General features: G+C 48.4%; 54 protein-coding genes (1 of these 54 running past the window's edge). 20 read left to right on the top strand and 34 right to left on the bottom strand.

What is annotated here, in order from left to right; genetic code table 11:
- The 9 genes from OEV79_06590 to OEV79_06550 form a co-directional block, all read right to left on the bottom strand.
- Positions 1 to 29, bottom strand: partial view of a 4Fe-4S dicluster domain-containing protein gene (locus OEV79_06590; protein MDH4211100.1) — the beginning only. Its footprint begins 1015 nt before the window's first position; 29 of the gene's 1044 nt are visible here — the first part of the coding sequence; the start codon lies at positions 27 to 29; the stop codon falls past the left edge of the window.
- Positions 22 to 867 (bottom strand): 4Fe-4S dicluster domain-containing protein, encoded by an 846-nt coding sequence (locus OEV79_06585; GenBank protein ID MDH4211099.1) that lies wholly within the window; start codon positions 865 to 867, stop codon positions 22 to 24. The genes OEV79_06590 and OEV79_06585 overlap by 8 nt, the downstream gene beginning before the upstream one ends.
- Positions 864 to 1298 carry a hydrogenase iron-sulfur subunit gene (locus OEV79_06580; GenBank protein ID MDH4211098.1) on the bottom strand — a complete coding sequence of 145 codons (435 nt, stop codon included), beginning with the start codon at positions 1296 to 1298 and terminating at the stop codon, positions 864 to 866. The genes OEV79_06585 and OEV79_06580 overlap by 4 nt, the downstream gene beginning before the upstream one ends.
- Positions 1289 to 3247 carry a CoB--CoM heterodisulfide reductase iron-sulfur subunit A family protein gene (locus OEV79_06575; GenBank protein MDH4211097.1) on the bottom strand — a complete coding sequence of 653 codons (1959 nt, stop codon included), beginning with the start codon at positions 3245 to 3247 and terminating at the stop codon, positions 1289 to 1291. Before OEV79_06575 ends, OEV79_06580 begins: the two co-directional genes overlap by 10 nt.
- Positions 3240 to 4193: a CoB--CoM heterodisulfide reductase iron-sulfur subunit B family protein gene (locus OEV79_06570; GenBank protein ID MDH4211096.1), complete on the bottom strand. Its 954-nt coding sequence runs from the start codon at positions 4191 to 4193 to the stop codon at positions 3240 to 3242. Before OEV79_06570 ends, OEV79_06575 begins: the two co-directional genes overlap by 8 nt.
- A 13-nt stretch (positions 4194 to 4206) precedes the next feature.
- The gene (locus OEV79_06565) at positions 4207 to 4905 is read right to left on the bottom strand and encodes a 4Fe-4S dicluster domain-containing protein (protein ID MDH4211095.1); all 699 of its coding nucleotides are present in this window, start codon (positions 4903 to 4905) and stop codon (positions 4207 to 4209) included.
- Positions 4889 to 5368, bottom strand: a complete 480-nt coding sequence (locus OEV79_06560; protein ID MDH4211094.1) for a hypothetical protein — start codon at positions 5366 to 5368, stop codon at positions 4889 to 4891. The genes OEV79_06565 and OEV79_06560 overlap by 17 nt, the downstream gene beginning before the upstream one ends.
- 14 nt (positions 5369 to 5382) lie before the next feature.
- Complete coding sequence (locus OEV79_06555; GenBank protein MDH4211093.1) at positions 5383 to 5793, bottom strand: MarR family transcriptional regulator; 411 nt, start codon at positions 5791 to 5793, stop codon at positions 5383 to 5385.
- Between the two features lie 148 nt (positions 5794 to 5941).
- The gene (locus tag OEV79_06550) at positions 5942 to 7024 is read right to left on the bottom strand and encodes a heparan-alpha-glucosaminide N-acetyltransferase domain-containing protein (protein MDH4211092.1); all 1083 of its coding nucleotides are present in this window, start codon (positions 7022 to 7024) and stop codon (positions 5942 to 5944) included.
- 194 nt (positions 7025 to 7218) lie between these two features.
- On the opposite strand from OEV79_06550, the gene OEV79_06545 reads away from it, so the two are divergent.
- The 4 genes from OEV79_06545 (at position 7219) to OEV79_06530 (ending at position 11362) form a co-directional block, all read left to right on the top strand.
- Positions 7219 to 8169 (top strand): GNAT family N-acetyltransferase, encoded by a 951-nt coding sequence (locus tag OEV79_06545; GenBank protein ID MDH4211091.1) that lies wholly within the window; start codon positions 7219 to 7221, stop codon positions 8167 to 8169.
- A 152-nt stretch (positions 8170 to 8321) separates the two neighbouring features.
- The gene (gene hypE / locus OEV79_06540) at positions 8322 to 9323 is read left to right on the top strand and encodes a hydrogenase expression/formation protein HypE (GenBank protein ID MDH4211090.1); all 1002 of its coding nucleotides are present in this window, start codon (positions 8322 to 8324) and stop codon (positions 9321 to 9323) included.
- A gap of 448 nt (positions 9324 to 9771) precedes the next feature.
- On the top strand, positions 9772 to 10830 hold the full coding sequence (gene ribD / locus OEV79_06535; GenBank protein ID MDH4211089.1) for a bifunctional diaminohydroxyphosphoribosylaminopyrimidine deaminase/5-amino-6-(5-phosphoribosylamino)uracil reductase RibD: 1059 nt from the start codon (positions 9772 to 9774) through the stop codon (positions 10828 to 10830).
- Positions 10811 to 11362, top strand: coding sequence for a riboflavin synthase (locus OEV79_06530; GenBank protein MDH4211088.1), 552 nt, complete (start codon positions 10811 to 10813; stop codon positions 11360 to 11362). The genes ribD and OEV79_06530 overlap by 20 nt, the downstream gene beginning before the upstream one ends.
- 44 nt (positions 11363 to 11406) lie before the next feature.
- On the opposite strand, the gene OEV79_06525 is transcribed toward OEV79_06530, so the two are convergent.
- The 3 genes from OEV79_06525 to OEV79_06515 all read right to left on the bottom strand — a co-directional run bounded on the left by OEV79_06525 (position 11407) and on the right by OEV79_06515 (position 14811).
- Entirely contained in the window at positions 11407 to 13137 is a 1731-nt protein-coding gene (locus OEV79_06525) for a hypothetical protein (protein MDH4211087.1), read from the bottom strand.
- Positions 13138 to 13198: 61 nt separating this feature from the next.
- Entirely contained in the window at positions 13199 to 13546 is a 348-nt protein-coding gene (locus OEV79_06520; GenBank protein MDH4211086.1) for a VOC family protein, read from the bottom strand.
- A gap of 35 nt (positions 13547 to 13581) precedes the next feature.
- Positions 13582 to 14811, bottom strand: coding sequence for a saccharopine dehydrogenase NADP-binding domain-containing protein (locus OEV79_06515; GenBank protein MDH4211085.1), 1230 nt, complete (start codon positions 14809 to 14811; stop codon positions 13582 to 13584).
- Between the two features lie 210 nt (positions 14812 to 15021).
- Here OEV79_06515 and rpsO point away from each other — a divergent pair, with 210 nt between their 5' ends.
- The 8 genes from rpsO to OEV79_06475 all read left to right on the top strand — a co-directional run bounded on the left by rpsO (position 15022) and on the right by OEV79_06475 (position 22450).
- Entirely contained in the window at positions 15022 to 15291 is a 270-nt protein-coding gene (gene rpsO, locus OEV79_06510; GenBank protein ID MDH4211084.1) for a 30S ribosomal protein S15, read from the top strand.
- Between the two features lies 1 nt (position 15292).
- A complete protein-coding gene (locus OEV79_06505) occupies positions 15293 to 17356 on the top strand; it encodes a polyribonucleotide nucleotidyltransferase (protein ID MDH4211083.1) in 2064 nt (687 codons plus the stop codon).
- Entirely contained in the window at positions 17316 to 18614 is a 1299-nt protein-coding gene (locus OEV79_06500) for an insulinase family protein (protein MDH4211082.1), read from the top strand. Before OEV79_06505 ends, OEV79_06500 begins: the two co-directional genes overlap by 41 nt.
- Before the next feature lie 127 nt (positions 18615 to 18741).
- A complete protein-coding gene (gene truD / locus OEV79_06495; GenBank protein ID MDH4211081.1) occupies positions 18742 to 19902 on the top strand; it encodes a tRNA pseudouridine(13) synthase TruD in 1161 nt (386 codons plus the stop codon).
- Between the two features lie 126 nt (positions 19903 to 20028).
- The gene (locus tag OEV79_06490; GenBank protein ID MDH4211080.1) at positions 20029 to 20772 is read left to right on the top strand and encodes a DUF4412 domain-containing protein; all 744 of its coding nucleotides are present in this window, start codon (positions 20029 to 20031) and stop codon (positions 20770 to 20772) included.
- 112 nt (positions 20773 to 20884) lie between these two features.
- On the top strand, positions 20885 to 21457 hold the full coding sequence (locus OEV79_06485) for a sigma-70 family RNA polymerase sigma factor (protein ID MDH4211079.1): 573 nt from the start codon (positions 20885 to 20887) through the stop codon (positions 21455 to 21457).
- Positions 21447 to 22226 (top strand): anti-sigma factor, encoded by a 780-nt coding sequence (locus tag OEV79_06480; GenBank protein MDH4211078.1) that lies wholly within the window; start codon positions 21447 to 21449, stop codon positions 22224 to 22226. Before OEV79_06485 ends, OEV79_06480 begins: the two co-directional genes overlap by 11 nt.
- A complete protein-coding gene (locus OEV79_06475) occupies positions 22226 to 22450 on the top strand; it encodes a DUF167 domain-containing protein (protein MDH4211077.1) in 225 nt (74 codons plus the stop codon). The genes OEV79_06480 and OEV79_06475 overlap by 1 nt, the downstream gene beginning before the upstream one ends.
- A 22-nt stretch (positions 22451 to 22472) precedes the next feature.
- On the opposite strand, the gene rdgB is transcribed toward OEV79_06475, so the two are convergent.
- The 6 genes from rdgB to OEV79_06445 are packed head-to-tail and all read right to left on the bottom strand — an operon-like array spanning position 22473 to position 26793.
- Positions 22473 to 23063, bottom strand: a complete 591-nt coding sequence (gene rdgB / locus OEV79_06470; protein MDH4211076.1) for an RdgB/HAM1 family non-canonical purine NTP pyrophosphatase — start codon at positions 23061 to 23063, stop codon at positions 22473 to 22475.
- 25 nt (positions 23064 to 23088) lie between these two features.
- The gene (locus OEV79_06465; protein MDH4211075.1) at positions 23089 to 23649 is read right to left on the bottom strand and encodes an SPOR domain-containing protein; all 561 of its coding nucleotides are present in this window, start codon (positions 23647 to 23649) and stop codon (positions 23089 to 23091) included.
- Between the two features lie 22 nt (positions 23650 to 23671).
- A complete protein-coding gene (locus tag OEV79_06460; GenBank protein MDH4211074.1) occupies positions 23672 to 24682 on the bottom strand; it encodes a sugar phosphate nucleotidyltransferase in 1011 nt (336 codons plus the stop codon).
- Positions 24675 to 25349, bottom strand: a complete 675-nt coding sequence (locus tag OEV79_06455; protein ID MDH4211073.1) for a DUF3108 domain-containing protein — start codon at positions 25347 to 25349, stop codon at positions 24675 to 24677. Before OEV79_06455 ends, OEV79_06460 begins: the two co-directional genes overlap by 8 nt.
- Positions 25346 to 26251 carry a M48 family metalloprotease gene (locus OEV79_06450; GenBank protein MDH4211072.1) on the bottom strand — a complete coding sequence of 302 codons (906 nt, stop codon included), beginning with the start codon at positions 26249 to 26251 and terminating at the stop codon, positions 25346 to 25348. The genes OEV79_06455 and OEV79_06450 overlap by 4 nt, the downstream gene beginning before the upstream one ends.
- Positions 26251 to 26793: a LemA family protein gene (locus OEV79_06445; protein MDH4211071.1), complete on the bottom strand. Its 543-nt coding sequence runs from the start codon at positions 26791 to 26793 to the stop codon at positions 26251 to 26253. The genes OEV79_06450 and OEV79_06445 overlap by 1 nt, the downstream gene beginning before the upstream one ends.
- 110 nt (positions 26794 to 26903) lie before the next feature.
- Here OEV79_06445 and OEV79_06440 point away from each other — a divergent pair, with 110 nt between their 5' ends.
- From OEV79_06440 to OEV79_06420, 5 genes are all read left to right on the top strand, one after another.
- Entirely contained in the window at positions 26904 to 28997 is a 2094-nt protein-coding gene (locus tag OEV79_06440; GenBank protein MDH4211070.1) for a PEGA domain-containing protein, read from the top strand.
- Between the two features lie 9 nt (positions 28998 to 29006).
- Entirely contained in the window at positions 29007 to 29834 is an 828-nt protein-coding gene (locus OEV79_06435) for a tetratricopeptide repeat protein (protein MDH4211069.1), read from the top strand.
- An 11-nt stretch (positions 29835 to 29845) separates the two neighbouring features.
- Positions 29846 to 30778: a carboxypeptidase regulatory-like domain-containing protein gene (locus tag OEV79_06430; GenBank protein MDH4211068.1), complete on the top strand. Its 933-nt coding sequence runs from the start codon at positions 29846 to 29848 to the stop codon at positions 30776 to 30778.
- A 29-nt stretch (positions 30779 to 30807) separates the two neighbouring features.
- Positions 30808 to 32466, top strand: a complete 1659-nt coding sequence (locus tag OEV79_06425; GenBank protein ID MDH4211067.1) for a GAF domain-containing protein — start codon at positions 30808 to 30810, stop codon at positions 32464 to 32466.
- 570 nt (positions 32467 to 33036) lie between these two features.
- On the top strand, positions 33037 to 33600 hold the full coding sequence (locus OEV79_06420; GenBank protein ID MDH4211066.1) for a lytic transglycosylase domain-containing protein: 564 nt from the start codon (positions 33037 to 33039) through the stop codon (positions 33598 to 33600).
- Positions 33601 to 33602: 2 nt separating this feature from the next.
- Here the strand turns inward: OEV79_06420 and OEV79_06415 are convergent, their stop codons facing one another.
- The 11 genes from OEV79_06415 to secG form a co-directional block, all read right to left on the bottom strand.
- On the bottom strand, positions 33603 to 34250 hold the full coding sequence (locus tag OEV79_06415) for a class I SAM-dependent methyltransferase (GenBank protein MDH4211065.1): 648 nt from the start codon (positions 34248 to 34250) through the stop codon (positions 33603 to 33605).
- 119 nt (positions 34251 to 34369) lie between these two features.
- Entirely contained in the window at positions 34370 to 34861 is a 492-nt protein-coding gene (locus tag OEV79_06410) for a transposase (GenBank protein MDH4211064.1), read from the bottom strand.
- Positions 34862 to 34870: 9 nt separating this feature from the next.
- On the bottom strand, positions 34871 to 35938 hold the full coding sequence (locus OEV79_06405) for a M42 family metallopeptidase (GenBank protein ID MDH4211063.1): 1068 nt from the start codon (positions 35936 to 35938) through the stop codon (positions 34871 to 34873).
- Between the two features lie 9 nt (positions 35939 to 35947).
- Positions 35948 to 37894 carry a DNA topoisomerase (ATP-hydrolyzing) subunit B gene (gyrB, locus tag OEV79_06400; protein MDH4211062.1) on the bottom strand — a complete coding sequence of 649 codons (1947 nt, stop codon included), beginning with the start codon at positions 37892 to 37894 and terminating at the stop codon, positions 35948 to 35950.
- Positions 37878 to 38171: a DUF721 domain-containing protein gene (locus OEV79_06395; protein ID MDH4211061.1), complete on the bottom strand. Its 294-nt coding sequence runs from the start codon at positions 38169 to 38171 to the stop codon at positions 37878 to 37880. Before OEV79_06395 ends, gyrB begins: the two co-directional genes overlap by 17 nt.
- 16 nt (positions 38172 to 38187) lie before the next feature.
- Positions 38188 to 39249, bottom strand: coding sequence for a DNA replication and repair protein RecF (gene recF, locus OEV79_06390; GenBank protein ID MDH4211060.1), 1062 nt, complete (start codon positions 39247 to 39249; stop codon positions 38188 to 38190).
- 58 nt (positions 39250 to 39307) lie between these two features.
- Positions 39308 to 41914: a hypothetical protein gene (locus OEV79_06385; GenBank protein ID MDH4211059.1), complete on the bottom strand. Its 2607-nt coding sequence runs from the start codon at positions 41912 to 41914 to the stop codon at positions 39308 to 39310.
- Between the two features lie 93 nt (positions 41915 to 42007).
- Positions 42008 to 43390 (bottom strand): RNA polymerase factor sigma-54, encoded by a 1383-nt coding sequence (gene rpoN, locus OEV79_06380; GenBank protein MDH4211058.1) that lies wholly within the window; start codon positions 43388 to 43390, stop codon positions 42008 to 42010.
- Positions 43391 to 43799: 409 nt separating this feature from the next.
- Positions 43800 to 44051, bottom strand: coding sequence for a 50S ribosomal protein L27 (gene rpmA, locus OEV79_06375; GenBank protein MDH4211057.1), 252 nt, complete (start codon positions 44049 to 44051; stop codon positions 43800 to 43802).
- 20 nt (positions 44052 to 44071) lie between these two features.
- Complete coding sequence (gene rplU, locus OEV79_06370; protein MDH4211056.1) at positions 44072 to 44383, bottom strand: 50S ribosomal protein L21; 312 nt, start codon at positions 44381 to 44383, stop codon at positions 44072 to 44074.
- Positions 44383 to 44748: a preprotein translocase subunit SecG gene (gene secG / locus OEV79_06365; GenBank protein MDH4211055.1), complete on the bottom strand. Its 366-nt coding sequence runs from the start codon at positions 44746 to 44748 to the stop codon at positions 44383 to 44385. The genes rplU and secG overlap by 1 nt, the downstream gene beginning before the upstream one ends.
- Positions 44749 to 44985: 237 nt before the next feature.
- Between secG and OEV79_06360 the strand changes: the two genes are divergently transcribed.
- Positions 44986 to 48156: a hypothetical protein gene (locus OEV79_06360; protein MDH4211054.1), complete on the top strand. Its 3171-nt coding sequence runs from the start codon at positions 44986 to 44988 to the stop codon at positions 48154 to 48156.
- A gap of 155 nt (positions 48157 to 48311) precedes the next feature.
- Entirely contained in the window at positions 48312 to 49994 is a 1683-nt protein-coding gene (locus tag OEV79_06355) for a T9SS type A sorting domain-containing protein (GenBank protein ID MDH4211053.1), read from the top strand.
- A 64-nt stretch (positions 49995 to 50058) separates the two neighbouring features.
- Here OEV79_06355 and tpiA read toward each other — a convergent pair whose 3' ends face one another.
- Genes tpiA through gap form a run of 3 tightly spaced genes read right to left on the bottom strand, consistent with a single transcriptional unit; the run spans position 50059 to position 52969 of the window.
- Positions 50059 to 50781, bottom strand: a complete 723-nt coding sequence (gene tpiA, locus OEV79_06350; GenBank protein ID MDH4211052.1) for a triose-phosphate isomerase — start codon at positions 50779 to 50781, stop codon at positions 50059 to 50061.
- Positions 50781 to 51962: a phosphoglycerate kinase gene (locus OEV79_06345; GenBank protein ID MDH4211051.1), complete on the bottom strand. Its 1182-nt coding sequence runs from the start codon at positions 51960 to 51962 to the stop codon at positions 50781 to 50783. The genes tpiA and OEV79_06345 overlap by 1 nt, the downstream gene beginning before the upstream one ends.
- Positions 51962 to 52969 carry a type I glyceraldehyde-3-phosphate dehydrogenase gene (gap, locus tag OEV79_06340; protein ID MDH4211050.1) on the bottom strand — a complete coding sequence of 336 codons (1008 nt, stop codon included), beginning with the start codon at positions 52967 to 52969 and terminating at the stop codon, positions 51962 to 51964. The genes OEV79_06345 and gap overlap by 1 nt, the downstream gene beginning before the upstream one ends.
- A gap of 105 nt (positions 52970 to 53074) precedes the next feature.
- Between gap and murJ the strand changes: the two genes are divergently transcribed.
- Positions 53075 to 54637, top strand: a complete 1563-nt coding sequence (murJ, locus tag OEV79_06335) for a murein biosynthesis integral membrane protein MurJ (protein ID MDH4211049.1) — start codon at positions 53075 to 53077, stop codon at positions 54635 to 54637.
- 290 nt (positions 54638 to 54927) lie between these two features.
- Here murJ and OEV79_06330 read toward each other — a convergent pair whose 3' ends face one another.
- Both OEV79_06330 and OEV79_06325 read right to left on the bottom strand, forming a co-directional pair.
- Positions 54928 to 56766 (bottom strand): S8 family serine peptidase, encoded by a 1839-nt coding sequence (locus tag OEV79_06330; GenBank protein ID MDH4211048.1) that lies wholly within the window; start codon positions 56764 to 56766, stop codon positions 54928 to 54930.
- Positions 56733 to 57290, bottom strand: a complete 558-nt coding sequence (locus OEV79_06325; protein MDH4211047.1) for a hypothetical protein — start codon at positions 57288 to 57290, stop codon at positions 56733 to 56735. The genes OEV79_06330 and OEV79_06325 overlap by 34 nt, the downstream gene beginning before the upstream one ends.
- Positions 57291 to 57671 lie beyond the last annotated feature (381 nt).

The following is a 57671-nucleotide window of genomic DNA, read 5'->3' as shown; positions in this document are numbered from 1 at the left end:
GTTCGCTTCATCTTATGCCACTTATTCATTTTTGCCCTCCAGAATCGTATCCGGGTCTTCCTTGCTCAACACGACAAGTGGTGGAATCTCATCGGGCACCGTCCCGGGACGGACGTCGAATAATTCATGGACGGCTTTTTCCAGTGCGTTATTCAGAAGTCTCATCGGGATCTCCTGCGGGCATACACGCTCACACTCTCCGCAATCCGCACAGCGTCCGGCCAGATGATATGCTCTGATCAGATGCCACATGGTATTGGCCGAGAGTTTTGCCGAGGGTTCAATCCACTTTGGTTCCTGCTGGTCTGCAACGCAGATCTCACAATAGCAGGAAGGACAGATCTGCCGGCACGCGTAACAACGTTCGCATCTTGCGAAATAATCAGCGAAGAATTTCCAGCGTTCAGCCGGCGACATCTTCTCTATTTCTTCAACCTTCGAAAACGCCGGTTCTTTCTTGTGCTTTTTCTCGCCGAATTCATAATCGGCGATCGGCGACATGCTGGTAGCGCAATCATCACACTTGTCCGCTTCTTTACCATCTAACTTCACGCCTTCGCACCCAACGCCAAGCGCGACTATCTGGTTTTTGTTTATACGGTGCTCAACCAGTTGGGTTACCAGTGAACGCCCGTCACACCCTTTCAATACGATACCGACTTTCCTGTATCGTGCTACAAGGGTGGGCAAGTAATTAACCAAATTCTGCACACATCTTCCGTCGAAGACCATATCATCGAGTGCTTCATCCTTCTTGAAGACAGCCGCCTTAACTTCACCGGTTGCTGGATCCTCGCGATAACCGAGCACTGCATCGATCTCTCCGTTCTTGAAAAGTTCCTCGATCTTGTTTCTCATCTCGTTCATGTCGCGAGCTCCTTCCGCGCGAGTGTCTTTTCGGTTCCGGACAGGTTCTTTAGTTTATCCGTGAAACGGGAACAAACCTCGGCGAATTTCTTGCCTTCGGCCGCGGAGATCCAGGTAAAATGCATGCGGTCAGGATGCACGCCCACAAACTCAAGCAACCGACGGGCAACCGCTATCCTGCGACGCGCGTGATAATTCCCCGTAGTGTAGTGGCAATCGCCCGGATGGCAACCACTCACCATAACGCCATCGTAGCCTTCAACAAATGCCTTGAATATCATTATCGGATCGACCCTGCCCGAACACGGAACCTGGACGATCCTGACATTTGCCGGGTAGGCGAAACGGCTCGTGCCTGCCAGATCGGCTCCTGCGTAGCTGCACCATTTGCACAAGATTGCCAGGATTTTTGGTTCTTTTTCTATCTGCATGATACGATCTCCTCGTAGATCTCATCGTCGCTGAATCCGGCTAGCGTAATCGCCTTTCCTTTGCACGTTGCCACGCATGCACCGCACCCCTGACACTTGCCGGGAATGATCTCGGCAACGCGCCGTTTGCCAAACTCTTTTTCCTCGATCGCCGAGTAGTGGCAGACATACGAGCAGGTAAGGCAACCGGTACAGGCAGTCGGGTCAACGGCAGCGATCTGGGGCGACTTGACCATTGTGTCCTTGGCAAATAAAGCGAGAACTTTGCTGGCTGCCGCGCTGCCCTGCTGGACGCTCGCCGGTATGTCCTTCGGACCCTGACATGCGCCAGCAAGGAAAACACCAGCACTCGCAGTTTCGATGGGCTTCAATTTTGGATGTGCTTCGGTGTAGAAACCATCCGCATCGCAGGCGATACCAAGGATCTGAGCCAATCCCACCGCGTCTTTCTGAGGTTCTACCGCGCTCGCAAGAACGACCATGTCCGCGTCGATATGCACGGCTCTTCCGACCAGCGTATCTTCGGTGTAGACACGATACTGCCCGTTCTGCAGACGACGGATCTTCGCCACACGACCACGTAGATATCTCACATCTTCCTCTTCGATCGCCCTTCTGACGAACTCTTCGTAGGTCTTTCCCGGCGCCCGCACGTCGATGTAACTCACGTACGCCTGGCCGTCAGGTACGTGGTGTTTGTATAGCATCGTGTGCTTGGCCGTATACATACAACATATACCACTGCAATAAGCATGTGCTTTTGATTCATCACGGCTGCCCACGCACTGAACGAAAACCACGGTCTTGGGTATCTTACCGTCGCTCGGTCGTTTCAACTCGCCACCGGTCGGACCGGTCGACGAAATGAGACGTTCGAACTGCATGCCAGTAATGACGTCGGGATACTTCATGCCCCCGTATTCTGTGTATACTGCCGGGTCCATTTCCCTGTATCCGGTGGCGACAACAATGGCACCAACATTCACCGTCTCCTGTTTGGGAGTGTCATCATAAACTACTGCTTCGGCCGGGCATATTTTCGCACACACACCGCACTTGTTCTCAATCAGTTTCTTGCAGTAATCTGCTTCAATAACTGGGATCGCAGGTACTGCCTGAGGGAAAGGAATGGCGATGGCGGCGCGCGTGTTCAGCCCGGCATTGAAGTCATCCGGCACTGTCTTGACCGGACACTTCTCCTGGCAAATTCCGCAACCAATACACTTTTGCGCGTCGACATACGTCGCTTTTTTCTCAATGGTAACTTCAAAGTTGCCTACGTAACCATCAACTTTTTTCACTTCTGAATTGACCCGGATCTCGATGTTCGGATGCTGTGCTGCCTCGACCATCTTCGGGGTCAGAATACACTGACTGCAGTCCAGTGTCGGAAAAGTCTCGTCAAGCTGTGCCATGCGGCCGCCAATGCTCGGGCTCTTCTCCACGAGAATTACCTTGCGATTACCGTCCGCGATATCGAGCGCCGCCTGGATGCCGGCAATACCCCCGCCGATGACCAGAGCGGTCTTGGTCATGGGCACGTAAATCTCATCCAGGGGGTCCTGGTGCACAACCCGCTTTATCTGCCGTGCTACAAGGTCGATCGCTTTCTGCGTAGCCTCAGCCGGATCATCGGTCACCCAGCTGCACTGTTCGCGGATATTCGCCATGGAGACGAGATACGGGTTCAATCCTTCGCTCGCCAGTGCTTTCTGGAAAGTTGGTAGATGCATGCGCGGTGAACAGGCAGCAACGACTACACGGTTAATGTTGTTATCCTTGATCGCTTTTCTGATAAGTTCTTGCCCGGGTGAAGAGCACATGAATTTGTATTCTTGAGCGAAGCCGACCTCAGGCATATCTTTCAGCGTGTCGACGACCTTCTTCACATCCACCTTGGCCGCGATGTTTACCCCGCAATGACATACGAATACACCAACCTTAGCCATTATGCACCTCTGCTTTCGCGTGGATCGAATCGAATTTCTTCAAGAAATCTTTGAAGCTGATCGCGTGCGCATCAAAACCAAGTTTCACGATATCGACTCCGAGTGCCAGTCCGATGAGTTGAACCAGATGAATGACCGGTACCCGGTACTTGCCCGATCGGCGGTAGTTCAATTTCTGCTGCATCCTGTCGATCTGGGCAAGACAGTACGGACAGACGACAACTACTGCGTCCGGCTCAGCCGCGTTCAGATTGTCCAGTTTCATCTTCGTATGCGGCAGCGACAATTCCTCCTTGTTGATGATGATCTGTGTCAAACCCGTGCCGCAGCAAGTCCTGTTCTCGCCGTACTCCGCGATCTCACCGCCCATAGCCTCGATAAGTTCTTCCATGATCGTCGGCATGTGAGGATCATCTAAAGCGGTTTTCTTGAAGCCGTTCAAGTAGTGGCATCCGTAATGAGTGGCGAATTTCATACCATTGAGCGGCCGGGTCACGTTTGCCCGGATACGCTCCTTCAGCTTGTAGATTATCTCCAGCGAATGGTATATGTCCTGATTACCCTTGTACTCGCGGCCGATCATGGATAATATCACATTGACCACGTTTTTCACGGGTGGACGGTCATTCATAAAATGTGAAAATTCAGTCAGGAATGTATGACATCCATTGCACAGCGTAAGAATATCCAAACCCATTTCCTCGGCCACCGCGATATTACGCGCCACTGCGGGCATTGTGCTCGTCGGCTGGGCAACATTGGTGAAGGTCAGGAAACCTCCACAGCATGTTTGATCATCACTGGTCACGAGTTCGATCCCGAGCTTGCGGAAGAATTCGATCGATGCGGTGATCAAGCCGGGGTATTTGTTACTCCCGACGCATGGTTGGAACAGAAACATCCTGTCTGACAATTTTGTTTTCTCTAATATTTCCTGGCGTGGCATGCTTAAATCCTCCTCAACATATCTTTTCCTTATCTTCTTCCTCAACGTCGATGAATTTCTGATTCGGCCCCTTCTTAACCTTAACCATGTCAGCCGCACTGCCGTAGTTCCATTTCTTCTCTTTCGCCTGTTTCTTGTCTATTTCTTTGAACAGATCGGTCATTCCCGTCGCATCGGCGATGAACTTGATCTCGCTCATCGCGCGTTCCGACACCTGTCTCTTGGGCGGCAAACCCATCTTTTTGCGTACCGTTTCGATCCGACCATCGGTTCCTGAATTCTTCGCGATCTCTCTTTTAACGCCGATATTCCTCTCGTTGATATTCACCGAGAGACCTGTATTGTAATAATCCTGAGCATACGGGTCCTTAATCTTCTTCACTTCTTCCCAGCCGTATCCCTGCGCGAGCGCAGCATAGCGCAACATGGAAATCGCGAACGGGAAATTTATGTCCCGCGGGCACACTGCGTAACAGCCGCTGCAGAAAAAACACAACCATAATTCGTGGCTGCTGATCACTTTTTCCACGTTGCCCATGCGCAGATCGCGTATGATCTCTCTCGGGTTGTATGAAGATAACTTCGCTGCCGGGCACTGTCCGGTGCACTTACCGCACTGCAGGCATTTTTCCAGATCTTTTACCATCTGATGGGTGAGTTCGGCAAATTTCTTATCGAAACCAGGCAGCCAATCCCTATTTGTTTCGTGCATGGAATACTCCTTTTATCTTACTCGTAAAATTTGTGTAGAAACTGAAATCCATCATCTTGGGCATCACTTTCATCATACCGGGAATTGCCGTCGGATGGCGCATCATCATCAACATCATCATACCCATGACATTTTTCATAACATAGAAGTTCATCTTGAGTTTGAACGCATCCATCATCGGGACCATTCTCTTGAAGACATCGCCTCCCAATCCCGGTTCCATATTCACAGCCTTGACTACAGACGGCATCATCTCTATCAATAGATCGTGACTGACTTCGATATTCATTTGCTCCATCATCGGAAGCATTCTCTCCAATACCTGTGTAATCATCTCGGGTCGCCGGGCGAGAAAGAGCAGGAGCCCGGGCATCATGTCCATCATTTTGTCCTTAGTGAGTGAGAGGTCAAACATCTGTGCATAATTGACCACAGTTGCTTCGGCGATTTCTCTTCCCTTCATAAACGTCCTTTCGACTACATTATCTCCGACAGCATCTCGAGTGCGTTGCGTACATCCTCACGCTGCTGTGTCGATAACTTACCCAATATATTGTTTTCGCATTCATCCATTCTCTTGCCGATAAGGTTCTTCAACTCTATACCCTTATCGGTCATTGAAATTTTGAGAATCCTACGGTCATCAGGTACTGCCTCGCCCTTGACGAATCCTTTCTTCTTGAGGCGGTCGATGATCCGGCTGCCCCTGGATGCAGAAAGACCCATCTTCTCCGAAAACGCGTTACACAACATTTTCTCGTCGCGTCTGATCGTCAGGAGCGCGTTGTATTCTGCTGCCGAAAGACCAAATTCATTTCTGATCTTAGTTTCGGTCAGCTGGCATTTTTTCATCAGCATAATAATAAGTTCAAATAGCTTTTTGCTCATATCTGATTCACCTTTATTGCTAATAACAACAATTGCTATTAGCAACTATATTATAACAAAAAAATCCTCTTTGTCAAGGGTGAACAGACAATCGGTCAATGAATTCGGTCAAGCCAGCGAGAAAATGCCGTAATTTCAAGCGTTTTAGCTAATGCGGCTTCAACAAGAAGAGAGCCAGAAATGACCAGTATATGGTATTTTTCACCCAATGCGCGACCGGCATGTGTTCAAGTTTCAGCTTATGCCAGAAATAGGCAAGGATCACCATCGCAGCAAACAACCACACAACGAACAGGTAGACCTCAGAATAGGACAACGTCCGCCCCCAGTAAGATACCAGACCTCTGTTGAGCACTGAACCATAAATGATCATGAGGTGCACTACATAAACCACGAGCGATTCTTTGCCAAAATATTTGACTGCCCGGGGCATGCGTTCCCATAGTCTCTCCCCCCTCTCAAGCAGCACCGTAAGTAGTATTATCACACCGCCCCTGGTAATGAAACCGCGCAGCGCGTATAACGCCCCTGACCAGTTCAAGACCTGTCCGAAAAGAATGAGCAGTACTGCAGCTATCACTGAATATTTCAGCCAGGAACCCTGGCGGTTAGTAAACAAAGATCCCAGCATGAACCCGAGGAAGAGGAACGAAGCATAGTAAAAGAGTGGAAACCGCGAGTCGACAAAATAGTATCTGATGAAAGCCGGGAGATTCAGAACAAAATCGCTCTGTCGCACAACCGGCGTCAAAATCGGCAACGCAATTGTGATCGCTCCGACGACTATCCATGTAGCAATACGCTTAGGCTTCAGCAGAAACCACAACTGCAGGAAAAGAGCCGAAACTCCGATACACCGCAGAATATCGACCCTCAGGAGATTGTCCCACCCGGATGTCCCAATTGAAAGAATCGTCTGGCGCAGTGAGAAATAGGGTAAATACATCAAATAACCAAGCAAGACTACAAAAAAGAGCCGCCGCAATCTCGTCAGCAGAGTTTTGGAGAACTTCGAGTACTCATCGACCCTGGGCAGCGTGGCAAGGGCAAAAGCAAAACCCGCAGCAAACAGAAAAACAGGCGCGGTATAACCACGCACGTGCGTCCAGTTAACGAAGAACGGGGTACTCCGCAGGGCAGTGTCTAAAAGACCTTCAAGGCTATGGCCGTGAATCATCTCGGCAACTGCCAGAGCCCTGAGCATATCGAGGAAGAGATAGCGCTTTTTCAAAGGAGATCCTTTGTCTTACCTCTTATGAGATAAAGAATTGCGATGATAAGTGAAGTCTTCTTAAGCATATATGCCGGATTTTTGTCCAGATTATATTGAACAACACGCGAAAATCAAGTCTAACAATTATCCGAAATGCCTACGCATTGTGCCATCATTGACATTTTTACTCGTATAGCTATACTCAAGATTACATGGAAATAAACAAGTTCAGCGAAAGAGACCGCAAGCACTGGGAGGATTTCGTAGCGCAATCAAACAACGGGACAATCTTCCACAGCCACGACTTCCTTGACTATCATCCGGCAGGTCGTTTCAAGAACCATCACCTGATAATAACTGAACGCGGCAATATCATCGCCGTGTTCCCTGCCGTTGAAAAAGATACTATGATAATTTCTCATCAGGGAGCATCCTACGGAGGTTTCGTACTCAAGGATGACCTCGGCATTCATACGATATACCTGATGGTTGAGCATGTTGTTGAGTATTTCAAAGCGCAACGATGTGAGAAAATCATCCTCACTCAACCGCCGCTCATTTATTACCGTAACCCTAATCAGTATATCGATTTTGCATTGATGAAAAACAATTTCAGCTACTTAAAAAGAGACGTGACCGCAGTGATACCTCTTGACATGGCCGAACCACTGGCGACATTCCACGGCGACGCTCGGCGATCTACCAAAAAAGCCATCCGGGAAGGGGTAAGGGTGATGTTCACTGATGACTATGCTGGTTTCTATGACATCCTGAAACATAATCTGGGAATGCGCCATAATGTGACGCCTACCCATTCGCTCGACGAATTGAATAAACTCAAGAAGATGTTTCCGAAGGATATCATGCTCTTTGGCGCTTTCGTAAAGGAAAGAATGGTTGGTGGAATGGTTTTGTTCGTCACCAACCCCAGAGTAATACTCGCCTTTTACATAAGTCACGATGAGAAGTATCAAAACTACCGTCCGGTGAACCTGCTTTTCTACGAAGTCATCAAGTGGGGGCGCGATCAGGGATACAAGTACCTTGATCTGGGGACCTTCACACTTAACATGACGCCTAACTGGGGCCTGGGGCGGTTCAAAGAAAACTTCGCTGCCCGCGGATTCTTGCGCGATACATATCAACTACTAGTTAACGGCTAATGAGTTTGGATGCACGATAATACTCGTTTTATGTTGGACCGTTTCGAGGAGCGATATGTTTATCGAAGTGCGGGTTCGAAAGACGAAACCGTTATCCGATTCGCTTTTTGCAACCGAAAGACGAAAAACGAAGACCGCCGTTGAAAACCAAAATGACAGAAGATAAAGTCCGTCTGGGTCACGGTTCGGGCGGGTTGCTCACTTCAAAATTAATCCGTGATGTAATTCTCAAATATTTCGACAGCGAGATCCTAAAACGTCTCGAGGACGCCGCGGAATTACCGGCAGCGAGACAAAAAATTGCGTTCACTACTGATTCGTACGTTGTCGATCCGATATTCTTTCCGGGAGGCGATATCGGAAAACTGGCGATTTGCGGAACGATAAACGACCTCGCCGTCAAAGGCGCAATACCCAAATCGCTGTCACTAGCTCTGATAATCGAGGAAGGCTTCAAGTTCTCCGATCTCGAAAGAATCCTGAAATCGGCCGCGCGGACGGCGCGTGCCGCTGGCGTGAACGTGGTATGCGGTGATACAAAGGTGGTTGAAAAAGGCAAAGCCGACAAGCTATTCATCACAACGTCAGGCGTCGGGATCATTAAACAAAGCATCAGTAAGAATAGAATACGTGTCGGTGACCATGTCATGCTCAGCGGCACCATCGGTGATCACGGCATCGCGATCATGAATGAACGCTTGAACCTGGGGCTCAAATTCAGTGTTAAGAGTGATGTAGCTGCGCTACACGGTCTCGTCCGTGAAATTCTCAAGGCAGGACCAGCCGTGCACTTCATGCGGGACCCGACGCGCGGGGGAGTCGTGTCGGTTCTTAATGAAACATTGGAAGGTACCCGTAAAGGCATCGTCATCCAAGAAACCGCGTTGCCAATAAGAAAACAGGTCAGGGGCGCGAGTGAAATACTCGGCCTTGATCCCCTGTACATCGCCAATGAAGGTAAGCTGGTCGCTTTCGTCGACAGGAGAAGGTCTGAACGAATTCTGAACATCATGCGCGTCCACCCGCTGGGCAAGCACGCTGCGATCATCGGTGAAGTAGTCAACGAACCGCAGGGCGTGTGGTTGCGTACGGCAATTGGCGGCACTCACCCGCTGATCCAGATGGAAGCTGAGGGTCTCCCACGGATCTGCTGAACACTGAAACACAGAACATAAAATACACTGAAGCACAGAAATACAGAATACCCTGAAGACACGCTTCGCTGAAGACACATCCTCACATCGGACTGAAGCCACGTTTTCACTGAAGTCATGCCTTCGGCTGAAGACATACTAATGCTGGGCTCGGCGCCACGGAGCATCAGTGAAACTAGAAAGGCAGAAGCTGCGAAGATAAGAGGTTAGGAAGATGAGCAACGGAACAAAAATAACGGAACTAACGATAATAACGAGATTAACGAACCTAACGAAATCAAAATCTTCCGTATCCAGCATCAAGCGTATGGCGTGATGCGTTTCGCGTGGTTTGATGCTGTAGACATGCTTCGCTGCAGACATACCTATACTGATGACGTGCTACGCTGAAGTAACGAAATGCTGTGTTCTTGACTTCAACATACATGCGGTTATAATTGCGAAAAATATGGACATTTCCTGCGATTATGACCGAATGTACATGCAGCATGCCATGACACTTGCTTCAAAGGGTTGGGGGCAAACCGGCATCAATCCTTTGGTTGGGGCGCTCGTGGTGAAGGACGGCAACATCGTGGGAAGAGGATTCCACCGCAGAATTGGCGAAGCCCACGCCGAGGTTGTGGCAATCACCGAAGCCGGGGCAAACACAAGAGGCGCAGACCTCTACGTAAACCTGGAACCTTGCTGTACGCAAGGCTATACTCCGCCGTGCGTCGATGCCATAATAAAGGCAGGTATAAAACGTGTTTTCATCGCCGAGACAGACCCAAATCCGGCGGTTGACGGTAAGAGTGTTGAGATTCTGCGCAGCAAGAATATACCTGTAGCATGTTTGGCCCCATCCGCCCACTCCCTGGATTTGAATCTCTGGTATAGGAAATACATCAAAACACGGACCCCGTATGTGACCCTGAAAATAGCATATACAAAGAACTTCAGAATATCTGGTTTCAACGGCAAGTACGTGACCTCTGAACCATCGCGCCGCTATGTCCATGCATTGCGGAACCGGGTTGGCGCGGTGCTGGTGGGGATCAACACCGTGCTCACTGACAATCCATTCCTGACCGACCGTCTGGTAGGAAGACACAATCCAGCACGGATTATCCTGGACCCGGATCTGAAGATCCCGCTGAACGCGAACGTGCTCGCGCCCAATGCCCGCCGTATCGTCTTCGCGAAAGTAGATACAGACCGCACGAAAGCCGGCGAATTACAGAAACTGGGTATTGAAATGGTCCATCTCGATGGGAACAAACATCCGACCGCAGACCTGCTCCGAAAGATCGGCATGCTCAAGATAGGCTCGATGCTTGTTGAAGGCGGCGGCGAAACCTTCACTAATTTCCTTCAAGAGAAAACATACGATGATTTGTATGTATTTGTCGCGCCAGTCACGGTGAGCAAGGGCATTGAGGTCCCGCTCGCCGGCAAGATCATCGAGAAAAAGAAGTCAGAACTCATTGGGGAGGATCAACTATATCATGTTTACCGGAATAATTGAAGAAAAAGGAAAGATCATTTCAATCACCAGATCCAGAGTCCAGAAGATAAAGATCATGTCTAGACTGCAGGTCGAAAATGGTGACAGCATCGCGATTCAGGGTATCTGCCTCACCGTAACCGATGTCATCAAAAACGGATTCACCGTCGATGCGATGCAGCAGACGCTCGGCGTGACCACGTTGAGAAACTGGCACGCCGGTGATCACATCAACCTCGAACGCGCCATGCGAATCGGTGACCGTCTGGGGGGACACATAATGCTCGGTCACGTCGACGACGTCGGAAGATTGGTCAGAATCAAATCAAATGAATACTCTTTCGAGATTGACCCGAAGTATGCTGTCTACGTAGTACCCAAAGGTTCGATCGGTATCGACGGCGCCAGCCTTACCGTCTCATCCATCGGCAAGAACATACTGTCGGTTTCCCTGATACCCTATACGCTCAAACACACTGCCCTCGGCAGTCTGCGAATTGGCACAAAGGTCAATATAGAATACGACTATCTGGCGAAATTCCTTAAAAGATAGCAGATCTTCTGGGTATAATACAGGTTCGAACTCAAGCGATGGTGTCAGTATATGATTATCGCCGCTTCGCCATCCGCTTCCTTCAGGTAAAGTCTCGATGCCTTCATCTGTTCAACGAGCAAAAATTGCGTGCTCGAATCCATTTCTGGAAGCACGTATTCAAGCTTAATATCCTTTAGCTCCCCCGACTCCAAAACCGCACTGACCAGCTTGGCCTGGAACCCCATCCCCAAGTCCGGCAAGGAAAGCAGAAAAGAATCAAGTTCGGAAGAAGCCTGCACCGTCAGCCCTTTACGAAATGATGTACGTTCGTGCCGCGTGAACTCAACACTGAGCGTGTCGAGCGTGTATTCTCCAGGTCCGGAGAATACCGGTATGGCGTGGGTCACCTTTAGCAAGTGGATATCTTTGCCGATCATAGTATCCGGTAGGGAGAAATTCACCTGATAGTATGCTTTATCTAACCCAGCATCCTTGTAGCATGAAAATTCGAATCTTCCATTCGAGTCTGTGTGGTCATGCCAAACCGGCACTACAGCTCTTTTCTCTTCACGTGACACCCTGTTCACGATGAATTCGATTCCACCCAGAGGCCTGCCGTTGACGTGAACCCATCCCGTGACGACCATGTCATTATCAGACGATGAATATCTCTTATCTAAATACCCCGCCCAAACCGAGAATTCCTCGGGAATCCGGTATCGCCTGCCAGCGATCACCGGCCTCAGTCGTTTGTATACTACTGTGTCACGCGGACCGTATGCGATTATCGCGATGATTCTAGCAAGTCGGTAATAATCCAACCCTTCGATAATCTTCATACGTAAAATTTCCTCCGAATGTTTACGCAACGTGTCCCGAACATTGAACCTACCGAACGGATAGAATACACTCTGGCGGCCACTGGAGAGAGTGAACTTATTCTGGTCGAATGAAAGCATCTGCCGGTCATCGTAGGCGGCAAAGTACACCGTTGCAATACCACCTTGATAATTGAAATACCTGTATCTTCGAAAATCATCGCGTATGATCATGAGCACCAGAAAGAAGGCGATCGAAAGAAATACCGGAGTCAAAACATTCGATCTTTTGTTTTGCGCACGCGGGACACGGAGGAACTGACGATCGAACACAAAAACGTAAAACACCGCGAGCGCTATTGCCACAAGTAAGGCGATCACGGGCATCGTGCTCAGGAACGTGTTAGCGAGTGAAGCACGATAACCCAGCGCGCTGAAGAACATCCTCGTTTTCAACATGGGCAACAAGTCGGCCAGGGTAATGACAACAATGATAAGAAGAAAGTTCACAAAAGCCCAGGCGCCGGCAACTAAGTAGTTCTGTCTGAAATAGAAACGATTAACCAGGAAAAACCACGCCAACAAACCAATGAATGGTATCAAGCGTAATGTGTAACTGGTTATTCTGGTTGTGTAACGCGACAGTGACATGTACTCAATGCCAAAAGGAAGAAAAGGCAGAGCAAGAACGCCCATCCAGAACAACATCTTAAGCACGGTTTTTCCCAAAGGAGTTTCGTATACGAGGACATTTGTGATCAGTATATACGAACACAGGAGGACGTAGAACAAGATGTAGATGCTTTGATCGGTGAAGTTTCTCATGTATTGCACGGGATATAATAGATACCATACGTACCGCATGTAAAGCGCGGGATATTGAAATGCAGGACCGAGTGTCAACCTGAAAAGCAAAAATCCAAATGCTGTGCCGAAGGCGCAATTGAGAATAACCGATAGCTTCGTATTATGCATTAAGCGGGGGTTCCGGAGATACTGCCGTCTGCCATTAGCCGACTCAAAATTACTTCAAGGTTCAGAGCGCGACCGGATGGAGGAAATGCTGGAATTCAAGAGCTCGACCCTCAGGATCCTGTGCAAAGAATTGATAGATATTGTATTTTTCATTCTCCCTTGGTTGTGTTGTAGCAATATCAATGAGTTTTTCATACATCTCATCAACTTCTCTTCGGGTCTCGTAGACGAATGTAATCATGCCTGCACGCTCTACCTCCTCCCGCGTGCAGAATCCCAATAGCATGTTACCATGACGGAGAATTATGCAGTCTTCCTGCCGCAGCCATATCGCCATGCCGATCTGCTCCGTGTAGAATCTTGAGAGATCGCTTATATTCTTTGTCCTAAAGAATACGATGCCTGACATACCGCTGTTCTATCCGGAATTTCCTGTAGCGCGGATTATCCCGCAACCTCGAGTATCTCGATATTGCGTTTCTTCAATTCTTCGATGAACTTCTTGTAGAGCTCAGGGGTCACGGCATCTTCCGGAGCAACTATTCCCTTTGCCTTGATCTCACCCTTTCCGATCATCCGCGCGGTTATTGCCATTGGATAACCAGTAACCCGCATCATCGATGATATGTTGTGCTTCGTGTCAGGCTCATCCCACATGAAATACTCGATCTTCACATCCTTGCCATCTTTCTTGCCTTCAAGCGTATTGTACATTACACAGACATCGCCTTCACCCTCATTCGGGATCAACCTCGGTGTGATGATCGAAAGCAGAAATTCCCTTGGCACTATCTTCGCTCCCTTAAAATCCACCGGCTCGACGTCGAGCATGCCGCAGTCCTTTAGTGTGTGGACACCCTGCCAATGCCCGGGCCACCGTACCGTTTTCTCGGCGAATTCCTTCAGCTGTTTCCGCGTGAACAGAAAACTCGGCATGCCAGGAGTGACAGCGCACTGTAACTCCTCGTCTTTTCCAAACTTATTGAACCGGAAACTCTCGAGATCGGTAGCCGCATTAACCTCAACGATCCTGCCGCCTCTTATGACATTGAGCTTTATCATATACTCTCTCAACACATGTTCGAAGGCCCAGGTGATCATGTAACGAAGAGGATGTTTTGCCGCGGCATCTTTCGATGGAATACCGCCGACCCGAGCCACTGCTTTTTCCGCAACATCAATCTTCCTGATCCCGTCGCCCAGGGTTATGTTGCTCAGTCCTGGAGCGAAACCCATTCCGTCAACGAAAGTCACGTTATTTTCACACGCTCTTTTGTGCAACCATTCACCATAATCTGCCAGCTTCATGCCCTCAGGTACTTCTAACCCTTCGGTCTCATACTCATCAGGCGTGCGATGAAACTCTTCGATGGTATCCACGATATTCAGTCCCGCTTCAATCGCCAGATGCACCACCTTGTAACTCGTCTGACGGTTGGGTAAGGTCAAAACTCCAACATCATACTGCTTCATCAAAGCAATGGCCGCTTCTCTGTCGTTGATATCGAGAATATGGGGAATAATCTTGTCGCTGCCAACCCATTCCTTCACCTGCTGTAGCGTCTCCATGTGCCGGCCCACAATACCGATCGTTTCAACTTCATTATCAGGAGCAAGATCCCAGGCGACTGCTGAGCCGATCTTGCCAGAACCACCAAAGACCAAAATCTTCATATTATCCTCCTTTTTCTATCGTTCACCAATATCATGGAAATTCGCACCCAGGCATTTGTGCTGCCTGCCATCCCCAATTCGCATGATTTCTGTGCATCGGACAATAATTATACAGAAATACGCCATAGTGTCAATTGCACCCGTTGATGTTCCGCATTCTACTTGACTTTTTCCCAAATATGTGGATAATTAGTTAAAGGAGATTCAATTATGACGTTAGACAGGAACAAGAAGAGTGAAGTAATCCAGAATTACAAGCGACACGGCAAGGATACCGGATCGCCGGAAGTGCAGATAGCGATATTGACCGAGCGAATAAAGAACCTCTCTGACCATCTCAAACAGTTTCCCAAGGATCGACATTCGAGGCGCGGCCTGATAAAGATGGTCAATGATCGGCGCCGTCACCTCAATTATTTGATGAAAAAGGACCGCAGCAAGTACCTTGAAATTGTCAAAACACTGGATTTAAGAGGTTAGTTTGTACTCCGTATCACTCCAGGTTGGGGAAAAAAAGTTAAGTCTTGAGACCGGTCGGGTGGCGAAACAAGCCGCCGCCGCATGTACGGTCAGCTATGGGGACACGATTCTCCTCGTCGCCGTTTCATACAAGCAAGATGCGTCAGAAAACGTGGGCTTCCTACCCCTTACCGTAGATTACCGAGAGCTTTCTTTTGCCGCGGGCAAGATACCGGGCGGATTCATAAAACGGGAAACCAGACCGTCAGAAGCCGAGATACTCATATCACGCTTGATCGACCGACCCCTGCGTCCGCTTTTCCCCGAAGGATTCAGGAATGAAGTACAGATCATTGCCAATCTCCTTTCGTCAGATGTTGAGCATGAACCTGACGCATTTGGCATAATCGGCGCAGCCACTGCTCTGTTGATGTCCGAAATACCCTATACAATACCGATCGCCGCGGTGAAAGTCGGGTTGATCGACGGGAAGTACGTCATCAATCCGACGCTAGCACAACAGGCAGACAGCAAACTCAATATCATTGTCGCCGGTACGAGAGATTCGGTCGTCATGATCGAAGGTGGCGCAAAAGAAACCACCGAAGAAGAAATCACCGAGGCCATAAAATTAGCCCAGCCGGAGATTGCCCGTATCATAGATATCCAAGAAGAAATCGTGAAGAATGCAGGCAGGGAAAAGGTGAGCCTGGTCAGTCCGGTGATGGAGGAGTCGCTCCGCAATGAGATCCAGGATGCGATCGGTGATAGCGTCGACCAAATACTACAATTCAAAGATAAAGAGACGCGTGAAGACTCGACCTACGAATTAATCAAAACGCTTTCTGAGAAATTACAGGAAAAAGATGAGGCGATAGAATCAAAGATAAAACATGTCGTTGAAGAAATGCTGCGCGCCAAGATGCGCGACACTGTGCTTAAGGAAAAAAAGCGATTGGACGGCCGGGGTCTGACCGATGTCCGCCCGGTTTCCTGCGAGATAGGACTTCTGCCGAGAACCCACGGTTCAGCTCTGTTCACACGCGGGCAGACCCAGAGTCTCGCCGTAACGACACTGGGCACGGCAAGCGACGAACAAAGAATTGATAATATATTTGATGAAGAATCGAAGTCATTCATGCTTCACTACAATTTTCCTCCGTTTTCAACCGGCGATGTCAGACCAATGCGGGGTCCGGGAAGGCGCGAGATCGGACACGGCGCGCTTGCCGAGCGGGCGATCATACCGGTCTTACCCAAAGAAACTGAATTCCCATACACTATAAGACTGGTCTCGAACATCCTTGAATCGAACGGTTCCTCATCCATGGCAACCGTGTGCGGTTCATCGCTTGCCCTGATGGACGCAGGCGTGCCGATCAGGACCGCGGTGTCAGGTATTTCCATGGGTTTGATCAAGGAGAACGCACAATATGTTCTCCTTACCGATATTCTGGGTGATGAAGACCACCACGGTGATATGGATTTCAAAGTCGCCGGGACCAAAGACGGCGTAACTGCGATACAGCTCGACCTCAAGATACAAGGGCTGCCGGTCGACGTTCTCGCCGAGGCAATGAAGCTTGCGCGCGATGCGCGTCTGGAAATATTGAATGTCATGAACAGCACGATCAGCACGCCGCGAAGCGAGCTCTCCAAGTACGCGCCGAAGATCGTAGTATTCTACGTTCCCAAGGCAAAAATCGGCGAAGTGATCGGCCCGGGCGGAAAGGTAATACGCAAGATCATCGCAGACAACGAAGTTGAGATAGATATCGATGACGACGGTAAGGTAACGATCGCCGGCGAGGACCGCCAGAATGTGGAAAGAGCTCAGGAAACAGTCCAGACTATCGTACAGGAGGCCGAGGTCGGAAAGACGTATGTCGGCAAGGTTACACGCATAATGACCTTCGGTGCGTTCGTCGAGATCCTGCCCGGCAAAGAAGGGCTTGTACATATTTCGAAGCTCTCCAGACAGCGCGTGAAGAAAGTGGAAGATGTCGTCAAGGTTGGCGACGAAATTGTTGTAAAAGTGGCAAATATTGACGACCAGGGGAGGATTAATCTTATCCGAAAAGAATAAGATCGCTCTTACCACACTTAACCCAGCCGTTAGAATAATCGCCGAAAAAATCCCCAAGTTCTACTCGTTCTCTATGGGTTTCTTCATTAACACCGGCTCCAGGGACGAGGATTTGAAAGAAAGCGGCATCACACATCTCATCGAACACATGCTTTTCAAAGGTACCTCCCGTAAATCGGCGCTGGAGATCGTTAAGATGATGGAAAGTCTGGGTGGCGCGTTCGACGCATACACAACTAAAGAAAATCTGATAATCATAACCAAATTCCTTTCAGAACACATCGGTCTTGTATTCGAACTAATCGCGGAAATACTTCTGGAATCAAAGATCGACAGCGGGGATCTGGAAAAAGAGAAATCAGTGGTTCTCGAGGAAATAAAATCAAGCAGTGACGACCCGGGTGATTCAGTATTTGAACTTTTTTTTAGAACACTTCTACCAGACCATGCCCTCGGCCGGCCCATTGCCGGTACGATCGAGTCGGTAAAACAGATGGACGCGGCGCACGCCAAGAAACGCTACAAGCAGCTCGTGAACCGGGAAACGGTCATCGCCCTCAGCGGCAACTATGATTACGATAAGATCGTCAACCTGGCCAAACAGAGGTTCCAAACCAAACAGGTGCTCAAGACGAAACGTACCCAGCCGGATTACCAACTGGGCAAGATCGCGGCGCAATCCCGCAAAGAAGTCTCGCAGGTTCATTGTGTGTTTGGGACACGCGGGGTAGAGTACGCGGCGCCCCAGCACTACCAATTATCAATAATGAACACGGCACTGGGTGGTGGCATGTCTTCGCGACTCTTCCAGGGTTTGCGCGAAAAGGACGGTCTGGTCTATCACGTGCAGTCATTCATTGATTTCTATTGCGACTGTGGAGTGTCAGGATTCTACTTCATATGCGACAAGAAAAATATCCCCAAGGTCGTTCGGCGCCTCAAGGCAATTTTCAAGGAGATTGACCAGCAAGGCTTCAGTAAAGAAGAGATCGACCTGGCAAAAACATATCTATCTGGTAACCTGCTGCTCAGCCTGGAAAGTTCGACCAGCCGTATGTTACGACTCGCGAGAGAAGCGGTATACTCACAGGAAATTGCCAGTGTCGATGATGTCGTCGCACGTATCAACGCAGTAGATGAAAATCAAATAAACAGTATAACCAAAGAATTTTTTGACACAAAGCAATACACGGTAACCGCCGTGGGACCGATCAACGAAAATGAAGTAAGAAAAATACTGGATGACATAAACGGTTGAATTGACTTCGACAGCGCATTCAGTATAATTTTTTCGTGAAAATAACCATTGCCGCACCGTCCGCAGAAGAAAAAAAGACGAAGAAAGTACGAAGCAGATCCTTCCGGTTGCCATCCCCGCAATCTTAATGACTAAGATAAAAGTAAGGCCAGAGGACTTCATAGTCGAGGAACTAATCGACATCCCCTTCTCGGATAAAGGCACCTACACCATACTGAAACTCGAAAAGCGGTATTGGAACACACTGGACGTCATCGATTTCGTCGTCCGTAAAACGAACGTGTCGAAAAATCTTTTCGCGCGCGCAGGCCTCAAAGATCGTTATTCACAATCCACACAGTATCTTTCATTCAAGGGCTATTTCAAACACACAATAAAAGAAGACAATTTCGCCCTCAAACCCGTCGGGAGGAGCAACACCGCGGTAAATCCTGGAATGATGCGCGGAAATAGTTTTTGTATCACGCTCCGAAGCGTGACCGGAAAGGAAACGGAAACACTTCGCCGCAATGCTGACGAGATCCACGAGCACGGTTTCCCGAACTATTTTGACGAACAGCGCTTTGGTTCGGCACGCCACGGTCAGGGTTTCATCGCCAAGAAAATGATCCTCGAACATTATCAAGGCGCTCTGAAACTGCTGATGTGCCACGCGTACAAGGAAGACAGCACGCAGGAAAAGAAGTTCAAGGAATACTGCCTGGGTCACTGGCGAGACTGGCCGGGTTGTCTGAAAATGGCACCACCGTTTTACCGCCCCATACTGAGATATCTGTCTGCCTACCCTAACGACTATAAGAACGCGCTCAAGAAGATCGACCGTGAGTTCTTGAACCTCTACCTGCTCGCATACCAGTCCAGTATATTCAACGAAGTGTTAGCGCGGCTGGTGAAACAACATAGTGAGAAAAATGTTAGTGTAAAATATTCTATGGGCGAATTCATATTCCACCGAAAACTGCGTGCACCGCTGACGGCCGCGGACAAGCAAATTCCCATGATCAATGACAAGACAAAACTGGCCGGCATGGTTGGTAAATACATCGAAAAAGTCCTGGCAAAAGAAGGCATCACCCTGAAGCAGATGGCTCTTCAAAAGATGCGCCTGCGCGGCGTGCGGTTCAAGTATTTTCTCCGCGATGCGATAGTCTTCCCCGCCGACTTTACGGTCTCAAAGCCCGAACCCGATGAGATCTACTCTGACAAATCCAAATGCGTGGTGAAGTGTATCCTGCCACCGGGAACTTATGCTACAATATTGATAAAAAGATTGCTGTTGCAGCGCTAATCGCGTATCACTTTGACCCAACACCAGGGACCAACACGATCCTTTCTTCGAGCATAGATGGCGCAGCCTTCTACCAATAATTGACATCTCATCCGTTTGTTGTATAATCTCCAAAGGAGGCTTTTGATGAAAATATTCTGTCTCGCGCTGTTATCTTGTTTGGCATCTACACTGTACGCCGATGTTATGTATGAAATGACATCAAATACTGAGGGCATGATGGGGATGAAAGGCGAAACCCAGATGCGTGTTTTCGTGAAGGGTGACCGGTCTTTGACGGAAATGACCGGTGAAGACGCGATGGCGGGCAGCATGTCGGATGTGAAAATAATCCGGCTCGATAAAGGTATCATATGGTCGATAGACCATGAAAACAAAGAATATACCCAATACAGCATGGAAGAAATGACCGGTGAACCCCAAGAATCCGAAGAACCGGAAATGGAGATGCCCGATGTCAAAGTGGTCAGAACCGGTAATACAAAGAAAATTCTCAATAAAGATTGCGAAGAGGTCATCGTAACCATGGAAACAGCCGGCGATGAAGGTTCGGCGACCTTCAAGCAGACGATGTGGGTTACAAAAGACGTTCCGGGGTACAAGGAAATCCAGGATTTCCAGAAACACATGTCAGAATCAGGACTCGGTTCGTCGAGAATGATGGGCGCAAACAAGAAAAACTACGAGGATTTCCAGGAAAAGATCAGTGAGATCGACGGCTTCCCGCTCGAGATCGTCATGGAAATGATCATGGGCGGAGGGGTCATGTCATTCACCATGACTACCCGTAGCGAAGTCACCAAGATCGAGACGACACCAATAAACGACAAGGTCTTTGAGATACCAGCCGGTTATTCCCTAAAGGAATAGTAGATATAAACGGATTACAGCGGATGCAAACGGATTCTATCATCTGTTTGAATCAGCATCGATCTGTGTGCATCAATTGTTGCCTGCAACAAGGAATATTTAGCCATTCCCGGTGTATAGTAATATAGAGAGCGACGAGGCACTGATCGAAGCGGTAAAGAAGGGCGATTGCGATGCCTTTGGTCCGATTGTTGAGCGTTATAAAATGGCTCTCTACAAGGTGATGTACCGTATGGTGCTTAACCGTGATGATGCCGAGGATCTGGTCGAAGAAGCGTTCATCAAGGCATATCGTTCGATAAAGAAGTTCCAGACCGGCAGACCTTTTTACAGCTGGTTGAGGAGGATCGGGGTGAATAATGCGATAAATTTCCTGAAGCGTGAACGAAGGAGCAATATCGAACCGCTGGAATACGTAGAGAAAACTCTGTCCAACGGTCGTAATGACCCGGTCCAGATGACCCGGGAGAAGATGCTCCACGAACGATTGAACGGAGCGCTTGCCCGGTTGCCGGCGGACGCACGTGTCATCCTTTTACTCAAGGTCGAAGAAGACCTGTCATACGACGAGATCGGCAAACTGCTCAAGATCCCGAAGGGAACCGTGATGTCGCGACTTGCCCGCGCTCGCATTAAATTGAAACAAATATTCGAAGATACGGAGGTACTAGAGAATGAAATGTGATCTGCCCATTGAGTTGTTGAGCGCTTATCTTGATGGCGAACTCAGTGAGGGAGAAAAAGCCAGGGTGGAAGCGCACCTGAAGGATTGTGTGGCTTGCCGGGAACAACTATCGGCCCTGCAGAAAATTGAAGAAAGCGTCCGGGATGGTGTCTATGAAGAACCATCTCGGGAATTCATCTTCGGGCTTAACCGGCGGGTCATGGACAAGATCAAACCAGCACCGCGGCGTAGTCTGTTCAGATTCGCACCTATTTTCGCGCCGGTGGCGGTGGCGATACTCATACTCGTCGTTCTCATCGATGTAAGTCCTTCAAAGAGAATCGTCGGTGTGACCGACCGTATTGCTTATAAGAAAATCGCGGCGCGGCAGCAAGTAAATGTATCTATACCGGAGCCCGAATTAAGCCAGGCACCCGCAACGTTCACAGCAAAACGCATGGCAAAAGCAGTTGAGGAAAGGACGGTGTCCGAAAAGCTCGAAGAGGCTCCGGCCGCCATCGGTAGAGCAGAGACCCGTGATAAAATGACAGATACCGATGAGGCGATAATGTTGGCTCCGGCGCGGGCGCAGGTGGTGCGTGCGATAATGGACACCACGGGGACCATCATCAAGGTAGCCACAGGTAACACATTAATCCCGGAGAAGGATACGGTTCTTGAAAAAGAACTTGCCGGGCAGCAATTAGCCCCACCCACCATCGAAGGCAAGAAAAAACAGGTATATTTTGAACTGGCGCCCACAGAAGAAAAAGACGAGGCAGAGCAGTAATGTTTTTGCAGATCCGCGTCATACCTCGTTCGAAGAAAAACGAAGTTATCGACCTGGGAAACAGCCAGTTGAAAGTTAAGGTAATATCCCCGCCCGCGGATGGCAGGGCAAACAAAGAACTGATAGAATCACTTGCCCGATACTACAAAAAGAAAAAATCTTCAATTACCATAATAAAAGGTACAACATCAAGGGATAAAGTAGTAGAGATAGAAGACTCTTAGCAGAGAGAGCTTTTACACTCAACTATTTCTGCTGCTCGAGGTATTTTCGGAACTTCCGCAGCGCACGTGCCCGATGGCTGATGCGGTTTTTCGTTGCCGGACCCAATTCGGCAAAAGTCTTCTTGTATCCCTTAGGTATGAAAACAGGATCGTAACCAAAACCGTGTTTGCCTTTATGTACACGGGAGATCTCACCTACGCACTCGCCCTCAAATGATTCGTACTTACCATGTCCGAAATAGTAAACAAAGACCGCCCGGAATGCCGCCTTGCGGTTCTTTTTGTCGGCGAGATTTTTTAACAATCTCGCTATGCGACTTTCATCGTCTTTGCCATACCGTGCCGAGAATATCCCAGGCTCGCCGTCCAGAGCATCCACGAAAAGCCCGGAATCATCGGCAAGTGTCGGTTGACCACGTAACCGGTAGACGAATACCGCCTTGGCAAGACTGTTCTCCAGAAGGGTTCTGCCGCATTCTGGAATATCGATTTTGAGTAAATCGTTCAACTGTTGCACCGCAACCAGATCGCCGATGATCTTCTCGATCTCGGCGACCTTATACTGGTTCCGGGTTGCAAGTATAATACGCGGTCGCGTAGTTTCTTCTCTCAATGACTCCCTTGCAGAAACACTACGCTTATGGCGTCACCATCGTCTCGACGATGAACGCACCGCGGTAGCCGAAACTCAAAGCCTTGTTCTTCAGAGGCTCGATCTCTTCACGGGTCAAATAATCACCCACACGGACTTTGTAATACGGCGCAACGTACTCGATATATACGGGATCGGTGAACACCGCGCGTGCATCGGTCGCGACCCGCGAGGCGTTTTCTTCAGTGTTCGAGGCAAATATCTGGACACGGAAACCCAGAATACTCCGTGGAGCGGGAGCTTGTGCAACCGGCTGCGTGGGCACATAGGGTTGGGCAACCGGGCGTTCAGGAAGAATCGGCTCCTCAGCGACAGGAGGCGGGATCAAGACGAGTTCTTCCTCGGCCGGTGTCATTGGCTCTTCTTCGACCGGAGGCGGCGGGAGAAGTGGTTCTTCAGCTGGAAGAACCGGTTCGGTGCTCATCGTTGCTGGTTCTTCTTCTCCAAAGACGACGACCTCCTCCAAGCCTTCAGTCTCGACCGTGGTTTTCTTCGGTGCACAGACCACGAAAAGCAAAATGCACCCGAGCAATAACAACTTCTTCATTTTTTCCTCCTTTTCATATTCGTCACTTAAATAACTCCTTCAAATCCTGAGCACGGTCCTTCTTGCAGACCAGAACACCATAAGGGCTCACAATTACGATCAAACCTTTGACATCATAGGCGCGCAAGGGCAGATCCTTGCTGAACAAAATCGAATCTTCTATCTGAACACCGCGTGCATCTCCGACCAGCACGTTTTTCTTACCATCTTTTTTGAAATACCTTTCCAGAGCCAACCATGAACCAACGTCATCCCAGCCAAAGGTACCTTCGACAACACATAGCCGCCGGCTTTTCTCCATCACACCATAGTCAATTGAGATGTCGGGCACCCGCTCGAAATGACGGACCTTACGCTGCACGATGAATTTTTCGACACCGTGATATACATCGGGAACATAACTCTTTATTTCACCGAGTATCGTGTCTATGCTGAACGTGAATATCCCGCTGTTCCAAAGATGACGACGGCTCCGGACATACTGTCTGGCTCGTTTAGTGTCGGGCTTCTCGGTGAATCCAGCGCCTGCGTAGGATTTATTCCTGCCCTGAATACCCATCTTACGGCCAAGCTTAATATAACCGTAGCCAGTCTCGGGTCGATCGGGCCGGATGCCGTAGGTCACAAGATACCCGTCTTCAGCAAGTCTCTGCCCGTATTTCAAGGCGTTGATAAAAGCGTTCCTCGGGTTGATCAAATGGTCAGCCGGCATAACATGCATGACCCCGCTGCCGAATTTTTTCCGCAAGACAAGCCCGGCAAGACAAATCGCCGGTGCAGTATTGCGCCTGACCGGTTCAACTACGATATTTTCTCTACCGGTATATTTCCTGGTGACCGTTTTCAATTCCTTTGGTATTATCAACAACCGTTCGTTTCTCTTAAAATGCCCCTGGATACGCTGCAGGGTCTGGATCAAAAGTGGTTTGTTATCGAAGATCGTAAGGAATTGTTTTGGAAAACCGGGTTGACTCAGTGGCCAGAAACGCTCACCCCTGCCGCCGGCAAGTATCACAGCAAATTTCTTAATCAATAACCTCCTTCAACTTGAACAGCACAGTACCGAATTTCATGCTCGCACGTATCTGCACCGGTACCCGATCCTTCTCTGAATACCATATCTGCATGCCGCCCTTCGCGCCGAATATACCTTTCCCCTCTGTCTGTGGTTCAACAAGGATCGTTTCATAATCGCCGGCTTTGGTCTTAACCAGTTCCCTTTTTTGTACAACGCATCTTACACGGTGATTTTCGCGCGCGTTATGCACGTCAATCAAGATCGTATCCCCCAACTCAAGAGGGATTCCGCGAAGGTAATACCAGAAGCTCAAGATATCCCTTGTTTCTGCAGTAGTATTGATGACAAGCGAATCATCATAGTTAACGTAATTGGAATCACGGTCGAAAAAAAGATTGCTCGCGCGGTGATATCCACTTTCATTTATTCTCTCGCGGAACATGTAGGGAAATAGACTGTCCGAACTCGTGTAGACTTCTATCGTATCGTTGATACTGAATAGAAACCGCAGACCCCGCGCCGACGTCAATACCGAAGAAATATCATAACAATGTACATCTTCATAAGTTAATGTATCCCTGACCTCGAGCGTCATGGTCCCGAGATTAAGAAACGAAAACTTCGCGTCGTAGTGGAGCCTCTCCCCGATGCCGAAACCAACGAGCAGCACAATGATGATCATATGACTAGGTTGTTCAATCTTTCTATACGTTTGTCTATCGGCGGATGCGTTGCGAACATACTTGCTACATCGAACCTGTCTTTGCCGAACGGACTTGCGATGAATAAGTGCGCATTAGCATCCGAGGCACGTTTCATTTTTTGCCCGGCATCACGAAGTTTTGCCAACGCCTGTGCGAGTCCCTGGGGATAACGTGTGATATAGGCGCCTGACGCATCGGCCAGGTATTCGCGCTGCCTCGAAATGGCAGAACGGATCAAAGCAACAAAAATAGGTGCGATGATCGCTAGAACCAACCCCAAAACCAGCAAGATCAAACCGGCCCGGCTTCCGCTACGCCGGTCCCGCCTGCGTCCGCCAAGAAACATCGAACGCAGGAAGAAATCACGCAAGAGCACTATCAGTCCACCGATCGCGGCGACCACGGTCATGAGCAGCATGTCATAGTTCCTGATGTGTGACATCTCATGGGCGATAACACCCTGTAACTCCTGGCGGTTCATTATCTCGAGAAGACCGGTCGTGACGGCGATTGACGCGTTCTGCGGGTTGCGGCCGGTCGCGAATGCATTGGGAGCCGGACTTGGCATAATATAGACCTTCGGCTTGGGTGTACCCGCGGCAATAGACACTTCCTCAACGATATTGTGGAGCATCCTGAATTCATCGGGGTCGGCCGGGACCGAACCGGTTGCCTTGAGCGCTATTTTGTCAGAATTGTAATAGAGAACAACGTTATAGACAATAATGAAAAGCGCAAAGAAAGCATAGCCACCAATGCCCCAATCCAGCACCTGAACGATGACATAGCCGAGGACACCCAGAAAAAGGCTGGTTATGACTATGAACAGGAATGTCTTGCGCTTGTTGGCCGCTATTAGATCGTATAATGTCTCACGCATCAAAACTTGACCCGCACCGCTTCTTTCTCCTCGGCAGGCGCTTCGAAGAACTCACGGGCAGTGAAGTTGAACATCGATGCGATTATCATCTGCGGGACCTTCTGTATAGTCGCATTATAATCCATCACGACATCGTTATAGAATTGACGGGCGAAAGCTATCTTATTCTCGGTCGCGGTCAATTCCTCCTGTAATTTCATGAAATTCTCATTTGCCTTCAATTGCGGGTAATTCTCGGCCACCGCAAATAGACTCTTCAGGGTCGCCGTCAGCATGTTATTTGCTTCCGCCGCCTCCTTGGGGCTGCTTGCGCCCATTGCCCGTGAACGTAATTCAGTAACCTTCTCGAGCACCTTTTTTTCGTGCGCAGCATAACCTTTCACGGTCTCAACAAGATTAGGGATCAAATCGTAGCGTCGCTTCAGCTGCACATCGATCTGCGCCCATCCATTATCGACCCTCGTTCTCTTTACAACGAGGCTGTTGTATATAAGAATGAACGCCAGCACAATAGCCGCAATGATTATAATCAACAATATCATTTTACCTCCACTGTTAAATCTTACACAAATAAATATATTTGTCAAGTTAAGCATGTTAATACGTTCAAAGCTTGACGTGATTATGAATATTTGTATAATTGCATTAGAAAATGGTCAACCGAACCATAAAAGACTACGAAATAAAAGAACTTATCGCCACCGGAGGAATGGCTGCAATCTACCGGGCCATTGACATGCGGACTGGGAACACGGTCGCGATCAAGATACTACACGGCCACCTTGCCCAGGATAAGGACTTTATCACGCGCTTCGAAAGGGAGGCACAAGCAGCGGCGAGCCTGAAGCACCAGAATATCATCGATATCCTGGGCTACGGCGAGGCGGCAGGGGTCTATTACATCGCGATGGAATATGTTGACGGCAAGAGCCTCAAAGACCTCATCAATGCAGTCAAATTCATCCCCCATGATATCGCGCTGGCGATCGTCTACGAGATCTGCCAGGGGATAGAGCACGCCCATCAGAAGGGCGTAGTGCACCGCGATTTGAAGCCTGCAAACATTCTGGTCAACAAAGAGGGAAGGGTGAAGATCACGGATTTCGGCCTCGCGCAGGCCCAGGATCTTACATCCATCACCGTAACCGGTGCCATTGTCGGCACTCCGGCCTACATGTCTCCGGAACAGGCAGTCGGCAAGAGGATCGATACTCGTTCCGACATTTTCTCGCTCGGCGTCGTGATCTACGAGATGGCTACGGGCACCAAGCCATTTCAAGGTGAAAGTTACTCATCGGTCATTCACGCTATTCTTACGATCCCGGCACCCAGACCGATTGAGGCAAATCCCATTGTTGAGGATACTATCAGCATGATCATCGAGAAAATGCTCCAGAAGGATGCCGACAAGAGGTATCAGAATATAAGCAGTGTGAGCGATGACGTGTATGCCTTCTTCAGGAAACACAATATTGAAGTACCGTCGAAGAAAATCAGTGAATTCATCACCGAGCCGGATCGCATTTCAAAACAGAAAATACAGGAAGCTAAAGATAGATATCTAAAACGCGGACATCACTACATGACACTTGGCAAGGGCAACATCGAAGATGCGATAAAAGAGTTCGAGAAGGTCCAGTACCTCGATCCTGAGGACACGAATGTGAGAACACACCTCTCTGAACTGAGGCGCAAGAGAAAAACCGTCCCCCGGACCGCAGGCAAAGAATTGCCGGGGCAGCAAAAGAAATTACCCGTCGGGCTCACTGTAATCACAGCCGCAGTGCTCGTAGTCATCGTATTCGCCGTTATCTTTTTCAGGAACTACGGAACCGACAAGCAAGGATTGATGTACGGTTCGATTTTCATAGATTCAAGGCCAGCCCCAGGCTCGATCTATCTTGACGACAGTGACCTGAAAATGAACACTCCGTCGCGACTCGACAGCGTGGCCGCTGGTCAACATACAATCGAGGTAAGAAAGCCTGGTTACCGACCGTATAAACGGGATGTTACGGTCAAGGGAGGCGACACCCTTTCGTTGGATGCACAGCTCATACAGGACATCGACCGTGTATCCACTGGCAGCCTCACCATCACTTCTCAACCGAGCGGCGCAGCAGTAGCAATCGATGGTAAGAACACGGGGTCACAGACTCCATGCACGATAAACGAGATCACTACCGGTCAACACACTGTCCAAATAACGAAAAGCGGTTATCAAACCTACGAGTTCAAGCCGGTCATACAGTCGGGGCAAACAGCCAGGGCTTCGGTGAATCTGACGAGAACACAACAAAGAGAACCGAGGCGCACCGTGCAGAAATCGTATTTTAAAGTAAACGTTGACCCCTGGGCAAAGATATACATAGATGGTAAATACATCGAAACAACACCCCTCGCCAAGTCGATCGAGGTCACATCCGGTAACCATAGAATAAAGCTCGAGAATCCGAATTTCCAGGACTGGCAAAAAAACGTAAATTTCAAACCCGGGCAAACCGTTTCGCTTGATGTCAAACTCGAACCGTTTGCGGGCAGCCTCAAGATCAGCGTGAAACCGTGGGCTGATGTATATATAGACGGGAAGTTCTATGAAACAACACCGATCGCCAAGCCTATCCAGTTATCTGCTGGAAGGCATACTTTGAAGTTAATTAATCCTTCTTTCGTTCCCCACGAAGAAGTATTTGTCATCGAAGCAAACAAGATATTAAGAAGATCTATTGAGTTGGCGCGCAAATGAGGAGGTGACATGATAAGGATAGTCAGGATAGTACTGTTCAGTTGCCTGATGATACAGATCGGGTTCTCGCAGTCGGTTACGGAGGATTCGCTCGAGACCATGCTCAACAAGGCAAAGGATTATTATTACACGGGTGAATATGAGTCTGCAATAAGGGAGCTGGAGAATGCCCTGCGATACCTGAAACAGCTAAAGCATGCCGACCAGGTAGAAGCATACAAGTACCTGGCTTTCAGCTATGTTGCATTCGGGGACCATACTACAGCGAAAACCCAATTCAAGAAAGCACTGGCGCTTGATCCAGAAATGGAATTGGACGCCGCCACGGTTTCGCCCAAAATAATAAAGGTATTCGAAGAAGCGAAAGCAGAGATTTCCGCTGCGCCAGTGGTGGAACCGACCGAACCCGCCGCACCACCCGGGAAAGGAGAAATCAGTGGCTTTGACGCGACGATCCGTTCGTGCTGTGTTGCCGGCTGGGGTCAAATATACCGCGGCGAAAAGAGCAAGGGCACAAAATTGATGATCGCCTACGGCGTTACCCTCGTCAGCACCCTCGGCTCGTCGATAATAAGAGAAAACAAACACGACAAGTACATGGACCTTTACTGGACCCAGCCCTCGACCGCATTTGACGATGCCTATGAAGAATACAAGTTATGGCATAACATTACTTTGATCAACGCGTTGTTATTCCTCGGTGTGCATGCTTACAATCTTTATGATATCATCTTCCACAAGCCATCGGTCAGAACATCGCTGCTCGAATCAGACCGCGGCTTCATCTGCTCATTCGATGAAGAACAAGTGCGCATCGGCTACAACCTTAAATTCTAGCGGAGGGAAAAATGAGACGACTTTTAGTGACGGTATGCTTAACGCTTCTGGTAACGCTGGCGTGTCTGGAGCCGCCGCGGGATAATCCCTATGACCCGAACAACCCGGACAAGGGTTACCTGGCTGGCACGGCTTACGACCACACCGGGGCTTTCCTTGAAGGTGCAACTGTTAAGTTGAAGATTGGGGATGAAGACAAGTACAGCACACAAACCGATTTCGAGGGTAACTACGAGTTTGCCGAGGTCGATCCGGGTCTTTACACACTGGTTGCCGAAGCGCAATTTTACAGCACACTTTATTTCGAAGATGTGGAGATAAAGTCATATACACACATGGATTCGTTCGACTTGTATTTCCAGGAACTTTACTTCAATTTTGAGAATGAACAATCCGGTACCGGGGAACCATTTGGTTTCCGCCAACTGATCGGCACCTGGCAAATTCAGGAAGACTATGGCGAACCTGTCCAGCATTCAGCGCCCATGGTATACACTGCCACGAATAACACTACAACCAGCGCGTATTCCTTTGCTGCCGTCAGGGATACACTCGATGATTTCTGGTTTGGTGCCAACATCAAGATACTGGGCTCGTCGGGCTGGGCATGGAGGGTCGGCCTTGTATTAAGGTACCAGGATGCGAACAACTACTACCTGGTGCAGTTCACCACCAGTTCGATATCCGTTGTGAAAATCCGCGACGGCAGCCCCCTCCCGATGGCGATCGCCGATACCATGAATTTTGCGGCGGATACCTGGTATTTTGTCGCTGCTCACCTACACGGTAACAATATTGAAGTATATCTGGATTATGCTGAACTGTTCAATTTAGATGACGCATCCTCTCCTTTGCTTGACGGAATTTCCGGACTTTGGCTGAAGTCCGACGACCCCGCCGAAGAAGCCAAGGCTAACTTCGACGACGTATATGTCACACCATGATTCTTCTGCTGACAAGTAGTATGTAGCGTATGGCGACATTCTTTGTCCATAAAGCAGAAGATGATACAAGAGTAGTCAAACTCGAGAAACCGCGCATCACCCTCGGACGCCGCGCGGATAACGACATTGTACTCGACGATATTTACGTGTCGCGTACACATGCCGCCGTTGAAAGAAGAGGGATATTCTACTACATACGTGACGAGCACAGCCGGTACGGAACATTTGTAAATGGTGCTCGTGTAACCGAGACAAGATTGGATTATGGTGATGAAATCCAACTTGGTAACACGGTCGTTACCTTTGTCGACGAGAATAAATTAGACCAGATACCGAGTCCCAGAAAACCAGCACGCCTCATCGGCGCCAAGATCGACATTCCAGCAAAGATCGATTCAATAAGAAACGCAATTCGTGAGGGGGCAAGCACAGATACAATTCTCAAATCGCTCAGCGAGATAGAAAGCCATTTCAGGCAATACGAGGAAAATCTGACCGAGGTAGAGAAGATCAAGGAAATAGCCTCGACTCTCTGCGAAGTCGGTAAAATAATAAATTTTGTTTTCGATCTCAACGTACTACTCAACCTACTCATGGATCTCGCCATCAAAATATTGCAGGCGCGACGGGGTTTCATCATGCTCCATGACAAACCTTCCAATATACTGAAGGTTAAGGTAGCAAGAAACATGGGCGGTGTTCTCGACCCGGACAAAACGCACGAGATCAGCCAGAGCATTGCATGGCAAGCATTCAAGACAGGCAAACCGATCAACACCGAGGATGCAACAAAGGATGAAAGGTTCATGACTCAGGATAGTGTCATTAGCTACGCGATCGGCTCGGTCGTCTGCGTGCCATTGATCTCAAAAGAAAACGAAAGGATCGGCATAATCTACCTCGACAACCCGGTTGCCCATAAGAAATTCGACCGTGATGACATCGATTTCATGTCCTCTTTTGCCAATCAGGCGGCAATTGCGATAGAAAACGCCCAGTTGTACGAAAAGGTTAAGGAGGAAGAAAGGATACGCGAGCGTCTTCAGCGTTTCTTTTCGCCCGGCGTCGTCAGCGAGATCATGTCAGACAAGAGAGCAGTATCTCTGGGTGGTGAGAACCGCACTGCGACGATTCTCTTCAGCGATATCCGGGGATTCACCTCGCTGACCGAGAGAATTCCCACCATCACCTCTGTGGAAATCCTAAATGACTTTCTCAGCAGCATGTCTGAAGAAGTCTTTACCCACGAAGGCACGCTGGACAAGTACATAGGCGACTGCGTGATGGCCATTTTTGGCGCGCCTGTCGCGCATCCGGACGATGCCCTGCGCGCCATAAAAGCAGCCCTGGGCATGAAGAAACGCGTCCAGCAACTCAGAGAGCGATGGCGTAACAAAATCGACGCATCGATGCTGGAAGTATTCGAGATCGGTATCGGCATCCATACCGGCGAGGTTATCGCAGGCAATATCGGCAGTATCAAGCGCATGGAGTATACGGTCGTCGGCACTGCAGTAAACCTTGCATCCCGCCTGGAAAACGTGGCAAAGAAGGGCCAGATAATCATCAGCCGGTCGACATATGCTTGTACAAAAGAATTCATTGAAGCAAAGCAACTCCCGCCTGTTGAACTCAAGAACATCAGCCGCCCCGTAGAAATATTTGAGGTCACGGGACTGAAAACATAATACATCAGAAATTAAGGCAATAAGAAGTTCAGAAGATTAGACGTTGAGAAGCGGAGAAGGATAGAACTGATAAGGCTTGACGCGCCAGAAATTGAAAAGACAAGAGACAAACTAAACCAGAAGATCAGAAGTTAAGAGGGTAAGAAGATGAGAACTCTGCACAACAGAACATGAGACCTTATGAAGATGAGAAAGGGAACGATAGTAACGGGAGTAACGAGACTAACGGACCTAACGTCCTGTGTAAATTGCGAATTGCGAAATATCAATAACAAATTACTCGGTTACTTTCAAGGATTACGATGCCCGTTTCGTTAAGCCGCTACGTCTTACGGCACAAAACAGAAACCGTCTTTCGAAAACGTATCGCTTTTCGCAACCGTTTGACGCCAGACGATACGGGTTCGTTACGGTTCTCGACTTCACTCGAACGGTAATCTTTCGTTATCGTTATGAACGGGAATAGCGGTATTAACGGGAATAACGAAACCAACGGTAGTAACGTTCCTTTTGTAGCGTGTAGCGTCAAAAAACTCTTGACAAAATATGAATCTTGTGTAATATTTGCCAATGATAATACTACTTTTGCTCGGACAGATAATCTCAACGACAAGAACTGGAAATGTTCTGTTTACGAACATCCCTTCCGTCGATCAGGGAAGTGTACCACACCGAGAGTTTGTCTGCGAGGAGTATGATCATATTATCAAACACTACTGTCAGCTGTATGATGTAGACCCAGAATTGATAAAGATAGTGATCCGCAAAGAATCCGAATTCAATCCACGTGCGGTTTCGCGCAGTGGCGCAATCGGCCTAATGCAACTGATGCCGGAAACGGCCCGCGGACTGGGAGTCAAAGATCCCTACAATCCCCGTGAGAACATAAAAGGCGGAGTTAAATATCTCAGCCATCTGCTCGGTCTTTTCGGGGAAGATCTTGAACTGGCCCTCGCTGCATACCACGCTGGACCTGGGCTGGTGCGCAGACTCAAGAGGGTGCCACAAATTCCCGCTACCCTAGAGTATGTCGACTATATACTCTCCAGGTACGGGCGCGGATGCAAGAAAAACCCAGTCTACTTCTCTATAACTGAAGACGGCACACCGCACTTCACGAATTTGCCTAAGTAGATCTATATCTTCCGGGCGATAACACCAATTGAGAGAACAGTGTAGAGGAATAGCCGTTTTCTCCTCAATTTGGACTGGAGCTCGTTCCACCATGTTGTGATCGCACCAAAGAACTTTGGGTACATCGGCAACGCAATCCCGACTTTCATGAACAACTGTCTTATGATCTTGTATACGACGCCGGGTCTTGACCAATCACCATAAACATGAACCGGTGCAAATCCAAGTCTTTTGAGCATTCCGGCCAGGGAGCCTGGAGTGAACTGCCGTTCCCAACCGCCAAACCACAATCCCAGAATCATTAGCAAATGTTTCATCAAGGTATAGAAATGAAATGTCTGGGGCACGTCGATGATCAATAATCCGCCTCTCTTCAATATCCTGGCATTCTCATTCAACAAATGCCAGGGTGAAGGAAAATGCTCCAGCAGACCTTGATGGAATACGACATCGAAAGTTCCATCCTCGAAAGGACAATTTCTGGCATCACCAAGAATCATCTTCACCGGGTCATTCGTTGACAGGAGACGAATGATGCGCAGACTCTCCTTCGAATAATCCAGTAAATATACATCCGCTCCCAGTTCCCGCATCCTGAGACCATCACGGCCAGTGCCGGCGCCAACCTCAAGAATCCTTTTGTCTCTTATGTGTGATACTGCCTCTAATTCTTCGACGATATTTGTAACGGGTGGGTATATAGTGTCCGGGTGTTTACCAGACCAGAATCTATCCCAGACCTGTGTAGTACTACTGCTGTTTTTTATCCTTAACCAGACCCTTCAGGCAACTGATCGATAACAAGCTGTACGTTCGTTCTACGCGCCTTATGATAATTGTTGTAGCTCGAGAATTCGTAATACCCAGGTTCCTTGACCAAGCCTCTGATGACAGGTAAAGAGTGAATGTGTTCTAAACGTTCTTTCAAGTCCTCCACACTTTCGACTATCTCCGCGTCAAAACTCTGACTCCATACAGTTCCCTCGCGCTTCTTGTATTCATTGTACTTACGCGCGAAATTACCCTTTATCAATTTCATAATCTTCGACATCGAAAACATCTTACTCGGTTGTATTATCAGATAAAAGGAGTCCGGCAATATCAAGTAAGAATAGATGCGGTAATTCAACATATAGCGGTGATAGCCAATTGAGAGCAAGAGAAATCTTGCCCAGTGGGGATCAGCGAGGATCTCGAGGCAATCTTTTGTTGTTGTCCAAATATCGTAGATTGCCCCAGGTTTGATTATTCTCTTAGTCATTCCGCCCCCTTATTCAATGATTTTCTGTAGTACATCCTCATTGAAATTCTCTACAATCAATGTTATCAACTTCAAAATATTTTCATAATCTTCGAGGGATATTACACTCGCATCCGAATGAACGTAACGCGTAGGAACCCCCAAAGCCAAACATGGCACACCGTGTTTTGTTAGATGAATCGTGCCTGTGTCATAACCGCCCCTGATGGAAGCAAGATGATAAGGTATCTTGTTGGCTTCAGCAAGATCACATACATAATCACGTAATCTTACATGCGGTATCATGGTCGAATCATATATCAAGATACCGACACCACCTCCCAATCTCTCGGTAACATCACTATCGTTCCCGGGCGTATCCCGGCATATACTCACATCGAGTGCAAAGCCGATATCCGGTTCAATCGCAAAAGCCGAAGTCCGCGCACCACGCAGACCGACCTCCTCTTGAACCGAACCCACCAGGTAGACCGTATTAGGGTGCTTCTTGGCCTGTAGATTGTCGAGCAGACTCACCAACAACGCACATCCAACTCGGTCATCCCATGCCTTGCCGAGAAGCAGATCCTTGTTTGCCATTTGCACAAAGCCACCAGCGGGCACGATTGGATCGCCAGGACGGATCCCTAATTTCACCTTGGCATCAAAATCCTTCGTCGCCCCGACATCTATATACATATCCTTGATTTCCGGCAGTTTCTTCCTTTCCTCTTCGGTCAGTTCATGAATTGGCTTAAGCCCCACAACACCTGGTACCAGTTTTCCTTTTCTCGTTCTGATATGCACCTTGAGTCCCGGTATGTTACCAGCCCACCATCCACCTATCGGAAGGAATTTTAGGAAACCTTCTTTGGTGATATCTTTGACCATGAAGCCAATCTCGTCCATGTGGGCCGAGAACATGATCTTCGGTCGCTCGCTTGTTCCATCCTTCCGTGCAATGACACTGCCGATACGGTCACGGCTGATCGAAACACGCCCGCCAAAAAGTTTCTTAAGAATATCGACAACATCATCTTCATAACCCGAAATGCCAAATGCTTCACTCAATTCTTTGAGCAGTTTAATGCGATCCATCTGTCCTCCTTACACGTCCAGATTTTCCACGTAACGGGCATTTTCTTCGATGAATTTCCGGCGCGGCTCTACTTCACCGCCCATCAGGATCGAGAAAAGACGGTCGGCTTCGGCCGCATCCTCCATGGTCACCTTCTTAAGCACCCTCTTCTCTGGGTCCATCGTCGTCTGCCACAGCTGATCCGGATTCATCTCACCAAGACCCTTGTAGCGCTGTATGTCGTATTTCTTCTCGCCAAACTTCTTCAAGAACTTCTGCAATTCTTCGTCAGAATACATGTAATCATGCGTCTTATCATGCCGTATGCGGTACAGAGGTGGCTGCGCAATATAAATAATGCCACCATCGATCAAATCCTTCATGAATCTAAAGAAAAAAGTGAGGAGCAGTGTACGAATATGTGCACCGTCAACATCGGCATCGGTCATGATCACAACTTTCTTGTAGCGTACTTTCGAAATATCGAAATCGTCCTCACCCACGCCACAACCGATCGCTGATATCAAAGTTCTTATCTCGTTATTGCTGAGTATCTTATTCAAACCGCTTTTTTCGACATTCAAAATTTTCCCCCGGAGAGGCAAAATTGCCTGGAATCTTCGATCCCTGCCCTGTTTAGCGCTGCCGCCCGCTGAATCACCCTCAACGACGAATATCTCGCATTCATCAGGGTCGGTCGATGAGCAATCTGCCAGTTTGCCTGGCAGGCTCTCACTATCGATGAGTGACTTGCGCCGCGTCAATTCACGCGCTTTACGCGCTGCTTCCCTGGATCGTGCTGCTGCAACTACCTTACCCATCACTACATTTGCGAACCGCGGTGTCTCCTCAAGCAGCGCCGACAATCTCTCGTTCACCAGCGACTCCACAGCACCCTTAGCTTCAGCATTACCAAGTTTCGTCTTTGTTTGACCCTCAAACTGAGGGTTCTTGATCTTTATAGAAACGACCGCAGTCAATCCCTCGCGTGTATCCTCACCGGCCAAGGACAGGTTGTCTTTGAGCTGGTTATGACGCCGTGCATAATCATTAAGGGTCCTGGTCAGGGCTGACTTGAAACCGATCAAGTGCGTGCCACCTTCATGTGTATTTATTGTATTGGCAAAAGTGAAGATGTTCTCAAGATACGAATCATTGTATTCCAGCGCCACCTCGATGTGGATATCGTCTTTTGTGTCCGCAAAATAGATGGGTTTATGCAATCTGTTGCGCCCCGAATCAAGATATTTGACCAGATCCTGAACGCCGCCGCGGGACAAATATCGTTCCTTGGTCTTGGTCTCCACATCTTCAAAATCGATCTTCAATCCTTTGTTCAAAAAAGCCAGTTCCCTGAGTCGCTGAGTTACTATCGCTTTCTTGAACTCGATCTTCTTAAAAATTTCCTTATCGGGTCTGAATCTTATCTTTGTACCGGTCTTGCCTGTCTTGCCGGTCACCTTGACCGCAGCCTTCGGTTCCCCGTATTTGTAGCTCTGACGATAAACCTTAGCATTACGGTAGACCTCGACTTCCAGGAACTCACACAGTGCGTTCACGGCTGAAACGCCCACGCCATGGAGTCCGCCACTGATACTATAAACCTTGTCATCGAATTTACCCCCGGCATGGAGCATCGTCATTACTACCTCGAGCGCTGATTTCTTCTGAACCGGGTGCATGTCCGTAGGTATTCCGCGGCCATTGTCTTCAACTTCAACTAAATCCTTGTCGACCTTCACCCTGATGTGATCACAGAATCCGGCAAGTGCTTCATCGATACCGTTGTCTACCACCTCAAATACCAAGTGATGCAAGCCACGCAAACCGATATCACCAATGTACATGGCCGGTCTTCTGCGCACCGCCTCCAAACCTTTGAGCACCTGGATTTTCGAAGCATCATATTCCCGCGAATGTCTATTCTTCTCATCAATCTTATCACGAACATTGCCACGCTTACTTGTCTTTGCCATGTAATCTCCTTCCCATGTGGCCATTCGACATCCTGAATTTTATATCTTTTATCTTAACATCGTACTTTTTTATTTTCTTCAAAATATCCGCTTTCATCAAGAACAGCTGACTCTGCCAGGCCGGATTATCAACCATTACGAAAAGATTCTCCGAGTCGACGCTCACTGCCTTTGCATGTCGTGCAATATTACTGCCAACAATTTTCTCCCATTTCTCCACCACCTGCCAGTTCTTCAGCTTCCCATTTATATCCATGCCCCGCAGTACCCTCGGCACTATTCGGCTAATGCGCTCAGGAAATTTCAATTTCACCTCTCTCGATACGGAACATTCGACACTGCCGTCCGGAGACAGGATCGGGTTCAGGCGCCCGCGTACTGGCATAAAGGACCTGCCCCTGCAACAACCCCAACAGAATATCGCGCTTCATGGCATCGAGTTCGGCGCTAACCTCATCCAGCAGAAGAATAGGCCTCTCGCCCCGTGCACGGTACAACATCTCTGCCTCGGCCAACTTGAGCGAAATAGACGCCGCGCGCTCCTCACCTTCTGATGCGTAGTGCTGCATCGAATGACCGTTCAGTGAAAACAACAGATCATCACGGTGCGGTCCAACCACAGTTTGCCCACGGGCAATCTCCATTGGACGCACGCGCTTCAGTACTTGTTCGTTCAATTCCATGTCAGAACATTCAGTCTGATAGTCCATCTCTAGCTTCCGCAAATTGAAATTCGAGCCGAAGTCGGCGAATATCTGCCGCAGTTCAGGCAGCTTTGCCGCACGCCGCCGGTATATTTCGTTTCCACTGTTGATCAGCTGTTCATCAAAAACTTCAAAAAGCTTCCTGCTGCCATTCTCGCTGAGCGATTGGAGAAATCGATTTCTCTGTCGCACGATCTTACGATATTCAACGAGGGCAGCAACGTAGGCCGGAGATATTTTCGCAATCGTCCAATCCAAGAAATAGCGCCGTCTCGCCGGTGCACCGCGTACAATCCATATATCATCGATCGACATGATCGTGACTCCGAGCCAACCGATGAAATCGCTGATCCTCGGCACATTATTGCCGTCCAGCACGATCTTCTTTCTTGCAGCGTCAAGATAGACTGCAGCCCTACGACCGTTGCCGGCATCAGCCTCAACCCTCAGGAATTCCGCACCAAAACGTATCAGGCTGCGGTCCTCTTTTTCCCTGAATGATGATGCATTACATGCATAGTAAATGGCTTCAAGCAGGTTCGTCTTGCCCGCGCCATTGTCACCGATTATGTAGTTGAAGTCATCAGAGAAATCAATCTCCGCATCAACCAAGTTGCGAAACCCCTGGTATCTTACCCGTTTGAGTATCATGTATTTCTACACTTAATTATATACGCACACGCGCAAAAGTCAAGGCGGATTTGCCCCGTTAAAACGGCAATTTTGGGGATATTGCGAAGAATACCTTGAATTCCTCGGCCTTGGTCATCGCGATGCCAAATCTCGGTACGACCTGCAGAAAACCGAAACCGGTTTTTGTCTCGAGCCTTAGCTCTGTCCCGGCTGAATAGTATGTTGTGCCATTATCGGTCCAGGCAAAATCCGTGAAAACCGCCCAGAACAGGTCTTCAAAGTAAATGTTCGGATTCCAAAGACCGCCTCGCAACTTGAGCAGCCGGTGCCCATATTCCATAGTCATTACCAACGCCCGCGGGCTTTCGATCTGATCATAGCCACGTAAGTAGAATGCGGCGATGTCGGGATTATGTCGATCCACATAAGCATCTGAATGAAACCTCAACTCACCGCCAAACATGAACTGTCGCAAGCCCACCTGCAGACGCTGACCCCCGCGGTTGATCTCCGAACCCCATGCCTGTCTCTCAAAAGGAAAGGACATACGAACCGACAGCGATGTGTACGGGTAATGCATCGTTGCTGCAAATCCCGGTGCGAATTCCAGGCGTGTAGCGCCGTCAAAGACACGGCCGTCGATAAATAAATTCAGGCTCGAAATTCCGTATTCGAGATCCAGGTATGCCGGGTAAGCGACAGTGTACTCCAAAGCATTTCTGTAATCATAGAATAGAAAAACATCCAACGGAGAAAAAAATCTTGACTGCCACAGAAAATTGAAGAACATATCCTGTTCTCCGGGGTCCAGCGCAATGAAACCGCCATAGATATTTTCGTCGGTAGCATCTCCGCCGAGAAATAGCAAACCGTATGCCCACTCGCTGAGATCATCCTCCGTCGGAAGAATAAAGGGTATGCGAACTGAAGGTATGAGGGTCTTCGCGACATCGCCATAACCGCCAGGCCTGATCAACAATGGAGTATCATCAAAATCCGGTTTCGGCGAAGGCTCGTCTTCAACCCGTTCATATTTCACCGGCTCAAAGCCGGATGTGTAGATATCAAAGCCTTGTTCGGACAAGCCAAGGAAATACAGACCCTTATCGATGAGCACACCGTGATCAGCATATCCGCCATTCGTGAGTCGGTACAGAATACCATCCGTCAGATCGCACATGTATATTCCGTGACTCTCGTCATAGTTCGCAGTAAACAACAACGAATCGCCAATCAAGGTGATACTACCTTCTATCCAGGGGGTGGTAACCACCGGTACAAAATCGCCGGCTTCGAAGTCAAGCAGATAGATGTTCCAGTTTTCATAGTCATGACGCGCCACCACAGCGGTGTGTGCACGAGTCGCATCCATCTCGCCGACGAGCATATCGGTTTCGAGCAAACATGAGTTCTCATTCCCGTCATACACGCGGATCTCAGATCCGAAACCGTGAACCCGGTCACGGCTGTACAGGATACGACCACCCCGAAGAACACAGAAACTTCTAATATCGTCGGTAAGAAGAATACGGTCCTCGCCGGTATTCAAGTCGTACTCATGCAGGTTTGCCACAACACCGTAGCCAAGATAGTAAACGTTCGCGTATCCACTCATGAATTGCGGTGTTGTGTAGTACAATTTATTACCATATAATTTCAGCGGAGTAGTAATGGTATTCCTCAATGAAGTGACGATCTTCTCAACGCGGTTACGGCAATTGAATTCAACCAATTGAATAATGTTTCTCGCTTCGAAACCGTCCACCTTCGCCGGTCTGTATCTGACATAGTAGAACATGCTGTCTCTCGCCACAAGTGAATAGACATACCAGCCCTGGTTAGTTACGGGTACGCCTGCCTGTTCCCAATGGAGGAAGCGGTGTTGCTCGTACCGCTGCCATTCAGCGAAAAGCTGAGGCCATGATTTCCCAAATGACTTACGGGCGGCCAGATCCAGTCCCGTGAACGGAAAGATGCCGGACAATGGCGCCCAGAAATACGACCCGTACAGGTCAAAGAATTCGGAGAACTTATCCTCACCGTACTTTAGCGCAATGAAATCGAAGAGCTCACCGCCGTACAGGTAGTAAACACCGCCAGGAAAATCGAGCGGCGTATTCGTTGCCTCGATGATCGATGGCATAGCTCCAGCACGAACCCGAGTGCCGATATAGGAATCAAAGAAACCATCGTTCAACCGTCCCTCGTAGCGCGTGCTCTGAGATTCGCAATAAACCGTAATGCCTTCTGTTATCCAACCAGGAGAATATAGATCAGGAGCAAAGAGCGTTCCAAAAATACTTGTCAGCAGACCTGCAAGACCCCTCGCTCTTGAAAGATGAAGCATATGAGCATACTCGTGCACCGCGACAGTACGATACCAGCTCTCAACTCCCTCGGGACGGTATGCAAAACCTTGGGGGTGTGTGAAAATATGAATGTTATGAAAGATCGGATTTGCGAAACCGTTGCTCACCGCTCCCACATCTTCGATCACGACCGGGACGTTTCTCAGACCATCGCCGATGAGTGCCTGAACATCACCACCATAGTAATGAAGATTCTGCAGGGTGTGCAATGCTTCCCAGTAGTGGTCATCCTTATAGATTACGGTAAAATCATCAGTTTTTAGGGTCTTCCAGTCGAACCATCCGCAAAGAAACAGCAACACTATCGTTGTCATGATCAATTATAAGTGAGGCTCACGTTATTTCAAGTAGATGGTAGTATGTAAGCAGGTTTTTTTTTGGTGGCTGTAAATCTGTGGTTTTTCGCTTCAGCGGCCGCGGTATTGGTGTGTTGGAATACCCATCAAGTCACGGTATTTGGAAACTGTTCGCCTTGATATGACAATACCCTGTCGCCCCAACTTCTGGGAAATCTGCGTATCTGACAGCGGCGACGTCTTATCTTCGTTTTCCACTATTTCCTGTATTTTCTGGAATATAATACGTTTATCCGTATCCCCCAGGGGGGCGTTGAAAAAGAATTTCAACTTGTGAATACCCCGAGGCGACTCAATATACTTGTTTGCCAGCGCCCGTGAAATCGTCGATGGATTAACGCTCAGCTGTCGCGCAAATTCGGTCATCGTTATCGGTTTCAAATAACTATACCCCTTCTCAAAAAAATCGCGCTGGTACTCCAAAAGGTTATCGAGAATCCGGAGCATAGTTTTTCTGCGTTGCTCTATCGCCACAATTACGTGCTGAGCAGCGCGTGCCCGCTGTCTGATGAACTCAAGTTGCTCGCGCGGCACGCCCTTCGGGTTCTTCAACACCTCAACGTACTGGCGGCGCAGTCTGACACGGGGTACTGTATCATCATTGAGAGAAGCAACGAGGCGGTTATCACGCCAGCGTATCATGAAATCAGGGGACACGTACCCAGAAGCGACATTTGAATACCGCCAACCAGGTTTGGGATCGAGTTTGAGAACCATTTCACGCGCTTTGAGAAAACGTTCCTCGCTAATACCCAAGGCCTTAAGTATCTCAGCATAGCGATTGCTTCTCATGTCTTTCAGGTAATCACGTACGAGTATACATTCTACGGAGTCAGGCCCGCAACCCAATACCTGAAGCTGTACGAACAACGGTTCTTTTTTGTCCCGCCATGCACAGCCGACCGGATCGAAACACTGTATTCTTTTTATGATCCGCCGCACATCCTCCAACTCATTTCCCTCGCCCGCTATTTCCTCGGATGATGCCGACAAGTACCCATCATCTTCGATATTCGCGATAACTGAACGGGCGATCTCAAGATCCTGATCCTGAAATGCAGTAAACGCCTGCCGCAATAGGTAGTCACTCAATTTCTCACCCTGTGACGGGACATTATCCATTGGGTCGTAGTCTTCGATACTACTTTCGTAAACCGTACTCGGCGTATCGGCAAACAAATCGACAATATTGAGTTCTTCGATTTCTTTCAGGTCTTCGGGTTTGTCCTCATCGCCCGAACCCTCACCATCTTCTGATTCGGACGTCGCGTCCGGAGACATTTCTTCGAGCAGAGGGTTCGCTTCCAGTTCATGTCTGATATAGTTTTCGATCTCCAGGCTGGGCAGTTCTATCAATTTCAAATAATACTTCAGTGTGGGTAGTATATAGTGCCTCAGTTCGGGTCTGAACTGGAGTTCACTCCGTCGGTTCATGAAAAATCCCTTTGCGGTTATCCATAATCATATGTTAATTATAATAGCCAGATGTTAATTGTCAAGGAGCACCAGAACGTTTCGAACTTGAGAACGTAAGAGGTTGAGAAATTAATAAATAAGAAGTTAAGAAGATGAGATGCTGTCAAAAATAGAGGTTAAGAAATTGAGAGGCTTAATAAAGCAGAAGCTGAGAAGAGTAGGAGGTTAAGAAGATGAACAACGAAACGAAACTAACAATAATAACGGAAATAACGAAATTAACGGAAATAACGAACCAAGCGAAATTAACGATACTAACGATATTAACGCGACTGACGTCTTTATTTAAATTTCGCATTTCGAAATTCGCAATGTCGTATCAACGGGATTAACGAACTAACGAAATTAACGGGAGTAACGTTCTATGTTATGGTATTACCGAAACAACCCTGCGACCACCCTTTTTGTAGCCGTATTTGACCCTACCGCTACAAAGGGCGAACAAAGTGTAGTCGCTGGCAACGCCAACATTGACGCCAGCATGGATTGAGGTTCCTCTCTGACGCACCAACATGGTTCCGGTTTCTACCATCTGTCCATCGAATTTCTTCGCGCCCAGTCTCTTACCAGCAGAATCCCTTCCGTTTCTTGATGCACCAACACCTTTCTTATGCGCCATTCTAATCTCCTCGAATTATACTACTTAATGATATCCGTTATTTCAACTTCACAAAAATCCTGATGATGACCGCGCTTGCGCCGATACTTTTCCTTTCGTATGAATTTGAATACTACTATCTTTGGCAGACGGCCGCATTCTCTAATCACGCCCTTAACTTTTGCACCTTCAACAAAAGGCCGGCCAACAACGGTATCGCTGTTGTCTTTTATCATCATCACCTTGTCGAATTCGACCTCTTTGCCCTTCTCGCCAAGGTTTGCCTGGATCTTGATCCTCTCACCGCGCGTGACAACAAACTGAACTCCGTTAGTATTTATTACCGCAAACATTACTCGCCTCCCGGCACTTCTTGAGGAAATACTGCGCCTTCTTCGGGAACGAGCGGTTGCTCTTCAGGAACTCCCGTGCCCGGCTGCATTGGCATTTCTTGCATACCCTTTTCGACTGCAGTGGTTGGTCTTGGCCGGCGTGAAAGCAGCACAAGGGTCAACGATGTGAGAAAGAAGCCTATGGCCAGACCTGAGGTCAAACGAACAAAAAACGGGGTTGCACCCTTTCCTCCGAACAGGGATTCTGTGCCTCCACCTCCGCCAAATACGCTCGAAATTCCAGCACCTTTTGTTTGCTGCATCAGCACCACGACAATCAGTAGAATGCAGATCAACACGTGAAAAAACATTATCATGCCGTACATGAAGCCTCCTTATTCACCCGAAAATTCGGAATAATTCTCATATTCTATTATATATATTTTACCGCGCATGTCAAGAAGCCTGCTTCCCGCGTTTCCACGGTCCAGGATCGACAGGAAATCATTGACTGGAACCGCGTCGTTGGACAGTAAAGCGTTGAATACCCCGACGCAAGCTCAATCAACTTGACATAATCTGGTAACTGGCATATATTACTTCATCAGGATAACAAGTATACTATGATACTAAAAACGAAGCTTCAAACACCCCAGGTTAAGAGCAATACTGTTGAACGGGAACGCATTACCAGACTGCTAAAAAACAACATCGATAAGAAGTTGATCCTCATTAACGCTGGCGCCGGCTATGGCAAGACAACTCTACTTTCTCAATTCATTAAAAAAACAGATATGCCCTGCGTATTCTACCACCTTGAAGCCAGCGATTCGGAACTCGCGCTTTTCTTTTCCTATTTGACTACCGGTCTCAAGCAACTTCATTCCGGCTTTGGCCGCCGAATGGAGACCCTTCTAAGAACGCTCGCTCCATCCAGTGAACACATTGATATGATCGTCGGCACATTCATCAACGAATTTGATGAACACGTACCTGGCAACACGCTGGTCGTCCTGGATGATTACCACAATATAGACCCCTCGCACCAGATCGACAAGGCTCTGGATTACCTCCTACGTCATGCTCCAAAGAATCTTCACCTCATCATCGCTACGCGTCTGCAGCCCAATTTCCCCCTGACAAATCTTAAGGCGCGCAATGAACTCGTCGTACTGACAAATAATGACCTCACATTTAATCATAATGAAATCGATCAGTTATTCAAAAAAATTCATGGTATCTCGTTAGAAAAAGGAGAACTGCTTGCACTCGAAGAACATTCAGAGGGCTGGATCACCTCACTCCAGTTGATTATACAGGCAGCTGGAAAAGAACTCAGAGAAAGGCTAAAATCACACCTGCCATTATCTCAGCGCAAAGACTCCAGTGAATGGTGGTCAGACTACTTCAATTATTTCGCGCAGGAAATCTATGAGCACGAACCGCCAGGAGCACGGGATTTCATGGTCAGCGTCTCGATCCTTGAATGGTTGGACAACGATATCTGCAATGAAATCACCGATCGACGAAATTCCGGAGAGATTTTGCGTTTTTTAGAAAAAAGGAATGCTTTTGTTTCACGTATGCCCAACGGCCATTACCGATTCCATAATCTATTCCGAGATTTCCTTTTGTCAAAATGGCAAGATGTGGAGTTGAAGAAAAACAATCTTTTAAGAGCAGCAAACTATTTCCGTAATAAAGGACAAACAGGGCTTGCGATACCCTACTACATCGAGGCTGGAAGGCATATCCAAGCCGCCCGATTGATCCGTGAAGCTGGCTATGAAATGACGAATAGCGGCAAAAGTAGCACGGTTGCATCGCATATCGAAATGTTGCCAAAGAATACTCTGAATACCGATCCCGAATTGCTTATGGTTTATAGCTATGCTCAAATGTCTAACGGATATCCGAATGAGGCGATCGCCAACCTAACAAAGGCAATTCGTTTAATGAAAAAACAACGCAAGCGTTCAAAGAGCTTGGCTCAAGCATATTATGACTTAGGGTCTATCTATTTCAACCTGGGCCGTTTTGAGACCGCGAAGCGCAGGCTCATCAACGCATTGAAAACATCATCGACAAAACGCACCCTGTCAAATGCTGCTATGCTCAATTCACTGGGTTTGATATACTCCAAAGCAGGCGGCCGCAAACTGCGGGAAGCGATAGAATTTTTTGAAACAGCTTCAAGAATCGTGCGTACATTTCCCGAAAACAAAGGACTCGAAGCCAGTATCATAAATAACTGGGCAATGGCCGAAAGAAAATCGGGTAACTTGCATAGCGCTAACCAGAAGATCGCTACCGCTGTAGAGTTGCTAAAAAGAGAGGCTAACTTCTCTCCCCAATTTGGATCGATATTCTATAATGCAGTGCGTTTGAGTGTCGATCTGGGCAACAAAATCAAATCCGCTGCGATTCTTAAACTCGGCACGGAATTAACCGAAAGGTATAATGACACGGTTTCACTCGCCATTATCTGGCGCGGTTATGCAGTATACCATGAAGACCTGGGGGATTTGAACATGTCGATAACGTACCTGCGAAAAGCGGTTGACGTTTTTGAAAACCTCCATCTTGGCAGAATGCTTATCCTTGCGAACAAGGATCTATGCCGTATCTATACTAACCTCGAATATCTGACTGAAGCCGAGCAGAGCATCGCAGAGATCTGGAGGTTGAAAAAATCACGCGATGACGCAGATGCAGTATCGATACATATCATTGAAGCAAGGTTACGTATTGCGCAGAATAAACTACTTGACGCGGAAGACCTGCTGGCACGCGCCATCAAACTTGCGAGAAAGTACGCTTTGAAACATGAATTCTTTCTTGCCCTGCTGGAGTGGGCAAGACTGATGCATATTAAGGGCCGTGAAAGTGAAGTACTGAAAGCACTCAGACAAGCCGTTAGGCTGAGCGAGGACAATTCATATGACTACTCTCTCTCGAAATTTATGGAAGGAGAACAGTGGGCAATTGTCTTATTCATGACAACGGCAAAGACCTACACCTCAATGGTCCTAAAGCGCTGGAAGATTTCCCATCATCTTGTTGAAGTTTACCTGTTCGGCGCGCCTCGAATAGCAATTGACGGTAAAGAAATCGAATTTTGCGCATGGAAGACCTCGAAAGCGCTGAGACTATTCTGCTATATTTGTTCGCACCATCACAAAATGATATCGCGCGAAGTACTTATCGATGCCCTGTGGAAAAGCGCCTCTGCGAGCAGCGGGGCAAGGAATCTGCGCAAAGCAATGCACCACATACGCCAAGCATTAGGCACGGTGATCGCCTACAAAGATAATCCAGTCATATACAGAAACAAACGATACCAGCTCGCACCGGATTTTTCCGTACGGCTTGATGTCGAACAATTCGAAGATTTGATGAACAAATCGGATGTCCGCAATAAGGAAGATGAGCGAAATATAGCGAAGGCAATAAATCTTTATCAGAATGGCTATGCCAAAGGCTGGTACGATGACTGGATCGAAACAATGCGAAACTACTATGATAAAAAGTATGAAGAGAGTCTCGCGGTGATGGCCGATATCGCGCTACAACGCAAGAATTATCGCGAATCTGCTACATGGTACCACCGGCTTGTTGCCCATAATCCTTATGATGAGACATATCATAAGAAACTGTGGGGAGTTCTGGCAAAACTAGGAAAATGCAATGAAATAAGGAAGGATTTTAATGAACTCAAGAGGATCCTCAAGAAAGATCTGAAAACGTCACCACAACACCAGACCATCGCATATTATGAGAGCATTGTGAAGTAATCATCCAATATTTTTGACGTCTCCACTGACACCATTAAGAGAGAAGCACCCAACTAGTTTCACACTTATTTCACCTTTTCTGCAGAACATTTAGATATTAAAAGGCAAGCGCACGGTCTATTCCTGTGCATTCGTTACGCCTTTGGGAGGAAAATATGATAAGATATGTAGTTCTGGCACTGTTGTGTACAATAGCGTCGGCTTATTCCGGATCGGAAAACGTAAACTGGAACGTTGAAAGTGTAGCAAAAAGGTCTATGTATTTCTACCGTGAAGGTAGTCCAATCGACGAGATAAGTCCCATGTTCAGAATACGCGCCCCTGGGAGCAATATCCTCGTCTGCGAGCACGGCAATGTAGTTGCCGTCTTCTATGGCGCACCAACAAGTTTTCCGTACAACATGATAGAGCCCAGGATCGCCTATTCACTCACATCAGGCACCACGTGGAGTACATATGGCCCTTTTGGTTCTACCTACCGGATGCAAGGTGCTATGGATGGTCCTGCGAATTTCTGTCAAATCGGCGGACTGGTATTTATATGGAACGAGTGCACGTATAACTACAGTAATGTTTATGCCAATGCGATGTTCGAAGAGAACGTTCCTTCGGCTCCATCATTCTCAATACCCATAATGCTGCCTAATTGTCAGTCTCCAGTTATGTATCCATGGAATCCAGATATTTCGATGGCCCCGGATGATATCACAAGTCTTACGGCAACCGCCTGGAGCTTCCTTGGCAATCAATGGGCCTACTGTTGGATTTCGAATGACGGCGGGTACACATGGACTGACACCATCCCTATGGCTTTTATCACTCAGGATGGATCAAGTGGTTGCCTGTCACGCGGTGTCGACGATTACGTCTTATACGCTTATCTTGATTACTATGCTTTCACAGCGACCGATTCGACGATCTATCCATACTACATGGAATCAACGAATGGTGGCTACACCTGGGGTCCAGAGACACCTGTCCCAGGTGTGCCAGTGAACACCGGCTCGCAGTTCTGGTGGGGTGAGTTCGATTGTCTGGTTATAAACAACGAACCATGGTTGATCTATACCGATTTAGGGTATCCAGGCGGTAGACCGTACATCATACATGGAACAGGCAATCCAGGGAACTGGACATGGGAAATATGGGATGCCGTACAACTCGGAACCTGCTCACTGGCTATCGCCGACACAATCTTCTATTGCTACCCGAGCCTAAATCCAAACCTATCATATGATCCAATAAGTACCACTATTCTGGCAAGCTACAAAGCGTTCTATTATAAAGAATCCGCAGGAACTACATATTATAACGGAGCACACATCGGAGGCATTTACAGTTCCGACAACGGCACCAACTGGACCATTACCCAACCCTTATCAGATACCAATACTACACAAATCCCCTGGCAAAACTGGAATGCGACCGAGGTTGCGTATCGGCTTGTTAATATCACTGGTGACGTCTGGGCATACGGAATATGGGTGCACGGCGTTGAGGAAATGCTGTATTCTGAGCGAGGTAAAGTGAAATCATTCTTGCCCCTTGCCGTCAATGAAAACAACGAAGGCCGCATTCTGAATGCTCATTTACGTGTAACTCCGAGCATATCCAGAGACAGGGCACGCATTGAATTCATTTTGGCGAATCCTGGTTGGGTAGAAATCGACCTGTATGATATACGTGGCCGACTACTCAGTAATATCCACCAGGGTAACTTTTCCGGGGGATATCACTCTATCGATCTAAACAATAACGATCTGCCAAACGGGATTTATTTTGTATCCTTTCACAATGAATCTGGTACAATTACACGAAAATTCGTGCTGGTGCGATAGAATATCTTTTTGTCAAAAGCCGTCAGGATTTATAGTAGATCCTTTGGGATTATCCAAGCACAGCTCATTGATATTTGACGATTCTTGCGAAGCTCTCCGGCTTGAGACTGGCACCACCTACGAGGACACCCTGTATCTCATCCTCTTTCATCAAAATGTCGATGTTATCCGGTTTCACACTGCCACCATAGAGAATTGTGCTCGGTTTTTTGAGCATGCCACGAATGAACTTATGAACTTCGACTGCCTGCTCGGGTGTTGCGGTTTTCCCAGTTCCGATCGCCCATACCGGTTCATAGGCGAATATGATCTTGTGTGCTTCATTCTCGATACCCTTAAGGCCTTCACTGATCTGTCTCTGGATCACGTTCTCCGTTGCACCTGATTCCCTCTCCTGCTCCGTCTCGCCCATGCAGAATATCGGTATCAAGCCGATCTCGAGCGCAACCTTGAGCTTTTTGTTTATCATCTCGTCGGATTCACCCATTATGTGCCGACGTTCAGAATGACCGAGAATGACATACTCGCAGCCCAAAGACTTTAGGAACAAACCCGAAATCTCGCCAGTGTATGCACCGCTGCGCTCCCAGTGCATGTTCTGTGCGCCGAGTTTGAATCTGGTGTTGCGTATCAGCTCACAAACCGATGCCAGCGATGTGAAAGGCGGTATCACAATGACGATCCTGTTCTTAATATCACCGACCGATTTCATCACTTCCTGCACAAGAGTTCTTGATTCAGCCGGGTCTTTGTTCATCTTCCAGTTACCGGCAATTATCGGTTCCATTATTTCTCCTTCAGTGCTTCTATCCCGGGCAGCTTCTTACCTTCCAGAAATTCCAGAGAGGCTCCACCCCCGGTCGAAGCGTGGCTCACGGCTTTTACGAGGTCGAATTTTTTAAGCGCCGCTATCGTATCACCGCCGCCCACGATCGAAACCGCTCCTGCTTTGGTAGCGGTCGCAACTGCTTTGGCGACAAACTCTGTACCCTTTGCGAAACCGCTGATCTCAAAGATACCCATCGGACCATTCCAGACGATTGTTTTTGCTTCCTTAATGAAATCGATTATCTGAGCAACGGATTTCGCGCCGATATCGACTCCCATGAAATCGTCCGGTATGGCGCTCGCTGCAACGGTCTGTGTTGGATTACCTGCCTTGGCTTCCTTGACAATCAGAACATCTTCGGGCAAATACACCTTCGGGTTGTTCAATGCGGCTTCTGCCTCTTTCAGGAATTCCTCTTCACACAGGGATCTGCCAATACCATAACCCTTGGCCCTGTAAAAAGTAAAACACATACCGCCGCCGATGACAAGTTTGTCTACCGTATTCAAGAGATTCTTGATGACCCCGATCTTTGTCGATACCTTTGCCCCGCCGATGATCGCGAGCAACGGACGTTTGGGCTCCCGAAGCGCACCATCGAGATACTGGAGTTCCTTCTCCATGAGCAAACCTGCCGCCGGTTCGTTGAAGTTATATGTGATGCCGTCAACCGAAGCATGAGCGCGGTGGGCAGCACCAAAGGCGTCATTTACGTACAGATCGGCAACTGAAGCAAGCTCGCACGCAAAACCTTCATCATTCTTGGTCTCTTCGATGTGAAATCTCAGATTCTCGAGCAGGAGAACATCCCCGGGCCTCATTTCTGCCGCTAGCTTTTTGACTTCGTCGCCGATGCAATCCCTAACAAAACGGACATCGCGGTTCAAGAGCATCTCAAGACGATGGGCTACGGGCTCAAGACTGAGTTTCGCATCAACCTTACCTTTTGGACGACCCAAGTGACTGGCAATTATCGGCATACCGCCCCTATCGATTATGTAATTTATCGTTGGTAAGGCCGCCTTGATCCTTGTATCATCTGCAATATTCAAATTCTCGTCGAGCGGGACATTGAAGTCCACCCGCACGAAGACTCTCTTGCCAGCAAGTTCCAGGTCTTCTACCGACAATTTTGCCATCACTCTCTCCCGATGACATATTCGAACAGATCAACCGTGCGTGCCGAGTACCCGTATTCATTATCATACCAGCCAAAGACCTTGACAATGTTGCCGATAACAAGTGTCAACTCGGAATCGAATATTGAAGAGTATGGATTGCCAATGAAATCCGACGAAACGAGCGGTTCATCACAATACATGAGAATGCCCTTCAAATTACCATCAGCGGCTTTCTTGAACGCACCATTCACTTCATCCTTGGTCGTCTCGCGTTCTAATTCAGCGACGAAATCGACAACCGAAACATCCGGTATCGGCACCCTTATCGCGACGGCATCGAGTTTCCCCTTCAGGTCAGGGAATAACTCCACAATAGCTTTCGCCGCGCCGGTAGATGTAGGAATCATAGAAACTGCTGCTGCTCTTGCGCGTCGCAGATCCTTATGCGGGAGATCAAGAATCCGCTGGTCATTAGTGTACGCATGGGTCGTTGTCATCAAACCCTTGCGGATTTTGAAATTCTCGTGTAGGACCTTGACAATCGGAGCGAAGCAGTTTGTCGTGCATGAAGCATTGGAGAATATCATATGCTTCTTCGGGTCATATGAACCATGATTAACGCCCATTACAAAACCTGGAATCTTTGGCTCGCCTTTACCTGGCGCTGAAAGTATCACGCGCTTGGCGCCACCTTTGATATGCAACTCTGCCTTGCCATATTCACGGAATTTCCCCGTTGCTTCCAGCACATAATCAACACCCAGCTCTTTCCAAGGCAATTTTGATGGGTCTTTTTCAGCATAAACCTTATATTCTTTTCCGTTCACGACCAGTGCACTGTCTCCAGCCTTCACATCGGCATCAAAAGTCCGGTGAACCGAGTCGTATTTCAGTAAGTAGGCAAGAGTTTTTGCATCGGTAATATCGTTTATTGCCGCGATCTCAAATTTATCACTCTTGTACCCGATCCTGAAGAATAACCGACCAATACGGCCAAAGCCATTGATCCCAACTTTCGCTTTCATAGTAGCCTCCTGCCGGTATTATAGCCACATAACTTTGAAAGTCAATGAAAAACAGAGGAATAATACTGACATTGACATAGAATTCAGATTCTGTATAATGAAGAAATGGCCGATATCACGAAAGGTGTGAGGGCATTTACCATCGGCACGGCTATCAGCCGGGTATTTGGGTTAATCAGGGAATCGGTATTTGCCTATCTCTACGGCGCTGGACGGTCAACAGACGCCTTTGTCGCAGCGTTCCGTATCCCGAATCTCTTACGGGATCTCTTTGCCGAAACCGCACTCTCAGCAGCTTTTGTGCCGGTTCTAACGGCCGAGAAACAAAAGGGCAAAGAGCAGCAAAACCTGCTTGCCAGCAACATATTTAATATTCTACTCATCACGGTAGGCGCCATCGTTCTCCTTGGCATTATCTTCGCGCCGTACCTCGTTAAGATCATTACATTCGGCTTCGGGAATGTACCTGACAAACAGGCGCTTACGACCAGCCTGGCAGTCATCATGTTTCCTTTTCTTCTCTTTGTCGCGCTTGCCGCCTGGGCTATGGGTTATCTCAACACCGAACGAGAGTTTTTTGCCCCTTCTGTGGCACCTGCGTTTCTGAATATCATATCAATAGCCATACCATTACTTTCTTTTTCCTATTTTGTCACACGAGGTACCGACCCAATATACGCGATGGCATACGGTATTTTGATCGGCGGGCTGATACAGTTTCTGATACAGGTGCCGGTTCTCTTTGCCAAGGGTTTTCACTACAAACTATATATTAATTTTCGTGACCCGACACTGCGAAAAATTCTCGTGCTCTTCGTCCCGGTTGCGCTCGGGCTTGCTGCATCACGCATCAACGTAGCCGTCGACACTTTTCTCATTTCATTTCTCGAAGAAAGAAGCATGACGTGGCTCAACTATGCATTCCGTATCATGCATCTTCCACTCGGTCTCTTCGGTGTTGCGGTAGGCACTGTAGCACTGCCGACCTTATCACAACACGTGGCTGAGAAGAAATTCGACGCAGCGCGGTCGACGCTTTTCGATTCTCTCCAGCTCGTTTTCTTTCTTACTGTTACAACATCAGTGATCATAGCAATACTCGCCCATCCAATAACACGATTGATATATGAAAGAGGACAGTTCACACCTTTTGACACGCAAGCCACAACGCAGGCACTCATTCTCTATATAATCGGTGTACCCTTCATTGCCGGCATAAGAAACGTTGCCGCAGTATTTTATGCATACCACGACGCAAGAACACCGATGTACGCGAGCTTCATTTCAGTCGGTCTGCATGTCATAATCAGCCTGGGGTTGATGCGTATCATCGGTTTCCGCGCATTCCCGCTGGCCACGACGATATCTTCATTTGTAAATCTCGCGATATTAATGCACAAGCTTCCCGCGAAAATAGGTAAATATGAATTCTCCCCGCTCGTAGACTACTTCATGCGGCTGCTCATCGCGTCAATTGTGGGAGGATTTGCAGGCATTCTGTTGAACAGAATACTCAATGGTATTTTCGGTATCTCGTTCCTGGCGCAGGTCCTGAACCTCGGAGTGAGCGGCTCTGCAGCCATGGCTGTATGTTACTTAACCTGCATACTGATGGGCGTGACCGAAGCAAAAGACTACATTAAAAGATTGTTCCGCAGACATAAATAAAACGAGAAGACACTTCCGCTGTGCGGCCTGAAGACATGCATACGCTGAAGTTATGTCGCTTCGCTCCTGAAGACACGCTGCGCTGATGCATAGGGCATGGAGCATAGCGGGAAAACATAAGAGAAGTTAGGAAGATGAGAGACGAAATTAACGCTATTAACGAGATTAGCGATACTAACGAAATTAACGAGAGTAACGAAACTAACAGGAATAACGAGACTAACGAAATCAACGGTTGTCGTTCTAAAACGAAGGGCGCGGCATGGCCGCGCCCCAGTCTTTCAGTATTCTTACCGCACCCAGACGACCTTGGACATTCCGGAAAGATCACCTGTCTGCGTCCTGATGAAATAGATGCCCGATGCAAATCTATCAAGGTCGATCATCAATTCACCAGAGCCGTCCAGCAACCCATAATCCTCGTCGTCGACCATGCGCCCCATCGTGTCGTATATCTGAACCCGTAACCGAGTCTGTTCCCCGAACGAGTAAGATAACCTGTATGGATGCGAATAAGAAACGAAGGGATAGATACTGATACTCTTCGTCCTGCTTATGACAGACGATTCCATCACGCCCGTGCCTACCAGATCGCCGGTGATGACGAGGGCAAACGGTTGTGGACCATATGGGCAGTTCGGTGCTGAAACCCGAATCGTCCAATTACCCGATGTTGGGTTGTCAACACGCACGCATTCCTCAACATTCAGACTGTCATGATCACCTCCGGTGATCGACTGTCCACCCGAGTATACATTGCCTTTGTACTGATTATTACCCGGATCCGTAACCAGCAGATTCAGGTTATTGACCAACTTGATACCTGCACCTCCACTGCCAGGATAATCGGTCCACACCAATGCTACACGGAACGGTTCAGTATTCGATACTACATTATATGTATATTCGATGTACTGACCGGTCGATAAACCAGTTTGGTTGTCCACGACCGCCAGGTCCTTCGTGTCGCCGCCAAAATGAAGGACACTATCAAGGTCAACGCGGCCCCAGCCAACATTGTAGTCCGGCACAGTGTAACCGCTCATATTCCGGTCCGCGCTGTTGACAAGCATAGCCTTAAGCAGTGCCGCAGACGGTATTAGCGAATCAGCGGGGTTTACAGAACCTGAGGGATACCATCCATCGACAAAGTACTGGCGCACAAGGACTGCGCTTCCAGCGGCGCTGGGCGAGGCCATGCTCGTACCATCCATTATCGTATAATTCACATCGCCCGCACCATTGACTGACGTGACCGTCTGTCCGGGTGTAAGGATAGTTGGTTTGATCCGTCCATCCTGGGTCGGTCCGCGGCTCGAGAAGTAATAGATGCTGCTGCACTGTGCACCGTTTCTCGTCCCACCAACCGAAACACAATTCTTGGCAGTTGCCGGCGAGCCGACAGTCATCGCGGACGGTCCGTCATTACCGTTTGAGAAGAACAACAGAAAATCTTTGTACAAATACATGAAATAATCGACGGTCATGGCCTCTGATGTATACTGGCCGTTAACCGAATTGCCCCAGGAGTTTGTCATGATCTTTACGCTTCCGGCCGCGTTACCGGTGTATGGAAGGATGAAAAGCTCGTAAAGATTGGATGGAATATAGACGCAGCCTAGAGATCCACCACCGTCACAGAAATACAGCCGGCTGTCTATGGCCACACCATCATAAGTGCTCGGACTTCCCATTACATCATCATTTCCGAGAGCAGTACCCGACACATGACTGCCGTGGCAGTAATTGCACAGTTCATCACCAAAATCGGCATATCCCGCACCATAAGAGTTTGCTGGTTTATAAGCGACTATCTTGCGGTCAGATGGATAATCGCCCCAGGTCGTGAGCCAGCTCGAGGATGTGCTGCGGAAGGCGTAATGCGAAGTGCGCACACCACTGTCACATATGCTCAGAAGTTGCCCCTCACCGGTAATCCCCATATCCCAGATACGCCGGTTCTGGGAAGTGGCCGTCTGGACAACCCACTGGACACTTGCGTTGTGCGGTTCCATTTTGTGCCACGGTTCGATCCAGTTAACTGTCTCAATGTTAGCAATCCTGGGAACGAGAGACAGGTCAATATCAAATCTTATTATCCCGAACAAATCGCTTGATGCCACGTCCACGATCCGTCCCCGAGAGATTCCAGCTCGTCCATTACTACACCCAACTCCGCGTCCGGATAGACCAGCAGGGTAACTTCGTGACTGCCCCTCAACTCGTTAAACTCTTCCTGACCGGAGAGCTTGTATGCAGGCTGGTAAATGCCTATCCAATCGACAAACCCTAACCGTTCAACCTCACTCTTCGCGGCGTCGTTCATCTTAACCAGAAAAGCATAGTTGGGAATATAGGAGTACACTCGCGCACCTGTCGCCTCGATCTGTGAGCGGTACAGATGATGTACCGGTCCACTGCAGTGCACGATGTAGTATTCTGAATGCGCACGCGTGAGATCAGCCGGCAGTTCTGGCTCGCCTGTATGAATATCGAAAGAGATTCCATTAGATAAATAAAGCACATTTGCATCACCACTTGGTGCGGGTGTGTACTCATGAATGGTCCCACCTGCAACCACTCCATAAAGACCTTCGTACGCTGGACTCAGCGTCACGATCATACTTAGAAATAGAACCAGCAATTTGAGCATCGCAACTCCTTTCGTCAAAAATGGTTTTTGGTTATTAGGTTTAGCTACCGGTATGGTACTTGGTTTTTGGGTTAATGGTTTGTAACCAGAGACCAAGCCCTATAACAATACAGGCAGCTACAACAAACAACCTATAACTTTGTTATTAGGTTGGGGCTAGGATGCTGGACATCGATAGGGTATAGTATCCAGCCTCCTAACCCAAACCCTTAGACCATGGCTATTTAAGTAAAACGGTCTTCTTGACCTGGCGGGAGTCGGGGGTCTCCAACCGCACAAAGTAAACACCCGCCGGCACCTGACGACCCTGGTCATCAAGACCATTCCAATGGACCGTATAGTAACCAGGTTCACTCATGCCCTCGGCGAGTGCGGATATTA

It is taken from the genome of candidate division WOR-3 bacterium, assembly GCA_029858255.1.
Lineage (GTDB): Bacteria > Hydrothermota > Tepidihabitantia > SM23-42 > SM23-42 > SM23-42.
This window is presented reverse-complemented; position numbering and strand designations above follow the sequence as displayed.

Bases quoted from the DNA above. Each gene is read 5' to 3' on its own strand.
- OEV79_06585 (MDH4211099.1), bottom strand. From the start codon at position 867: ATGAACGAGATGAGAAACAAGATCGAGGAACTTTTCAAGAACGGAGAG.
- OEV79_06580 (MDH4211098.1), bottom strand. From the start codon at position 1,298: ATGCAGATAGAAAAAGAACCAAAAATCCTGGCAATCTTGTGCAAATGG.
- OEV79_06575 (MDH4211097.1), bottom strand. From the start codon at position 3,247: ATGGCTAAGGTTGGTGTATTCGTATGTCATTGCGGGGTAAACATCGCG.
- OEV79_06570 (MDH4211096.1), bottom strand. From the start codon at position 4,193: ATGCCACGCCAGGAAATATTAGAGAAAACAAAATTGTCAGACAGGATG.
- OEV79_06565 (MDH4211095.1), bottom strand. From the start codon at position 4,905: ATGCACGAAACAAATAGGGATTGGCTGCCTGGTTTCGATAAGAAATTT.
- OEV79_06560 (MDH4211094.1), bottom strand. From the start codon at position 5,368: ATGAAGGGAAGAGAAATCGCCGAAGCAACTGTGGTCAATTATGCACAG.
- OEV79_06555 (MDH4211093.1), bottom strand. From the start codon at position 5,793: ATGAGCAAAAAGCTATTTGAACTTATTATTATGCTGATGAAAAAATGC.
- OEV79_06545 (MDH4211091.1), top strand. From the start codon at position 7,219: ATGGAAATAAACAAGTTCAGCGAAAGAGACCGCAAGCACTGGGAGGAT.
- hypE (MDH4211090.1), top strand. From the start codon at position 8,322: ATGACAGAAGATAAAGTCCGTCTGGGTCACGGTTCGGGCGGGTTGCTC.
- ribD (MDH4211089.1), top strand. From the start codon at position 9,772: ATGGACATTTCCTGCGATTATGACCGAATGTACATGCAGCATGCCATG.
- OEV79_06530 (MDH4211088.1), top strand. From the start codon at position 10,811: ATGTTTACCGGAATAATTGAAGAAAAAGGAAAGATCATTTCAATCACC.
- OEV79_06525 (MDH4211087.1), bottom strand. From the start codon at position 13,137: ATGCATAATACGAAGCTATCGGTTATTCTCAATTGCGCCTTCGGCACA.
- OEV79_06520 (MDH4211086.1), bottom strand. From the start codon at position 13,546: ATGTCAGGCATCGTATTCTTTAGGACAAAGAATATAAGCGATCTCTCA.
- OEV79_06515 (MDH4211085.1), bottom strand. From the start codon at position 14,811: ATGAAGATTTTGGTCTTTGGTGGTTCTGGCAAGATCGGCTCAGCAGTC.
- rpsO (MDH4211084.1), top strand. From the start codon at position 15,022: ATGACGTTAGACAGGAACAAGAAGAGTGAAGTAATCCAGAATTACAAG.
- truD (MDH4211081.1), top strand. From the start codon at position 18,742: ATGACTAAGATAAAAGTAAGGCCAGAGGACTTCATAGTCGAGGAACTA.
- OEV79_06490 (MDH4211080.1), top strand. From the start codon at position 20,029: ATGAAAATATTCTGTCTCGCGCTGTTATCTTGTTTGGCATCTACACTG.
- OEV79_06480 (MDH4211078.1), top strand. From the start codon at position 21,447: ATGAAATGTGATCTGCCCATTGAGTTGTTGAGCGCTTATCTTGATGGC.
- OEV79_06475 (MDH4211077.1), top strand. From the start codon at position 22,226: ATGTTTTTGCAGATCCGCGTCATACCTCGTTCGAAGAAAAACGAAGTT.
- OEV79_06465 (MDH4211075.1), bottom strand. From the start codon at position 23,649: ATGAAGAAGTTGTTATTGCTCGGGTGCATTTTGCTTTTCGTGGTCTGT.
- OEV79_06455 (MDH4211073.1), bottom strand. From the start codon at position 25,349: ATGATCATCATTGTGCTGCTCGTTGGTTTCGGCATCGGGGAGAGGCTC.
- OEV79_06450 (MDH4211072.1), bottom strand. From the start codon at position 26,251: ATGCGTGAGACATTATACGATCTAATAGCGGCCAACAAGCGCAAGACA.
- OEV79_06445 (MDH4211071.1), bottom strand. From the start codon at position 26,793: ATGATATTGTTGATTATAATCATTGCGGCTATTGTGCTGGCGTTCATT.
- OEV79_06440 (MDH4211070.1), top strand. From the start codon at position 26,904: ATGGTCAACCGAACCATAAAAGACTACGAAATAAAAGAACTTATCGCC.
- OEV79_06435 (MDH4211069.1), top strand. From the start codon at position 29,007: ATGATAAGGATAGTCAGGATAGTACTGTTCAGTTGCCTGATGATACAG.
- OEV79_06430 (MDH4211068.1), top strand. From the start codon at position 29,846: ATGAGACGACTTTTAGTGACGGTATGCTTAACGCTTCTGGTAACGCTG.
- OEV79_06425 (MDH4211067.1), top strand. From the start codon at position 30,808: ATGGCGACATTCTTTGTCCATAAAGCAGAAGATGATACAAGAGTAGTC.
- OEV79_06420 (MDH4211066.1), top strand. From the start codon at position 33,037: ATGATAATACTACTTTTGCTCGGACAGATAATCTCAACGACAAGAACT.
- OEV79_06410 (MDH4211064.1), bottom strand. From the start codon at position 34,861: ATGACTAAGAGAATAATCAAACCTGGGGCAATCTACGATATTTGGACA.
- OEV79_06405 (MDH4211063.1), bottom strand. From the start codon at position 35,938: ATGGATCGCATTAAACTGCTCAAAGAATTGAGTGAAGCATTTGGCATT.
- gyrB (MDH4211062.1), bottom strand. From the start codon at position 37,894: ATGGCAAAGACAAGTAAGCGTGGCAATGTTCGTGATAAGATTGATGAG.
- recF (MDH4211060.1), bottom strand. From the start codon at position 39,249: ATGATACTCAAACGGGTAAGATACCAGGGGTTTCGCAACTTGGTTGAT.
- OEV79_06385 (MDH4211059.1), bottom strand. From the start codon at position 41,914: ATGACAACGATAGTGTTGCTGTTTCTTTGCGGATGGTTCGACTGGAAG.
- rpoN (MDH4211058.1), bottom strand. From the start codon at position 43,390: ATGAACCGACGGAGTGAACTCCAGTTCAGACCCGAACTGAGGCACTAT.
- rpmA (MDH4211057.1), bottom strand. From the start codon at position 44,051: ATGGCGCATAAGAAAGGTGTTGGTGCATCAAGAAACGGAAGGGATTCT.
- rplU (MDH4211056.1), bottom strand. From the start codon at position 44,383: ATGTTTGCGGTAATAAATACTAACGGAGTTCAGTTTGTTGTCACGCGC.
- secG (MDH4211055.1), bottom strand. From the start codon at position 44,748: ATGTACGGCATGATAATGTTTTTTCACGTGTTGATCTGCATTCTACTG.
- OEV79_06360 (MDH4211054.1), top strand. From the start codon at position 44,986: ATGATACTAAAAACGAAGCTTCAAACACCCCAGGTTAAGAGCAATACT.
- OEV79_06355 (MDH4211053.1), top strand. From the start codon at position 48,312: ATGATAAGATATGTAGTTCTGGCACTGTTGTGTACAATAGCGTCGGCT.
- tpiA (MDH4211052.1), bottom strand. From the start codon at position 50,781: ATGGAACCGATAATTGCCGGTAACTGGAAGATGAACAAAGACCCGGCT.
- OEV79_06345 (MDH4211051.1), bottom strand. From the start codon at position 51,962: ATGGCAAAATTGTCGGTAGAAGACCTGGAACTTGCTGGCAAGAGAGTC.
- gap (MDH4211050.1), bottom strand. From the start codon at position 52,969: ATGAAAGCGAAAGTTGGGATCAATGGCTTTGGCCGTATTGGTCGGTTA.
- murJ (MDH4211049.1), top strand. From the start codon at position 53,075: ATGGCCGATATCACGAAAGGTGTGAGGGCATTTACCATCGGCACGGCT.
- OEV79_06325 (MDH4211047.1), bottom strand. From the start codon at position 57,290: ATGCTCAAATTGCTGGTTCTATTTCTAAGTATGATCGTGACGCTGAGT.